The sequence below is a fragment of the Caballeronia sp. INML3B genome (assembly GCF_023631305.1).
GTDB classification, from domain to species: Bacteria; Pseudomonadota; Gammaproteobacteria; order Burkholderiales; family Burkholderiaceae; genus Caballeronia; species Caballeronia turbans.
Genome location: NZ_JALQDI010000039.1, coordinates 169746 through 227416 on the forward strand (window position 1 = coordinate 169746; position 57671 = coordinate 227416).

At 65.2% G+C, this 57671-nt stretch carries 51 protein-coding genes and 1 pseudogene (2 of these 52 cut by a window edge); 29 read left to right on the forward strand and 23 right to left on the reverse strand.

Annotated features, from left to right (window positions below):
* Nucleotides 1-807, reverse strand: the 5' portion of a protein-coding gene (locus NCS58_RS15180; RefSeq protein ID WP_061118249.1) for a DUF2891 domain-containing protein. Its footprint begins 216 nt before the window's first position; 807 of the gene's 1023 nt are visible here — the first part of the coding sequence; the start codon lies at nt 805-807; its stop codon lies beyond the left edge, outside the window.
* Nucleotides 808-1191: 384 nt separating this feature from the next.
* Between NCS58_RS15180 and NCS58_RS15185 the strand changes: the two genes are divergently transcribed.
* Both NCS58_RS15185 and NCS58_RS15190 read left to right on the forward strand, forming a co-directional pair.
* Nucleotides 1192-2487, forward strand: coding sequence for an MFS family transporter (locus NCS58_RS15185; RefSeq protein WP_061118248.1), 1296 nt, complete (start codon nt 1192-1194; stop codon nt 2485-2487).
* A gap of 240 nt (nt 2488-2727) precedes the next feature.
* A complete protein-coding gene (locus tag NCS58_RS15190; RefSeq protein WP_061118369.1) occupies nt 2728-3399 on the forward strand; it encodes a hypothetical protein in 672 nt (223 codons plus the stop codon).
* Here the strand turns inward: NCS58_RS15190 and NCS58_RS15195 are convergent, their stop codons facing one another.
* Together NCS58_RS15195 and NCS58_RS15200 are read right to left on the reverse strand one after the other, a co-directional pair.
* Nucleotides 3400-3561, reverse strand: a complete 162-nt coding sequence (locus tag NCS58_RS15195) for a hypothetical protein (RefSeq protein ID WP_250477314.1) — start codon at nt 3559-3561, stop codon at nt 3400-3402.
* A gap of 63 nt (nt 3562-3624) precedes the next feature.
* The gene (locus tag NCS58_RS15200; protein ID WP_250477315.1) at nt 3625-4689 is read right to left on the reverse strand and encodes an AraC family transcriptional regulator; all 1065 of its coding nucleotides are present in this window, start codon (nt 4687-4689) and stop codon (nt 3625-3627) included.
* A gap of 145 nt (nt 4690-4834) precedes the next feature.
* On the opposite strand from NCS58_RS15200, the gene NCS58_RS15205 reads away from it, so the two are divergent.
* The 5 genes from NCS58_RS15205 to NCS58_RS15225 all read left to right on the forward strand — a co-directional run bounded on the left by NCS58_RS15205 (nt 4835) and on the right by NCS58_RS15225 (nt 10433).
* A complete protein-coding gene (locus NCS58_RS15205) occupies nt 4835-5968 on the forward strand; it encodes an acyl-CoA dehydrogenase (protein WP_061118368.1) in 1134 nt (377 codons plus the stop codon).
* A gap of 42 nt (nt 5969-6010) precedes the next feature.
* Complete coding sequence (locus NCS58_RS15210; protein ID WP_061118246.1) at nt 6011-7717, forward strand: AMP-binding protein; 1707 nt, start codon at nt 6011-6013, stop codon at nt 7715-7717.
* A 12-nt stretch (nt 7718-7729) separates the two neighbouring features.
* Nucleotides 7730-8500 carry an enoyl-CoA hydratase gene (locus NCS58_RS15215; RefSeq protein ID WP_061118245.1) on the forward strand — a complete coding sequence of 257 codons (771 nt, stop codon included), beginning with the start codon at nt 7730-7732 and terminating at the stop codon, nt 8498-8500.
* Nucleotides 8497-9615: an enoyl-CoA hydratase/isomerase family protein gene (locus NCS58_RS15220; protein ID WP_250538620.1), complete on the forward strand. Its 1119-nt coding sequence runs from the start codon at nt 8497-8499 to the stop codon at nt 9613-9615. Before NCS58_RS15215 ends, NCS58_RS15220 begins: the two co-directional genes overlap by 4 nt.
* A 107-nt stretch (nt 9616-9722) precedes the next feature.
* Nucleotides 9723-10433 carry a hypothetical protein gene (locus tag NCS58_RS15225; protein WP_061118243.1) on the forward strand — a complete coding sequence of 237 codons (711 nt, stop codon included), beginning with the start codon at nt 9723-9725 and terminating at the stop codon, nt 10431-10433.
* Nucleotides 10434-10538: 105 nt separating this feature from the next.
* On the opposite strand, the gene NCS58_RS15230 is transcribed toward NCS58_RS15225, so the two are convergent.
* Together NCS58_RS15230 and ydiK are read right to left on the reverse strand one after the other, a co-directional pair.
* A complete protein-coding gene (locus NCS58_RS15230) occupies nt 10539-11081 on the reverse strand; it encodes a DUF6572 domain-containing protein (protein ID WP_061118242.1) in 543 nt (180 codons plus the stop codon).
* A gap of 190 nt (nt 11082-11271) precedes the next feature.
* Nucleotides 11272-12444, reverse strand: a complete 1173-nt coding sequence (gene ydiK / locus NCS58_RS15235; protein ID WP_250477318.1) for an AI-2E family transporter YdiK — start codon at nt 12442-12444, stop codon at nt 11272-11274.
* Between the two features lie 340 nt (nt 12445-12784).
* Between ydiK and NCS58_RS34365 the strand changes: the two are divergent.
* The 3 genes and pseudogenes from NCS58_RS34365 to NCS58_RS34185 all read left to right on the forward strand — a co-directional run.
* Nucleotides 12785-13206 (forward strand): annotated as a pseudogene (locus NCS58_RS34365) (quinonprotein alcohol dehydrogenase); the annotation flags it as partial.
* Nucleotides 13207-13448: 242 nt separating this feature from the next.
* Nucleotides 13449-14057, forward strand: coding sequence for a cytochrome c (locus NCS58_RS15245; RefSeq protein ID WP_061118367.1), 609 nt, complete (start codon nt 13449-13451; stop codon nt 14055-14057).
* Between the two features lie 67 nt (nt 14058-14124).
* Nucleotides 14125-14253: a hypothetical protein gene (locus NCS58_RS34185; RefSeq protein WP_284502276.1), complete on the forward strand. Its 129-nt coding sequence runs from the start codon at nt 14125-14127 to the stop codon at nt 14251-14253.
* A gap of 34 nt (nt 14254-14287) precedes the next feature.
* Here the strand turns inward: NCS58_RS34185 and NCS58_RS15250 are convergent, their stop codons facing one another.
* Together NCS58_RS15250 and NCS58_RS15255 are read right to left on the reverse strand one after the other, a co-directional pair.
* Nucleotides 14288-14578, reverse strand: coding sequence for a hypothetical protein (locus NCS58_RS15250; protein WP_409219288.1), 291 nt, complete (start codon nt 14576-14578; stop codon nt 14288-14290).
* Between the two features lie 57 nt (nt 14579-14635).
* Nucleotides 14636-15550 (reverse strand): LysR family transcriptional regulator, encoded by a 915-nt coding sequence (locus NCS58_RS15255; RefSeq protein WP_061118366.1) that lies wholly within the window; start codon nt 15548-15550, stop codon nt 14636-14638.
* A gap of 107 nt (nt 15551-15657) precedes the next feature.
* On the opposite strand from NCS58_RS15255, the gene NCS58_RS15260 reads away from it, so the two are divergent.
* Both NCS58_RS15260 and NCS58_RS15265 read left to right on the forward strand, forming a co-directional pair.
* Nucleotides 15658-16629 (forward strand): alpha/beta fold hydrolase, encoded by a 972-nt coding sequence (locus NCS58_RS15260; RefSeq protein ID WP_250538622.1) that lies wholly within the window; start codon nt 15658-15660, stop codon nt 16627-16629.
* A 55-nt stretch (nt 16630-16684) separates the two neighbouring features.
* On the forward strand, nt 16685-17653 hold the full coding sequence (locus NCS58_RS15265) for a glutathione S-transferase family protein (RefSeq protein WP_061118365.1): 969 nt from the start codon (nt 16685-16687) through the stop codon (nt 17651-17653).
* On the opposite strand, the gene NCS58_RS15270 is transcribed toward NCS58_RS15265, so the two are convergent.
* The gene (locus NCS58_RS15270; RefSeq protein WP_061118238.1) at nt 17641-18492 is read right to left on the reverse strand and encodes a 3-hydroxybutyryl-CoA dehydrogenase; all 852 of its coding nucleotides are present in this window, start codon (nt 18490-18492) and stop codon (nt 17641-17643) included. The genes NCS58_RS15265 and NCS58_RS15270 overlap by 13 nt on opposite strands.
* Nucleotides 18493-18607: 115 nt before the next feature.
* Entirely contained in the window at nt 18608-19087 is a 480-nt protein-coding gene (locus NCS58_RS15275; protein WP_061118237.1) for a 2,4'-dihydroxyacetophenone dioxygenase family protein, read from the reverse strand.
* Nucleotides 19088-19208: 121 nt separating this feature from the next.
* Here NCS58_RS15275 and NCS58_RS15280 point away from each other — a divergent pair, with 121 nt between their 5' ends.
* From NCS58_RS15280 to NCS58_RS15300, 5 genes are all read left to right on the forward strand, one after another.
* Entirely contained in the window at nt 19209-20135 is a 927-nt protein-coding gene (locus NCS58_RS15280; RefSeq protein WP_061118236.1) for an ABC transporter ATP-binding protein, read from the forward strand.
* On the forward strand, nt 20132-20893 hold the full coding sequence (locus tag NCS58_RS15285; RefSeq protein WP_061118235.1) for an ABC transporter permease: 762 nt from the start codon (nt 20132-20134) through the stop codon (nt 20891-20893). Before NCS58_RS15280 ends, NCS58_RS15285 begins: the two co-directional genes overlap by 4 nt.
* 43 nt (nt 20894-20936) lie before the next feature.
* Nucleotides 20937-21419, forward strand: a complete 483-nt coding sequence (gene msrB, locus NCS58_RS15290) for a peptide-methionine (R)-S-oxide reductase MsrB (RefSeq protein WP_061118234.1) — start codon at nt 20937-20939, stop codon at nt 21417-21419.
* 31 nt (nt 21420-21450) lie between these two features.
* Nucleotides 21451-22032 carry a hydrolase gene (locus tag NCS58_RS15295; protein WP_061118233.1) on the forward strand — a complete coding sequence of 194 codons (582 nt, stop codon included), beginning with the start codon at nt 21451-21453 and terminating at the stop codon, nt 22030-22032.
* A gap of 63 nt (nt 22033-22095) precedes the next feature.
* The gene (locus NCS58_RS15300; protein ID WP_061118232.1) at nt 22096-23145 is read left to right on the forward strand and encodes a patatin-like phospholipase family protein; all 1050 of its coding nucleotides are present in this window, start codon (nt 22096-22098) and stop codon (nt 23143-23145) included.
* A gap of 380 nt (nt 23146-23525) precedes the next feature.
* Here the strand turns inward: NCS58_RS15300 and NCS58_RS15305 are convergent, their stop codons facing one another.
* The gene (locus tag NCS58_RS15305; RefSeq protein WP_061118231.1) at nt 23526-24689 is read right to left on the reverse strand and encodes a metallophosphoesterase; all 1164 of its coding nucleotides are present in this window, start codon (nt 24687-24689) and stop codon (nt 23526-23528) included.
* 255 nt (nt 24690-24944) lie between these two features.
* Between NCS58_RS15305 and NCS58_RS15310 the strand changes: the two genes are divergently transcribed.
* Nucleotides 24945-25544, forward strand: a complete 600-nt coding sequence (locus tag NCS58_RS15310) for a hypothetical protein (RefSeq protein ID WP_086961040.1) — start codon at nt 24945-24947, stop codon at nt 25542-25544.
* 81 nt (nt 25545-25625) lie between these two features.
* Here the strand turns inward: NCS58_RS15310 and NCS58_RS15315 are convergent, their stop codons facing one another.
* Nucleotides 25626-27086, reverse strand: a complete 1461-nt coding sequence (locus tag NCS58_RS15315) for an NAD-dependent succinate-semialdehyde dehydrogenase (RefSeq protein ID WP_061118230.1) — start codon at nt 27084-27086, stop codon at nt 25626-25628.
* A 135-nt stretch (nt 27087-27221) separates the two neighbouring features.
* Nucleotides 27222-28517, reverse strand: coding sequence for a 4-aminobutyrate--2-oxoglutarate transaminase (gabT, locus tag NCS58_RS15320; protein ID WP_086961038.1), 1296 nt, complete (start codon nt 28515-28517; stop codon nt 27222-27224).
* Nucleotides 28518-28649: 132 nt separating this feature from the next.
* Here gabT and NCS58_RS15325 point away from each other — a divergent pair, with 132 nt between their 5' ends.
* Both NCS58_RS15325 and NCS58_RS15330 read left to right on the forward strand, forming a co-directional pair.
* Entirely contained in the window at nt 28650-30137 is a 1488-nt protein-coding gene (locus tag NCS58_RS15325) for a PLP-dependent aminotransferase family protein (RefSeq protein WP_061118229.1), read from the forward strand.
* Between the two features lie 163 nt (nt 30138-30300).
* Entirely contained in the window at nt 30301-31494 is a 1194-nt protein-coding gene (locus tag NCS58_RS15330; RefSeq protein WP_250477319.1) for a M20 aminoacylase family protein, read from the forward strand.
* 9 nt (nt 31495-31503) lie between these two features.
* On the opposite strand, the gene NCS58_RS15335 is transcribed toward NCS58_RS15330, so the two are convergent.
* From NCS58_RS15335 to NCS58_RS15355, 5 genes are all read right to left on the reverse strand, one after another.
* A complete protein-coding gene (locus NCS58_RS15335) occupies nt 31504-33045 on the reverse strand; it encodes a methyl-accepting chemotaxis protein (RefSeq protein ID WP_061118361.1) in 1542 nt (513 codons plus the stop codon).
* Nucleotides 33046-33172: 127 nt separating this feature from the next.
* Entirely contained in the window at nt 33173-33334 is a 162-nt protein-coding gene (locus NCS58_RS15340; RefSeq protein ID WP_250477320.1) for a hypothetical protein, read from the reverse strand.
* A 26-nt stretch (nt 33335-33360) separates the two neighbouring features.
* Complete coding sequence (locus NCS58_RS15345) at nt 33361-33969, reverse strand: glycosyltransferase family 9 protein (RefSeq protein WP_061118228.1); 609 nt, start codon at nt 33967-33969, stop codon at nt 33361-33363.
* 314 nt (nt 33970-34283) lie between these two features.
* Nucleotides 34284-34724 carry a hypothetical protein gene (locus NCS58_RS15350; RefSeq protein WP_250477321.1) on the reverse strand — a complete coding sequence of 147 codons (441 nt, stop codon included), beginning with the start codon at nt 34722-34724 and terminating at the stop codon, nt 34284-34286.
* 173 nt (nt 34725-34897) lie between these two features.
* Complete coding sequence (locus NCS58_RS15355; RefSeq protein WP_061118226.1) at nt 34898-36397, reverse strand: UdgX family uracil-DNA binding protein; 1500 nt, start codon at nt 36395-36397, stop codon at nt 34898-34900.
* Nucleotides 36398-36596: 199 nt separating this feature from the next.
* Here NCS58_RS15355 and NCS58_RS15360 point away from each other — a divergent pair, with 199 nt between their 5' ends.
* A complete protein-coding gene (locus NCS58_RS15360; protein WP_061118225.1) occupies nt 36597-37307 on the forward strand; it encodes a glycosyltransferase family 2 protein in 711 nt (236 codons plus the stop codon).
* Nucleotides 37308-37383: 76 nt separating this feature from the next.
* Here NCS58_RS15360 and NCS58_RS15365 read toward each other — a convergent pair whose 3' ends face one another.
* The 4 genes from NCS58_RS15365 to NCS58_RS15380 all read right to left on the reverse strand — a co-directional run bounded on the left by NCS58_RS15365 (nt 37384) and on the right by NCS58_RS15380 (nt 41996).
* Nucleotides 37384-37971 carry an NTP transferase domain-containing protein gene (locus tag NCS58_RS15365; RefSeq protein ID WP_061118224.1) on the reverse strand — a complete coding sequence of 196 codons (588 nt, stop codon included), beginning with the start codon at nt 37969-37971 and terminating at the stop codon, nt 37384-37386.
* 112 nt (nt 37972-38083) lie between these two features.
* Nucleotides 38084-40306, reverse strand: coding sequence for a xanthine dehydrogenase family protein molybdopterin-binding subunit (locus NCS58_RS15370; protein WP_061118223.1), 2223 nt, complete (start codon nt 40304-40306; stop codon nt 38084-38086).
* Entirely contained in the window at nt 40303-41292 is a 990-nt protein-coding gene (locus NCS58_RS15375; protein ID WP_061118222.1) for a xanthine dehydrogenase family protein subunit M, read from the reverse strand. The genes NCS58_RS15370 and NCS58_RS15375 overlap by 4 nt, the downstream gene beginning before the upstream one ends.
* Before the next feature lie 11 nt (nt 41293-41303).
* Entirely contained in the window at nt 41304-41996 is a 693-nt protein-coding gene (locus NCS58_RS15380; RefSeq protein WP_061118360.1) for a (2Fe-2S)-binding protein, read from the reverse strand.
* 425 nt (nt 41997-42421) lie between these two features.
* Between NCS58_RS15380 and NCS58_RS15385 the strand changes: the two genes are divergently transcribed.
* Nucleotides 42422-44317, forward strand: a complete 1896-nt coding sequence (locus NCS58_RS15385; protein ID WP_061118221.1) for a tetratricopeptide repeat protein — start codon at nt 42422-42424, stop codon at nt 44315-44317.
* 15 nt (nt 44318-44332) lie between these two features.
* On the opposite strand, the gene NCS58_RS15390 is transcribed toward NCS58_RS15385, so the two are convergent.
* Both NCS58_RS15390 and NCS58_RS15395 read right to left on the reverse strand, forming a co-directional pair.
* Complete coding sequence (locus NCS58_RS15390) at nt 44333-44848, reverse strand: isochorismatase family protein (protein WP_061118220.1); 516 nt, start codon at nt 44846-44848, stop codon at nt 44333-44335.
* A 5-nt stretch (nt 44849-44853) separates the two neighbouring features.
* Nucleotides 44854-46176 (reverse strand): hypothetical protein, encoded by a 1323-nt coding sequence (locus tag NCS58_RS15395; RefSeq protein ID WP_061118359.1) that lies wholly within the window; start codon nt 46174-46176, stop codon nt 44854-44856.
* Nucleotides 46177-46238: 62 nt separating this feature from the next.
* Here NCS58_RS15395 and NCS58_RS15400 point away from each other — a divergent pair, with 62 nt between their 5' ends.
* The 7 genes from NCS58_RS15400 to NCS58_RS15430 all read left to right on the forward strand — a co-directional run.
* Entirely contained in the window at nt 46239-46661 is a 423-nt protein-coding gene (locus tag NCS58_RS15400) for a GFA family protein (RefSeq protein ID WP_061118219.1), read from the forward strand.
* Between the two features lie 8 nt (nt 46662-46669).
* Nucleotides 46670-47581, forward strand: a complete 912-nt coding sequence (locus NCS58_RS15405; protein WP_061118218.1) for a DUF72 domain-containing protein — start codon at nt 46670-46672, stop codon at nt 47579-47581.
* Nucleotides 47582-47768: 187 nt separating this feature from the next.
* Entirely contained in the window at nt 47769-49343 is a 1575-nt protein-coding gene (locus tag NCS58_RS15410) for a protease pro-enzyme activation domain-containing protein (protein WP_061118217.1), read from the forward strand.
* A gap of 65 nt (nt 49344-49408) precedes the next feature.
* Nucleotides 49409-51106 carry a S10 family peptidase gene (locus tag NCS58_RS15415; protein ID WP_061118216.1) on the forward strand — a complete coding sequence of 566 codons (1698 nt, stop codon included), beginning with the start codon at nt 49409-49411 and terminating at the stop codon, nt 51104-51106.
* Between the two features lie 745 nt (nt 51107-51851).
* Nucleotides 51852-53978, forward strand: a complete 2127-nt coding sequence (katE, locus tag NCS58_RS15420; protein ID WP_061118215.1) for a catalase HPII — start codon at nt 51852-51854, stop codon at nt 53976-53978.
* 203 nt (nt 53979-54181) lie between these two features.
* On the forward strand, nt 54182-57412 hold the full coding sequence (locus tag NCS58_RS15425) for an ATP-binding protein (RefSeq protein WP_250477329.1): 3231 nt from the start codon (nt 54182-54184) through the stop codon (nt 57410-57412).
* A 122-nt stretch (nt 57413-57534) separates the two neighbouring features.
* A protein-coding gene (locus NCS58_RS15430; protein WP_061118357.1) for a hypothetical protein crosses the window boundary here: on the forward strand, nt 57535-57671 show its 5' end (the start). 397 nt of this gene lie beyond the right edge of the window; only the first 137 of its 534 coding nucleotides appear in the window; its start codon is at nt 57535-57537; its stop codon lies beyond the right edge, outside the window.

Genomic DNA, 57671 nt, shown 5'->3' on the forward strand with positions numbered 1-57671 from the left:
GCGATCGGTGACGGTGGCGGGCGCGAAGAGCGTCGCCGGTTCGCGTGCGGCAATGCGCGGCAGAAACCGGTCGAACCAGCCGACGAAACGCTCGTCCGGCAGCACATGGCGCATCAGCACGGCTTCCATCAGCGAAGGCGACAGGAATTCGTCGCCCGCCGGCTCCCACGCCTGACAGCTTTCGTCCTTCTCGAACCAGCGCAAGGCCGTCTCGCTGAGCAGGCGTTCGAAGCCCGCGTCGTGCGTGGCGCGCGCGTAGCCGATCGAGAGCGTCAGCGCGAACGCCATGTTGAAGTGCGTGCCGACCCGAAGCGGATACGTCGACTTCGGCAGAAAGTCTTCGAAGCGGGCGACGAACGCATCGGCGAGCGGGGCAAGCGTGCGGGCCCAGCGCGCGCCGTCCTCGGACTGCATCGAGCGGAGCTGCGCTGCGAGCGCGAGCAGCCACGCCCAGCCGTAGGGCCGCTCGAAGCCGCGCGCTGCGGGACGCTGCAGATACGCGACTTCGGCGGCGACGTTGGCATCGGTGAAATGCGCGTCGATCACCGCACGGATGCGCGGCGCCTCCGGCAACGCGGGAAAGCGGTCGTACAGCCGCGCGATCAGCCAGTAGCCGTGAACGCACGAATGCCAATCGAAGCTGCCGTAGAAGATCGGATGCAGCGCGCGCGGGCTTTGAACATCGGCGTCGCCCGCCATGACATGGTCGAGCTTGTTCGGATACTCGCGCGTCAGATGGCCGAGCGCGACCTGGGCGAACTTCGACGCAAGCGCGGCGTCGAGGGTAATCGGTTGATGCGGGTTCATGCGGTCCTCGTCGATGCGAATCGTGATCCCGAGACTTTATCGATAATTAGTTGGCGAAATCTTCGATCAGGGTAATCACCTAGGATGAATGGCCGAGGCATCGGCGGAACGCATCCAAAGCGCCGCATAAACCCGCCGCAAGGGCGGCGAATGCTTTTACGGCAAGCCTGAGCGAGCGACGGACGCCATTGCGCGGCGCGGCGCGACCGCGCGACTGCGCGAATTTTCTGACGCCATCCGGCCGTCTTTCGCGCGCCACGAACGCGCGCTTTCGTCCGAACCGTCGTATAAACTTGCGCCCGAACGCCGCCAAGAGCGTCCGGACCGGGGGACACGAGCCCCGGCACACGCCATCCAGACAGTGACCAAGAGATCAGAAAGAACATGACCGACCTTCCCGCTTATACCGCAGAGGACACCCGGCGCCGCGTTTTCGCAATCGTCGGCGCCTCGTCGGGCAACCTCGTCGAGTGGTTCGACTTTTACATCTACTCGTTCCTCGCGCTGTACTTCTCGGCGGCGTTCTTCCCGGGCGGCAACCCGACGGTCCAGTTGCTGAACACCGCGGGCGTGTTCGCGGCGGGCTTCCTGATGCGTCCGATCGGCGGCTGGCTTTTCGGCCGCATCGCCGACAAGCACGGTCGCCGCAACGCGATGATGATCTCCGTGCTGATGATGTGCGGCGGCTCGCTCGTCATCACCTTTCTGCCGACTTACGCGTCGATCGGCGCGTGGGCGCCGTTCCTGCTCCTGATCGCGCGCCTGTTCCAGGGTTTGTCCGTGGGCGGCGAATACGGCACGAGCGCGACCTACATGAGTGAAGTGGCGCTGCGCGGCCGGCGCGGTTTCTTCGCGTCGTTCCAGTACGTGACGCTGATCGGCGGGCAGCTTGCCGCGCTCCTCGTGCTGGTGGTGCTGCAACAGTTCCTGTCGACGGAAGAGCTGAAGGCGTGGGGCTGGCGCATTCCGTTCTTCATCGGCGCGTGCGCGGCGCTGGTTTCGCTCTACCTGCGACGCTCGCTCGACGAAACCTCGACCGCCGAAACGCGTCATCGCAAGGAGGCCGGCACGCTCGCGGGTCTCATGCAGCACAAGGCCGCTTTCATGACCGTCGTGGGCTTCACGGCGGGCGGCTCGCTCATTTTCTACACGTTCACGACCTACATGCAGAAGTACCTGGTCAACACGGCGGGCATGCACGCGAAAACCGCCAGCAACGTGATGACCGCCGCGCTGTTCGTCTATATGCTGCTGCAGCCCGCGTTCGGCGCGCTGTCGGATCGCATCGGCCGTCGCGCATCGATGCTCTGGTTCGGCGCGCTCGCGACCATCGGCACGGTGCCGTTGCTGCACGCGCTCTCGACGGTGGCGAGCCCGGTCATGGCGTTCGTGCTGGTCGTGATCGCGCTTGCGATCGTCAGCTTCTATACGTCGATCAGCGGTCTCATCAAGGCGGAAATGTTTCCGCCGGAAGTGCGCGCGCTGGGCGTCGGGCTGTCCTATGCGGTTGCCAACGCGGTGTTCGGCGGCTCGGCGGAATATGTCGCGCTGTGGCTCAAGTCGGCGGGCAGCGAATCGACGTTCTTCTGGTACGTCACGGTGATGTGCGCGATTTCGCTCATCGTCTCCTGGCGCATGCTCGATCCGAGCAAGGAAGGATATCTGCGCAACGAACCGTAAGCTTTCGGGCGGCGCGCGCGGCGGCAATGCAGCGTCGTGTCGCATGCGTGGCATCGAGCGGCGCGCGGTTATCCGCCACGCTTGCCGACGACGGTAGTATGGTGTTTTATGCGGTATGTGGACGGCGCACCGGTCGCGGTGCGCAGCGATATTCGGGAACCGGATATGCATGCGCGCGGATCTGGTGCGCGCAACGCCGATGCGCCCAATCGGACGCGTCGGTCTGCCTGGAGCCTGTTCATGGAAGATTTCGACGAAACGCTGTTCCTTGTCTGGCGAGCCAATATGAACGTGCTGGTCGGCTCGCCGGGAGGCGCTGCGCGCCTCGCGCGCATGATGAGCTTCTCGCCGACGTTCATGAAGCTGATCGTCGCCGGTCAGCGCGATTTCAACGAGGAGTTCGTGCGCGGTATCGAGCTCGTGACTGGCCTGCCGCCGCACTGGATGGACGAGCGCCGCACGCTGGAAGACGTGCCGCCGGACGTCCTGCGCGCGATCGACGAGGAAACGCCGATGGCCGTGTTTCGCGGCACGGCCCATCCCGCGCCGAAGCGCTCCGTGCTGCGCGGCCCGGAACCGCTGCTTTCCCAGACCGAGGCGACGCGCCGCGTCGCCGATCTCGCCCAGCAACAGGCCGAGATGAACCGTCGCGATCTGCTTTTTCGCAAGAATCGCGAACTGCTTTCACAGGATTTGCGCCGCCTGGAGCGCCAGCTCGGCCTGCTTCAGGTCGAAGGGATGCAGCCGAAGGTCGACGAACTCATCGCGTCGGATCGCATGAGCGAGGCGGCGAAGGCCGACCTGACCGGACGTCTCGAACAGATCGACAAGCACGTGAAGCTCTTACATCAGCATGTCGAGAAGCTCGTTGTGCTTCTTTCGAGCCCGGACGAGCCCGAGGGGGGCGAATAACTATTTCTTCCTGCCGTCCCTCGGGGTGTCCGGCTCGGGGTGCACGGCGATCGGGTCGCTCGCGGGAAAGGTTTCTTCCAGCGCTTCGTCGAGCAAGTCCTCTTCGTTATCCGGCTTCGGCTGGTCCTGTTTCGAACGTTCATCCCGGCTGACTTTCTTCATGGTGCGCTCCGTGATGCGAAGTGATCGTCGATCCAATATAGCAGCCCCGATGCGCCCTCGCAGTCAGCCTTCGCGGCGGTAATCCGCGGGGCGCACGCCCGTCCACTTCCTGAACGCGCGCCGGAACGCGCTCGGTTCCGCGAAACCGAGCGCATCGGCGATTTGCGGAATCGTCTCCTGCGTGTGCGCGAGGCGCGCGATCGCGAGGTCGCGTCTCAATGCGTCCTTGATCGCCTGATAGGTGAGGCCTTCCTGCTTCAGGCGGCGCCGCAGCGTCGCTTCGGCCATGTGGAGCGCCGCCGCGATGCTCTCGGCTTCGGGCCAGTCCGTCGGCGCGGTTTGCTTCAGGCGCGTCCTGACGCGCGCCGCGAGCGAATCCGGATTGCGATATTTCACGATGAAATTCGCCGGCGCGTCGCGCAGGAAGCGCTTGAGCGTGGCGGGCGTCTGCACGACCGGCAGCGCCGCGCATTCGGCCGACAGATCGACGAACGAGCGCGTCTCGCCGAAACGCAGATCGTTGCAGAGCATCAGCCGGTATTCGTCGCTGTCGGCGGGTTCGGCGCAGCGCATCTGCGCCGCCAGCACCGGAATGCGCCGCCCGACCAGCCAGCACAGCAGCCCGTACACGAGGATGAAACCCGTCGCGTAGGCGAACATCGTCTTGGGCGCGCCGGTGTCCTCGAGCCAGATGCGCACCCGCCTTTCGTCGATGTCGACCTCGAACCTCAGCTCATCCAGCACGATGCGCATGAAGTTCGAGATGCGTGCGAGCGCGTGCGCGCCGTCGCGCGAGGACAGCGCCGCGTGGCACAGCAGCACGAAGCTGCCGCGCCGCATCGGATGCGCATCCTGGCCGAAGAACTCGTCGTCGAGCGCGTCGGCGGTGGCGTTCCACAGCTTGCCGTACTGTACCGGCGACACGCGCGCGCGCGGTGATTCGAGCGTCGCCGGCGCGATGCCCGCGGCGGCCAGCAATTGCTCGCGCGCGACGCCGCGCGCCTCGGCGCATCGCAACGCCGCTTCGACGAGACTCGGCGAAATCGAATCGCGCTCGATCTTCTTTTTGGGACTTGGGGTTCTCACTAGGTGGCCAAAGCGCTCAGTTAGCGTGATCGTTTTGGGCATCGGCTAAGGTCCGGCGATTGCCTAGACTCGTGCTCAGACGGCCCATCCGCCCTTCATCGACCGACCCGGCGGCGGCCAGAAAGTGTATCCGATCGATCCAGCCCGCCGCGCCGGCCCAGCCCCATTCACCGAAAGACGAAACATGATCGACGCATTTCTCACCGAAGAGCAGCGCATGATCCGCGACGCCGCTCGCCAGTTCGCAACCGAAGTGCTCGCGCCGAATGCGGGGCAGTGGGACAAGGACGGCGCCATTCCCGATGCCGTCGTGCGGCAACTGGGCGAGCTCGGCCTGCTCGGCATGATCGTGCCCGCGGAGCTCGGCGGCACCTTCAGCGACTACACCGCCTACGCACTCGCGATGGAAGAGGTCGCCGCCGGCTGCGCATCCTGCGCCACGATGATGAGCGTGCACAACTCCGTCGGCTGCGGTCCGATTCTCGCCTACGGCACCGACGCACAAAAGGCCGAATGGCTGCCGAAGCTGGCGAGCGGCGAGATCATCGGGGCGTTTTGCCTGACGGAGCCGCAGGCCGGCTCGGAGGCGAACAATCTGCGCGTGCGCGCCCTCGAGAAAGACGGCAAGTGGGTCATCTCCGGAAGCAAGCAGTTCGTGACGAACGGCAAGCGCGCGGGCGTGGCGATCGTCTTCGCCGTCACCGATCCCGATCAGGGCAAGCGCGGCATCTCGGCGTTCATCGTGCCCACGAACACGCCAGGCTTCAACGTCGGCGCGCCGGAGCACAAGCTCGGCATCCGCGCGTCCGATACCTGTCCGATCACCTTCGACGATTGCGCGATTCCCGCGGCCAACCTGCTCGGCAAGCGCGGCGAGGGCCTGAAGATCGCGTTGTCGAATCTGGAGGGCGGACGCATCGGCATCGCGGCGCAGGCGCTTGGCATCGCGCGCGCGGCTTTCGATGCGTCGCGCGCCTACGCGAAAGAGCGCGTGCAGTTCGGCAAGCCGATCCACGAGCATCAGTCGGTCGCGAACATGCTCGCCGACATGCAGACGCAGATCAACGCCGCGCGCCTCCTGATCCATCACGCGGCGCGCATGCGCACGGAAGGCGTTCCGTGCCTGTCGGAGGCATCGCAGGCGAAGCTGTATGCGTCGGAGATGGCCGAGCGCGTGTGTTCCGATGCGATTCAGATCCACGGCGGATACGGCTATCTGCAGGATTATCCGGTGGAGCGTCATTATCGCGATGCGCGCATCACGCAGATCTACGAAGGCACGAGCGAAGTGCAGCGGATGGTGATCGCACGCAACGTTTGACTCGCGCTTAAAAAAACAGCCTTGCATCGGACCGGAGACGCAATGAACGACGCCCACGCTTTCATCGAAGCACGAGACTTTCTGTTTGCTCATCGCACCGATTACGACACCGCGTATCGCGACTTCAGATGGCCGTCGCTCGATCGCTTCAACTGGGCGCTCGACTATTTCGACCCGATGGCGCGCGGCAACGATGCGCCCGCGCTGCATATCGTCGACGAAAGCGGCGGCGAGACGCGTCTTTCGTTCGCGCAGATGAGCGAGCGTTCGGCGCGCGTCGCGAATCATTTGCGCGGCCTGAACGTGAAGCGCGGCGAACGCATCCTGCTGATGCTGCCGAACCGCGTCGAGCTATGGGACACGATGCTCGCCGCGATGAAGCTCGGCGCTATCGTCCTGCCGGCGACCACGCAGCTCGCGCCGGCCGATTTGCGCGACCGCATCGCGCTCGGCGGCGTGCAGCACGTGATCGTCGATGCGGCGGAAACACCGAAGTTCCATGACATCGGCGTGCCCGGATTGCGCATCGCCGTGGGCGGCGCGAAAGAGGGCTGGCTTGCGTTTGAGACCGCTTACGATGCATCGCCGGAATTTGTTTCGGATGCCGTAACGAACGCGAACGATCCCTATCTGCTGTATTTCACGTCGGGCACGACGTCGAAGCCGAAGCTCGTCGCGCATACGCATCAGAGCTATCCGGTCGGCCATCTGTCGACGATGTACTGGATCGGCCTGCAGCCCGGCGACGTGCACTGGAACATCAGCTCGCCCGGCTGGGCGAAGCATGCGTGGAGTTGCTTCTTCGCGCCCTGGAATGCGCAGGCGTGCGTGTTCATCTACAACTTCAGCCGTTTCGATGCCGCCCGCGCGCTCGATGTGCTCGTCCGATACGAAGTGACGACGCTCTGCGCCCCGCCGACCGTGTGGCGCATGCTCGTGCAGGAACCGCTTGCATCGTACGAAGTGAAGCTGCGCGAGATCGTCGGCGCGGGCGAGCCGCTCAATCCCGAAGTCGTCGAGCGCGTGCAGGCGGCCTGGGGCGTGCCGATCCGCGACGGCTACGGCCAGACCGAAACCACCGCGCAGATCGCGAACACGCCGGGCCAGCGGCTCGTGCCGGGCTCGATGGGCCGTCCGCTGCCGGGGTATCGCGTGGCGCTGCTCGACCCGGACGGCCATCCGGCGGAGGAAGGCGAGATCGCGCTCGTGCTCGATCCGCCGCCGCTCGGCCTGATGACCGGTTACGCGGACAATCCGAAAGCCACCGGGAACGCGATGCGCGGCGGCTTCTATCGAACGTCGGATGTCGCGGCGCGCGGCGCGGATGGCTACTTCGTCTATGTCGGCCGCGCGGACGACGTGTTCAAGTCGTCGGATTACCGGTTGAGCCCGTTCGAACTGGAAAGCGTGCTGATCGAGCACGAGGCGATCGCGGAAGCGGCCGTCGTGCCGAGTCCCGATCCGCTGCGGCTGTCGGTGCCGAAGGCGTTCGTCACGCTGCGGCACGGCTATTCCATCGGGCCGGAGCTGGCCAAGAGCGTGTTCGCGTTCTCGCGCGAGCGGCTCGCACCCTACAAGCGCATCCGGCGTCTGGAATTCGCGGAATTGCCGAAGACGATTTCCGGCAAGATCCGCCGCGTCGATCTGCGCAGGCAGGAGATCGCGCGCACGCAGGATGGCGCGCGCGGCGAGTTCGAGTTCTGGGAAGAGGACTTTCCGGAACTGCGTCAGACCAGCAAAGCCGACTAAAGGAATCCCACGATGATCGAAGTCACGCGCGACGGTCCGACCGTCACGATTCGTCTCGCCCGCCCGCCGGCCAACGCATTCACGGCCGATGGTCTCGCGACGCTGCAGGAAACCGTCGACGGCCTCAACCGCGATGCCCACGTGCGCGCGATCGTCGTGACCGGCACGGGCCCGAAGTTCTTCAGCGCGGGCGCTGACCTCAATCAGTTCGCCGATGGCGACAAGGCTCACGCGCGCGTCGCCGCGCAGCGCTTCGGCGCGGCATTCGAGGCGTTGCAGAACGCGCGCGCGGTGACCATCGCCGCGATCAACGGCTACGCGATGGGCGGCGGGCTCGAATGCGCGCTTGCCTGCGATCTCCGCATCGCCGAGGAACATGCGCAGATGGCGCTGCCCGAAGCGTCGGTCGGACTGCTGCCGTGCGGAAGCGGCACGCAGACGCTGCCGTGGCTCGTCGGCGAAGGCTGGGCGAAGCGCATCATCCTGACGGGCGAGCGTGTGGATGCGCAGACCGCACTGCGCATCGGTCTCGTCGAGGACGTGGTCGCGAGCGGCGGCGCATACGAAGCCGCGCTGAAGATCGCGGCCCGCGTCGCGTCGATGAGCCCGGACGCCGTCGCGTACTCGAAGCCGCTGATTCACGCCGCGCGCGAAGGCATACCGCGCCGCGCTGCATTGGCGCTGGAACGCGAGCGCTTCGTCGATCTTTTCGACGGCGCGAATCAGCGCGAAGGGGTGGCCGCGTTTCTCGAAAAGCGCAAGCCGCAGTGGGGCGCGTCATGAGCACGCAGGGACTGTTGCATGACGCGCCGGAAGTCGGCTTCGAGATCGTCAATCGCGTGGCGATCGTCACGCTTGACCGGCCGCACGCGTTGAACGCGCTGTCGCACGACATGATCGCGCGCCTCACCGAACGCTTCGCGCAGTGCGCGGGGGACGCGTCGATCGCAGCGGTCGTGCTGCGCGGCGCGGGCGACAAGGCGTTCTGCGCGGGCGGCGACGTGCGCAAGCTCTATCACGCGGCGCGCAGCGATCCGCATCACGACACGCCGTGGCTGAAATTCTTCATCGACGAATATCGGCTCGATTTCACGGTGCATCGTTTTGCGAAGCCCGTGATCGCGCTGATGGACGGCATCGTGATGGGCGGCGGCATGGGGCTCGCGCAAGGCGCGGCGCTGCGCATCGCGACCGAGCGCACGCGCATGGCGATGCCCGAGACGCGCATCGGCCTGTTGCCCGATGTCGGCGCGACGCACTTTCTGCGCGTGCTGCCGCGCGATCTCGCGCTCTACGTCGGCCTGACGGGCGCGCGTCTATCGGGCGCCGATGCGAAGCGCGTCGGGCTCGCCGACGAATGCGTGCCATCGACATGGCTGCGCGGCTTCGTCGAGCGCCTCGACAACATGCGCTGGGACGATACGCAGGACGCAATGACGCAATTGAAGCGCGTGTTCGTGCCGGCCGCGAACATCGAACGTCACGCGCCGCTCGACGATATCCGCGTGCACATCAGGCGCCATTTCCCCGCGTGCGCGACGGGCGGCGTGGAGCGCATCGTCGCGTCGCTGGCGATGGATGAATCGGACTGGGCGCGCACGACGCTCGCCACGCTCGAAAGCCATTCGCCGACGATGCTCGAGGTGACGTATCACGCGCTCATGCGCGGCCGTCAGATGACGCTTGCGGATTGCTTTCGCATGGAGTTGGGGGTCGTGTACCGCGCAATCGACGACGGCGATTTCATCGAAGGCGTGCGCGCGCTCATCATCGACAAGGACGAGCGGCCGCGTTTCGCGCCGACGACACTCGCGCAGGTGCGAGCGGAGCGTGTGCAGCACTTTCTCTCATCGCCGTGGCGCAGGGACATGCATCCGCTCGCGGACCTGGGCGCGTGATCGTCTGAGGGAAATCGCAAGCAAATGTATCTGCGGCGAACCGGCGAAATGACCGGTGGTCGAACGGGGCTTATCGACCATCGGACAATTCAAGAGGGGAACCGACCATGTCGAACCGTACGTCACGGATCGCAGTCTTGTCGGCCGGCATCGCATTCGCGTTGATCGCGCCGGCCGCATCGTATGCACAACTCAATCTCCAGCAGTTCGGCTTCGGCAGCGGCAAGGCCGATGTGGCGGCAGGCGCGAACGGCGCGACGCAGCCCTCCGCGTTGAACTCGCTCGTGCAGGGCTATCTCGGCGCGAACCAGCAAGTGCTCTCGGGACAATCGACTCTCGCATCGGCGATGGGCATGTCGAGCGTCGCGAGTCAGGCGCAATCGGCGGCGGGCTTGTTATCGGGGGCATCGGGCGGAAGCGGCGTGCCGAGCACGAGCGTGCTGTCGCAACTCGGCGGCACGCAGCAGAGCGTGTCGCAATCGCTGATGCAGGCGTTCACGAGCGGCTCCACGCCGCCGCCGACGGCTGCGAGCAAGCAAAGCTTCAGCGACGGTCTCGCCTCGCTCGGGCAGGGCGTGAAGCAGTACGCCGGCCTGCAATCGGATCTCGGCTCGGTGACGAATTCGATGAACATGTCGTCGCTGTTGCAGGCCGGCTCGAATCCGGCGACCGCGCAGGCTGCGAGCTATATCGCGCAATCCGCGCCCGGACAGTTGCAGTCGCTGGTGCAGACGCTCTCGCAAGCGGTGCAGTACGCGAAGACCAACGGCATTTCGGTACCGTCCGTCGCTTCAGCGGCATTGAGCGGCGTGAAGTGATGCGTGCGTGACGTGTGCGGCGCGGTAATCATCCGCGATCCGCGCCAAAGGGAAGCGGCGGGCTCAGGGACGGGCCACGCCGCTTTTTATTGATCCCGCACGATCTCAGTGACTGGCCGCCTGGCGCATCACGAGACGCCTGAGCATGGGCAGCGCTTGCGGCCGGCGCGCTTTGCGCATCAGCGGCGGGAGATACGAGATATCGGCGATATCGGCGAGTTCTTGCGCGTGCGGGTCCGCGTCGAGCACTTCCAGCGCGGGCGGCTCGACCGGCTCGGCATTGACGTGCTCCGGCTTGTCGACCGCGATGCCGAGCGAATGACGTACATCCACGCCACGGATATGCGCCTTATAGCCGGCGTCGGCGAGCAGGCGTTCGCGTGATTTCCAGAACTCGATCCCGGACGGCGTCATGGGATGCATCGACACGTATTCGACCACGATTTCATAGCCGCGGACTTTCGGATAGTTCAGCAGCAATTTGCCTGAACGAATGTAACGGATGTAGCGGTCGATCTTTTTCGTGAGCAAATCCAGGTGCTCCTTTTCGTCGCGCCAGTCGAGATCATCAAAGAGTCCGACATACACGCGCCCGTAAAGAACATTCACTCCGATGTAATCGATGGCGTCCACGTCACGCAAAGACATGGTCAATCCCCTGCGCCCTCAAAGGGCAAATCACGATGGATTGCATTGTAGCGGATTCAACTTGCCAATTAATCGAGAAACACGGCATTAACTGGGAGAAGGTCTCATTTTCGTAAGAGTCCGAATTCTCGATTTAAGTGGAATCTTATTGTCGCGAACAAAATCAACAAAGCGCCAATATATTTATCATTCAGGTCTGTCTTCTCGATGCATCCGCAAGATCCCGTGTGGACGGGGCTTTCGCGATTTCTTCATTGCTCATCGCCTCGACTTGCGCAAGCGGCGGCTGTTCATTGATCCACGCATCCAGAATCGTCGACGTCACCGCGAGAATGACTGGGCCGATAAATAATCCGACTATTCCGAACGCAAACATGCCGCCGAGCACGCCGGAAAGAATCAGCATCATCGAAAGATTCACGCCGCGTTTGATGAGAATGGGCCGCAGGAAGTTATCGAGCATCGCAATCATGATCGACCACACGAGCAGCAGCGACGCGGCGATATTCGAGCCGTGCCAGAAAAGAAACGCGACGCCGCCGAGCAACGGCAGCAGCGGGCCGATCTGCGCCAGACACAGCATCAGCATGATGGCCGTGATGATGCCCGCCGCCGGCACGCCCGCGACCGCGAGCCCGATGCCGCCTAGCGCCGACTGCGTGACCGCCGTCACGACGATGCCGAGCGCCACCGCGCGGATGGCGAGACCGGCGAGCTTGACGGCTTCCGCGCCGCGCTGTGCCGCGATGCGCGTCGCGAAGCGCGTGACGAATCGTCCCGCCGCCTCGCCGTTCATGTACAGGATGCCGGAGATGATGACGGTGATGACCATGTGCATCACGAACACGCCGACGACCGCGGCATGCGACAGCATCCAGCGGGCGGCGATCGTCACGTAGGGCTCGAGTTTCGCGAGCAGGCCGCCCGGGCCCGCATCGGACAGCGACTGCCATTCGCTCGCGATGCGCGCGCCCGCGAGCGGAATGTCGTGCACCCAGCCCGGCGGCGGCGGCAGCGCGTAGGAAGGCAGGCTCTTGATGGCCGCCATGATCTCGCCGCCGTGCAACGCGAGTGTCGAGATCGCTTCATAGAGCGGCAGCACGATGACGATCAGAAGGATCAGCAGCATCACGGTCGTCGCAATCCAGCGGCGGTTGCCGCAGCGGCGCTGCACGGCGAGCATGAGCGGCCAGGTCGCGACGACGATCGTCGTGGCCCAGATGAGGCCCGGCAGAAACGGGCGCAAGATGTACAGGCTGCCGACCGTGAGCGCGGTCAGGATCGTGATGACGAGCAGGATCCGCGCGATATCCACCGGCTGGCGGGGATTCGGATTCGGTTGCCCGTTGGATAGGATTGGCATGGTGCGTCCGGATAAAAGTGATGGTCGATGCGGCGCCCGGCTACGGGCATGGCGCGCAACGCGTGATGAACAAGCGACATGCGAAAGCCGGCGTCCGGCAAGCCGCTACCGCGTAACGGGCGCAATCATAACGGCACTCCAATCCATACTACTAAAAATCGGGGTGCGCCTGCCCCTGAAATACCTTTCGTCGATGCGTGACGCGTCGAACGAAGTCTTTGCACGAAATCTGGAAATGCCTTTTTGAATTGCCTATTCTTTGGTGCGGGCGCAGAAGAGGGCAGGCTATGTTCCGCCGCGCACCGCGAGGAACAACACAAGAACGATCTGGGAGACTGACATGGCCGGTTTTTCCCGCACCTCGCTCGTTGCGCTGACTGTTGCCTGCGGTGCTGTCGGTATCGTGACATCCCATGGCCGGTGCCGAGTCCGCTGCGATCCGCCTCGCAGCAGCAGCTCGACGGCGCAGCGGGCGACAGCGCCTCGTGGCGGCATTCGAACGGATCGTATGCCGAAGCGCGCTATGCGCCTGCGACGCAGATCAATACCTGGAATGTGGCGAAGCACAAGCCCGCGTTCATCTTCCAGACGGCCGTGATGGAGTCGATGGAAACCGCGCCGATCGTCTCGAACGGCGTGATGTTCCTCACCCCGTCGTACAACCACGTCTATGCGATCGACGCGGTGACGGGCAACGAGTTCAGGCATTACAAGCACAAGATGGGACCGGTCACGACCTTCTGCGGCGGCCCGAACAATCGCATTTCCGACGCGATGATTCCGCCGGAAGGCGTGTGGACCCTGCCGACACCGACCGGCGCGCGCATGCTGCCCGGCGCCGCCACCGGACGCAAGCTCTGGGCGTTCCAGTGCGGCGCTGGCGTCAATGCGCCGGCCGTGCCCTATATGCTGAACGGCAAGCAATACATCGCGGTCGCGGCGGGCGGCAATACGCTGCTCGGCTTCAAGCGCGGCAATAGCCTGCTCGTGTTTGCGCTGCCGTGATGCCGACGCGCACGAAACGTCTGCGGGTCTGGCTCGTCTACGTGTTGTGGATCGTTGCGTGCCTGCTGCTGTCGCTGCCTTCGCGGTCCCGCGCGGATGCGCGGGCGGCTGCCACGAAGGCTGCCGTCTGCACGTCGTGTCACGGGCTCGGAGGCAACTCGACGACGGGCGACTATCCCTCGCTCGCGGGACAGACGTCGCGCTATCTCTATCTGCAATTGCGCGACTTCAAGGCGGGGCGCCGCAGCGATCCGCGCATGTCGCCGATGGCCGCGAATCTCACACCCGGCGACATGCACGACCTCGCCGATTACTTCGCCGCGCAAAAGCCGATCGCCACCGACTTCAAGGCGGACCCGGTGAAGGTCGAGGCGGGCAGGAAGAAGTCCGAAGAGATTCGCTGCACGATGTGCCATCTCGGCGGCTTTTCAGGGCAGAACGAAATTCCGCGCGTCGCGGGGCAGCAGTATCCGTACATCGTGAAGCAGTTGCAGGACTTCCGCGACAGGAAGCGCACCAACGACGCGGGCAACATGACGAGCGTGTCGAAGAATCTCACGGACGCGGACATCGAGAACCTGGCGAATTACATCGCGAATCTGCAATGACGCTTTCGAAGGCGCACATAACGATGACAAGAACCCTTCGCTTGCCGGCGCTCTCGCTGTCGATGATGTGGCGGGCACGATCGCTTACGCGCAGCAGGACGCCTACACGCTCAACGAACGCCTGCTGTCCGCCACCCGCGACGGCGATCAGGCAGCCGTCACGCGTCTGGTTCGGATGACCCTGGTTCGATCGTGATGCCGCGTGCGCTCATGCCCAATGCCCTTCGGCCCTACGCCAGGTCGGCCCGCGCTGCACCCATGGACGCGGCATCCAGCGATAGCCCCCGTGGACCGGCCGCCAGTGGCCCGTCGCCCAGACAGAGGCCGCGATGCCAGCGCCCCGGGTCACATGCGTAGCCCGCGCGCGGAGGCGGTTCGACGCGCGGCGGCGCGGCGGGCGCGATGACGATGGCCTGCGCGTCGGCAGGGCTGATGTGCAGGGCGGCGAGCGGAATCGCGACGACCGGCGCGAGCACGGCGGCCGAAAGCGCCGCGCCCAGCGGCGAGTGTGTTTTTCTCATGACGTGTCCCGTCGATTCAGGTTGCGACGAGACATCGAACGCAGTTATAACCGGGTCTTACGCGAACGCGTCGATCCCTTCGACGAGACGCTCAGCGAGGCGCGGCTGCCGCAATTGCTGCGTCCACCATTGCAGCGCGCGCCCTTCGTGATCGCCGCGCCATGCGACGTACAGGACGTTCGGCTCGCGCGGATCGGCGGTTTCCTTCTCGACGAGTTCGCCGCGCGCAAGCAGCGTTTTCACGCGATGCCGTGGCACCCAGCCCGTGCCGAGCCCTTGCCGCTGCGCGAGAATTTTCGCGCGCATCGTCGGCACGGCGAACGCGGCCTGGCCGCCGAGCACCCCGTATGCGCGCCCCGCCGAGCGCGACGAATCCGCGACGACGACCGCCCGATGCGCCGCGATCTGATCGCGCTTGAGCGGCCCGCGCACCGTCGCAAGCGGATGGCGCGGCGACACTGCGAACGCCCATTGCATCACGCCGAGCTCGAACCAGCGCAGGCCGGGGATCGCCGGCGGCTCGTTGGTCGCGCCGATGATCAGATCCGCGCGGCCGTCGCGCAAGGCTTCCCAAGTGCCGCCCAGCACTTCATGGGTGATGCGCAGCGCGACGCCGGAATCGAGCGCATCGAACGCCTGCACGACCGGCAGCAGCGTTTCGAATTCGAGAATCTCGTCACAGACGATCCACAGCCGGTCTTCCCAGCCGCTCGCGATCTGCTTCACGCGCTGCGCGAGGCGCGATACGTCGAGCATGAGACGCGATGCTTCATCGGCGAGAAGATGGCCGGCGGGCGTCAGTTCCAGACGATAGCGGCGCCGGTCGAAGAGCAGCGCGTCGAAGCGCGTTTCCAGTTGCCGCGCGGCATGCGACACCGTGGACGGCGCCTTGCCGAGACGCGCCGCCGCGCGCGAAAGGCTGCCGGTTTCGCGGATCGCGTCGAGCAGCGAGAGTTCTTCCTCTGACAACATGTTCGACTCCATCGAACGAGTTCATCGTCCGGATCGTACGGCAAAAGCGGTGCGGCGGATCAACATGAGCGTCATCGGGATAACCCAACTTTCGATGGAGCTGAACGATGAACGCCTTCCTGCACACTATGCGCCGCGCCGCCGGCGTGCTTCTCGCCGCCGCCGCCCTGCAGCCGGTCGCGCATGCCGCAAACGCGCCGCGTGCGCCTCAGGCGGCCGCCGCCGCGAGCGCGATCCAGTCCCGCACGATCGATGCGAACGGCGTCGGGATTCACTATCTGCAAGCCGGCCACGGCGACGCGACGCCCGTCGTGCTGCTGCACGGCTACACGGAGACGAGCCGCATGTGGCAGCCGCTCGTGACGCGTCTCGCGGGCGAGCGCGTCGTGATTGCGCCCGATCTCCCGGGCGCGGGGGGCTCGGCGATGCCGGCTTCCGGCTACGACAAGAAAACGCTCGCGCAAGACATTCACGCGATGGTCCAGGCGCTCGGGTTTCGCAAGGTCAAGCTCGTCGGGCACGACATCGGGCTGATGGTCGCGTATGCGTACGCGGCGCAATATCCCGACGAAGTGGACAGCATCGTGCTGATGGACGCGTTCCTGCCCGGCGTCGGCGACTGGCAGAAAGTCTGGCTCTTGCGCGACAAATGGCACTTCAACTTCTACGGCGACACGCCGGAAAAGCTCGTGCGCGGCCGCGAGCGCATCTTCTTCGAGCACTTCTGGAACGACTTCGCCGCCGATCCCGCGCGTTCGGTGAGCGAGGCGGATCGCCGTTACTATTCGGCCCAGTACGCGCGCAATGGCCGCATGCGCGCGGGCTTCGAGTATTTTCACGCGTTCCCGCAGGACGCGAACGATTTCGCCGCCTTTGCCCGAACGCCCCTGCAGATGCCGATGCTCGTGCTCACGGGCGAACGCGCGTCGGGCACGTTCCTGATCGATCAGGCGAAGCTCGTCGTGACCAACGTGCAGGGCGTGGTCGTACCGGGCGCGGGCCACTGGCTGATGGAAGAAGCGCCGGACGCGACGATCGCGCAACTCGTGCGCTTCATCGACGCGCCTTCATCGAACTGAGATGCAGCGATGCCGCGGCGCGCGTCTTGCGCAGCGGCGCTCAAGGAGAACGGAAATGGGACTTCTCGTCGACGGAAAATGGCAGGACAAATGGTACGAAACGGCGTCGACGGGCGGGCGCTTCGTGCGCAAGGACGCTGCCTTTCGCAACTGGGTGACGGCCGATGGCGCGCCGGGGCCGAGCGGCGAGGGCGGTTTCGAGGCTGAAGCCGGTCGCTATCACCTGTATGTCAGCCTCGCGTGCCCGTGGGCGCATCGCACGCTCATCGTGCGCGCCCTGAAGGGGCTGGAAGCCATGATCGACGTATCGGTCGTGAACTGGCTGATGCTGGAACACGGCTGGACCTTCGACGACGGTCCGGGCGTCGTGCCGGACACGATCAACGGCGCGCGCTATCTGCATCAGGTCTACACGGCGGCCGATCCGCATTACAGCGGCCGCGTGACCGTGCCGATCCTGTGGGACAAGGCGCGCGGGACGATCGTCAGCAACGAATCGTCGGAGATCATCCGGATGCTGAATTCGGCGTTCGACGGCATCGGCGCGAAACCCGGCGACTACTATCCGCGCAAGCTTCAGGACGACATCGACGCGCTCAACGCCCGCATCTACGACACGGTGAACAACGGCGTCTACAAGGCGGGCTTCGCGACGACGCAAGCCGCGTACGAGGAAGCGGTGATGCCGCTTTTCGAGACGCTCGATTTTCTCGAAGAACGCCTGAGCACGCGTCGCTACCTTACGGGCGAGCGTTTCACCGAAGCAGATATCCGCCTTTTCACGACGCTCGTGCGCTTCGACGCGGTGTACGTCGGCCACTTCAAGTGCAATCTGCGGCGCATCGCGGATTATCCGAATCTCTCGCGGTTCGCGCGCGAGATCTACCGGATGCCGGGCGTCGCGGCCACGGTGAACTTCGAGCACATCAAGCGGCATTACTACGAGAGTCATCGGACGATCAATCCGACGGGCATCGTGCCCGCCGGACCGGCGCTCGATTTCGACGCAGCTCAATCGTACTGATACACGCCGCGCTTCGTCTTGCGGCCGAGACGCCCCGCCGAGACGAGTTCGCGCAGCAGCGGGCACGCGCGGTACTTCGAATCGCCGAAGTCCTTGAGGAACACGTCCATCACCGAGAGGCATACGTCGAGGCCGATCAGATCCGCGAGCGCAAGCGGGCCGATCGGATGATTCGCGCCGAGCTTCATGCCCGCGTCGATTTCCTCCGCGCTCGCGACGCCTTCGTAGAGCACGAAGAACGCTTCGTTGATCATCGGCACGAGAATGCGGTTGACGACGAAGCCCGGAGAGTTGCGCACGCCGATCGGCGATTTGTCGAGTTTTTCGGTGAGTTCGCGCACGGCGGCAGCGGTTTCATCGCTCGTCTGCACGCCGCGAATCACTTCGACGAGTTGCAGCAGCGGCACCGGATTGAAGAAGTGCATGCCGATGAAGCGCTCGGGCGCGGCGAGCGTCGCGGCGAGCGCGGTGATCGAAATCGACGACGTGTTCGACGCGATGATCGCATCGGCGCGTGCAGCCCCTTCGATCTGCTTCAGGATGCGATTCTTGAGCTCGGCGTTCTCCGTCGCGGCTTCGATCACGATGTCGGCGTTGGCGAGGCGCGCGTAATCGGTCGATGTCTCGATGCGCTTTAACGCTGCATCGCGCGCGGATGCTTCCAGCTTGTCCTTCGACACGAGCCGCTCGAGGCTGCCCGTGAGCGCGGCGACGCCCTTGGCGAGTGCGGCGTCGGTGACGTCGATCAGCACGACCTCGAAGCCCGCGACGGCCGCGACCTGCGCGATGCCGTTGCCCATGGTTCCCGCGCCGACGATACCGACGGTCTGAATCTTCATGCTTTTGCTTCTCCTTGATCTGCGCCGGCCGGAAGCGGCCGGCAAACCGGAAAGGGTCGAAAGCGCGCGATGCGCATCCAGGCGTCGATTCTAACCAGTGGAAAAGGCTGCGGCGTTACCCGAAAGCCGTCAGATCTTTAGGGGCGATGCCGTTTGCATGACAGAAGGCGGCGTAACGTTCCCAGCCGCTCTTCCAGTTTTCAGCGGCGAGGACGTGGCCGCTGTCGTTCACGAAGAGCAGTTCGCCCTGGATGATGTTGAGCGTGACGATGTCCGCGCTGCCCGAATCCCCCGCAAGCGCTTCCGGCGTATGACTCGACCCCGCTGTCTCGTACACGATGCTCCCCGGCCCCGCGATCCAGTCGTGCTCGCGGTACTTCCAGCGCCCCTCGACCGTATAGACGATCACGGTTCCCGTATGCCGATGCCGGGGCATCTGGCCTTTCGCCGGCGCCTTCATGAGCGCGATGACCTCGCCGCGGATCGGATCCAGCTTGAAATACTTGACGAGCACGCGCTCGCTATACGGTGTGAACGGCACCCACGGCAGGTCCGCGTCGTTGAGGCAGGTGGTCTGGATCTGTTCGAACAGCATGATGTCGGCTCCCGGTATTCAGCAGTGCATTGTAGGCAGTGCCGGGCCCGGCGAACATCGGCCGAACGGACGACCCCTTTCGTCCAAGCCGGATCGCGCGGTATCTGATATCGTCCACGCCATGCCAACCATCATCACTGTTTCCAACTTGTCCAAGACCTACGGGTCGGGCTTCCGCGCGCTCCGGGACGTGAATCTGGAGATCCGCCGCGGCGAAATTTTTGCACTGCTCGGCCCGAACGGGGCGGGCAAGACGACGCTCATCAGCACCGTCTGCGGCATCGTCAATCCGAGCGAGGGAAAGGTCACCGTCGCGGGCCACGATATCGTCACGGACTATCGCGCCGCCCGCGCGATGATCGGCCTCGTACCGCAGGAACTCACGACCGACGCGTTCGAGACCGTCTGGGCGACCGTGTCGTTCAGCCGTGGCCTCTTCGGCCGGCCGAAAAATCCTGCGTATGTCGAGAAGGTGCTGAAGTCTCTCTCGCTATGGGCGAAGAAAGACAACAAGATCATGACGCTCTCGGGCGGCATGAAGCGGCGCGTGCTGATCGCGAAGGCGCTTGCGCACGAACCCGAGATTCTCTTTCTCGATGAGCCCACGGCCGGCGTCGATGTCGAGCTGCGGCGCGACATGTGGGACCTCGTGCGCGAACTGCAGCGCAACGGCGTGACCATCATCCTCACGACGCATTACATCGAGGAAGCGGAGGAGATGGCGGACCGCATCGGCGTCATCAATCGCGGCGAGATCGTGCTCGTCGAGGAGAAGCGCGAGCTCATGCGCAAGCTCGGGCAGAAGAAGCTCACGCTGCAGCTCGAGCAGCCGCTCGCGCATATTCCCGCGCCGCTCGAGCCTTACGGTCTCACGCGCTCGGCGGACGGCAGCGAGCTCACTTACACGTACGACGCGCATGACGAGCCGGGGCGCATCATCGCGCTGTTGCGCCACGTCGACGAAGCCGGCGTGCGTTTCAAGGATCTGCAAACGACGCAAAGCTCGCTCGAAGACATCTTCGTGAGTCTCGTCAGGGAAGCCAAATGAATCTATACGCCGTTCGCGCGATCTACCGTTTCGAAATGGCGCGCGCCGGGCGTACGCTGATGCAGAGCATCGTGTCGCCCGTCATTTCGACATCGCTTTATTTCGTCGTATTCGGAGCGGCCATCGGCTCGCGCATTCCGGAAGTGGACGGCATCAGCTACGGCGCGTTCATCGTGCCCGGGCTCGTGATGCTGTCGCTGCTCACGCAAAGCATCGCCAATGCGTCCTTCGGCATCTATTTCCCGAAGTTCACGGGCACGATCTACGAATTGCTGTCCGCGCCGGTGTCGCACTTCGAGCTCGTCCTCAGCTACGTGGGCGCGGCCGCGACCAAATCCGTCATCCTCGGCCTGATCATTCTTCTTACCGCACGATTATTCGTGCCGCTCAGGATCGATCATCCTGTCTGGATGATCGTGTTCCTGCTGCTCACATCCGTGACGTTCAGCCTGCTTGGGTTCATCATCGGCATCTGGGCGGACGGCTTCGAGAAATTGCAGATCATTCCGCTTCTGATCGTCACGCCGCTCACGTTTCTCGGCGGCAGCTTCTATTCGATCAACATCCTGCCGCCGTTCTGGAAGGCCGTTGCGCTGTTCAATCCGGTCGTCTATCTGATCAGCGGCTTTCGCTGGAGCTTTTACGGGCTCGCCGATGTCCAGGTCGGCGTGAGTCTCGGCATGACGCTGGTGTTTCTTGCGGTATTTATCGCGATCGTTGCGTGGATCTTCAGGACGGGATACCGGCTCAAATCGTAGCGCGGCGCCGGCCGGCGAATGCAGGCATGAGGGCGGTCATCGGATGAAAATCATGGGACGCACGAAGCGCAATCTTCTCGGCGTGATGGCCGCTGCATTCTCCGGCGGCGCGGGCACTTCGGCGCCCGCCCGATCGTACGATATCGACTACAGCAGCGCGGAGTGGCGCCGCCGTCTATCGTCGGAGCAATTCCGCGTGCTCAGGCGCGGCGGCACCGAGCCACCGTTCGCGAGCCCGCTGCTCAAGGAGCGTCGTGACGGCACGTATGCGTGCGCGGGATGCGGGCTCGCACTGTTTTCGTCGGCGACGAAGTTCGACAGCGGCACCGGCTGGCCGAGCTTCTGGAAACCTGTCGATGGCGCCGTCGCGATGCACGCGGACGCGACCGGTCACATGCGCAACGAGGTGCATTGCCGGCGCTGCGGCGGACATCTCGGCCATGTCTTCGACGACGGACCGAAGCCCACGGGCCTGCGCTACTGCATCAACGGCGCGGCGCTCGAATTCCGGAACGACGAAGCCTGAGGCCACGCATTCATCCACCTTCCTCGCGACCATGAACGCTCCTGAACTCAAGCTCGACCCCTCGAAGACCGCGCTCGTGCTGATCGATCTGCAGGCGGGCATCGCCGCCTTGCCCGTGCAGCCTCACGACGCCGCGAGCGTACTTGCCAATGCGCGCGCGCTCGCCGATCGCTTTCGCACGCTCGGCGCGCCGGTCGTGCTGGTCAAGGTGGCGTTTCCGAACGGGCCGGGCGGCCTGCGTCCGATCACCGATGCGGGACAGGCGCAGGAAGCGCCGGAGCCGGCGGGCTGGAGCGAGCTCAGCGCGGAACTGGGCGTGCAGGCGTCCGATATCGTCGTCACCAAGCGGCAATGGGGCGCGTTCTACAACACGGATCTCGACTCGCATTTGCGCCGCCGCGGGATCGACACGATCGTGCTGGGCGGCATCGCGACGGCCATCGGCGTGGATTCGACTGCACGCGGCGCGCACGAGCGCGGCTATCAGCAGGTATTCGTCGAAGACGCGATGAGCGACCTGCACGCCGATACGCACGAATCGACCTGCCGCTATATCTTCCCGCGCATCGGTCGCATTCGTTCGACGCAGCAGGTGCTCGCGGCGCTGGCATAGCGGCGCGCGTCGCCTATCCTGTAGCGTACGTCCGATGTCGACGGACGCAAGCGAGGTGCGGTGATGGCGGCCATTCCGAAAGTAGCGATCGCATGTCAGGGCGGCGGCAGCCATGCGGCGTTCGCCGCGGGCATCCTTGACCGGCTGCTGAGCGGCGAGTTCCTCAACCGCTTCGAACTCGTGGCGCTGTCGGGAACGTCGGGCGGCGCGATGTGCGGCGCGCTCGCGTGGGCGGGCCTGCTGCTCGGCGGCCCTCCCGATGCCAGGCGGCGCCTCGCCGGCTTCTGGAAGGATCTGGAGGCGCGCGAGGGGCCGGACATCGTCGCCAATGCGGTCGGCACCTGGTATGCGCGCCTGCCCGTCAACGCGGAAATCAGCCCGTATCTCTATCCACCGGTCGCCGAGGAGCGTCTGCGCGAACTGCTCGACAAGCATCTTCCGTTCGCGTCGCTGCCGACGGAGCCGAAGCAACGCGCGCAGCCGACGCTTCTTGTCGGCGCGACCGATGTGCGTACGGGCGATCGCGTCATCTTTCCCGGCGACAGGCTCGATCAGGATCAGCTGGTCGCATCGGCCGCGGTGCCGCCGCTGTATCGCGCCGTCGCAGCCGACGGGCGCATGTGCTGGGACGGCCTCTTCAGCAGCAATCCGCCAGTGCGCGAATTCACCGATCTCGGGCTCGACACGCGGCCCGACGAAATCTGGGTCGTGCAGATCAATCCGCAATATCGTCGCGAGTTGCCCGAATCGACGAACGAGATCATCGACCGGCGCAACGAACTTTCCGGCAATCTCGCGCTCGGGCAGGAGCTTTACTTCACGACGCGCGTAAACGAACTGCTGAAAGCCGACAAATCATTGGAGAAGCGCTACAAGCCGATCAAAGTTCGCGTCGTGCAGATGCAGCTCGACGCAAGGGATTATCCCGGGCCGCTCGACTATGCATCGAAGCTCGATCGCAATCCGGCGCTGATTCATGCGTTGATCCGCAAAGGACGCGAGCGGGCGGAGTGGTTTTTCGATGCGCGCTCCGACTGGCCGAGGGAAGGCACGGCTCCGCACAAATGCGTCTATGCGTCGACGCCAGCGGCGATGTCGGCTAAGGCAAGATGAATATTCGTACCGGTGATATCGATGCGATGCTCCGGCGTTTAGGAAAGGTCTTGTGGCCTTGGCCTTTGTGTTCCCTTACTTTGTAGTCACTCGCCGGCGGGGCCCCGCCTGCCGGTTCGAGCGCGTCCGTTCATCCCCCTGTTCGGGCGCGGCGCTTTCCCCAAGCGCTGGACGCGCGGCGCTTTCCCCAAGCGCTGGACGCGCGGCGCGGTAGCGTCGCGCGTCTTTTTTTTGGTTCTTCGTGGGTTTTCGGAGAGCGGTTGTGGGTAGGCTTTAGTCGGCGTGAAGAGACCCTGACGATGCGACGTGTAGCGTGGCTGAGTTGGGGCGCCAGGCGCCGTTCCCCGGCATTGCGCGAAGAACCGTTTTATCCAATCCCATCACCCACCCGCCGAAGCCACAAGCCGAACAAGCGTGATCTCCGACGGCGCTCCCAGCCGCTTCGGCGGTCCCCAATACCCGGTACCCCGACTCGTATAAACCCAAAGCCCGTTGAACTTCACAAGCCCCGCAACAAAGGGTTGCTGCAGTCGCACGAAGAAATTCCACGGCAGGAACTGGCCGCCATGCGTGTGTCCCGATAGCTGCAGCGTGAAGCCCGCTTCGGCCGCCGCCACGGCGCTGCGCGGCTGGTGCGCGAGCAGCACGCGCACGGCGGCATCGGCGGGGGCGCCGCTGATCGCCTTCGCGGGGTCGCTGCGATGCGCGGGATCGAAACTGCCTGCGCTGAAATCCGTGACGCCCGCGAGCACGGCCTGCGCGCCGTCGTGATTCAGCACGACATGCTGATTGAGCAGCACGGTCAGACCCAGGCGCCGGAATTCGGCGATCCACTTGTCAGCGCCCGAGTAATACTCGTGATTCCCGGTCACGAGAAACGTGCCATGCCGCGCGCTGAGGCCCGCGAGCGGGCGCGTGTGTTCGGCGAGATTCGGCACGGTGCCATCGACGACATCGCCCGTGACGGCGATCAGATCCGGTTTGAGCCCGTTGACGGCCGCCACGATGCGTTCGACATAGTGACGCTTGATCGTCGGCCCGACGTGAATGTCGCTGATCTGCGCGATCGTGAAGCCGTCGAGCGCGGCCGGCAGATCGTCGATGGGCACGTCCACACTCACGACCGGCGCGCGCCGCCGCGCGTTGTAGAAGCCGATCGCCGAGAAGAGCACGGCCAGGAGCGGCACGGCGAGCGCGCTATAGGCGACCAACGCCGGCGAGCCGACGGGCGCGCCGCGCATCCAGTCGACGAGATGCACGAAGAACAGAATCACGTCGCGCGCGAAGGTCAATAAAAGCAGCGACGAGAAAAACCCCAGTGCGGTCAGCCCAAGCCAGGCCAGGCGATCCGCGAGCGACTGCGGCTCGATCTGCCGGGCCGCCATGCCGAGAGGAATGACGATGACTGATGCCGCGAGCAGGACCGCCGCCAGCACCTTGAGCGGCAGGCCAACGGGCGCGTCCGGGATGAGCCGCATGCCGACATAGACATGAAACAGAACACCGATGCCGATGAAGCGGAGAAAGAATGCCGAGCGTCGCATAACACCCCTGGAGGGATCGAAGAAGCGGCAGGCGGACGGGCGTGCGCCCGTGCGGGATAGGGACCGATTTTACCGGTTCGACGCCATGCTTGCCTTTGACAGTTCCAGTCAGGCGCAGGTCGACTCGTAACATATCGTGTGATGAGTTGGATTCGCACTGTGTCGCGCGGTATATATAACGCGGCCCCGTCGCTAAGGCAGTGGTCAATAAAGTTGAATAATCTGCACTACAAATCTAAAAGAGGGATGCATGCTATGAACGTGAAACTGTTTGCGATATCGATTCTCTGCGCGTCGGCAATCATCACGTCGACGGGCGCTGCCATGGCTCAGAACGAGCCGCTCGCAACGTCCGCCCAGAAGGTCGTCAGCGTGGCCGAGCCGATACGCGTCGAGGCGACGATCATCGGTATCGACGCCGCCAACCGCACGCTGATGGTCCGCGGTCCGCGCGGGGACGCAACCGTGCTGGTGACCAAGGAAGTCACGAACTTCGACAAGCTGCACGTCGGCGACAAGGTCGATGTGCTCTACAAGAACGCGTTGCTCGTGAGCGCCGAAAAGGTGAAGGGTAAGGGCGAGCGCGCGCGTGTCGATACGACGGCGTACCAGCCGACGTCGGGCGAGAACGGTGTGACGGGCTTCGACGCGGCACGTCAGGTCGAAGTCCTCGCGACGGTCGAGAACGTCGACAGCAAGAAGCGCAGGATCACGTTGCGCGGCCCGTGGCGCACGGAGACATTCGATCTCACGCCGGACTTCGCGGCGCAGAAACTCAAGAAGGGCGACATGATCCACGCCGTGTTCGTCTCGGCGACGGCGGTGCAGGTCACGCCTGTCGCCTCGGCGAAGTAACTCGCCGGGAATCGGCGCAAACAAAAAGCCTCGGCACGCATGTGTCGAGGCTTTTTGTATCACACGAGGCGAAACGCGCGATCAGACTGCCATGCAGAGATACTTGATGACGACGTAATCGTCGATGCCGTAATGCGAGCCTTCGCGTCCGAGTCCGGACTGCTTGACGCCCCCGAACGGCGCCACTTCGTTCGAAATCAGCCCGGTGTTGATGCCCACCATGCCATATTCGAGCGCTTCGGCCACGCGCCAGATGCGGCCGATGTCGCGGCTATAGAAGTACGCCGCGAGACCGAACTCGGTGTCGTTGGCGAGGCGCACGACTTCATCGTCGGACGAGAATTTGAAGATCGGTGCAAGCGGACCGAACGTTTCCTCTTTCGCGACTTTCATGTCGGGCGTGACGCCGGTCAGCACGGTCGGCTCGAAAAATCCGTGACCGAGCGCGTGACGCTTGCCGCCCGACGCGATCGACGCGCCTTTCGCCACTGCATCTTCAATGTGCGATTCGACCTTTTTCACCGCCGCTTCGTTGATGAGCGGACCGAGCGCCACGCCGCTTTCGGTTCCGAGCCCGACCTTGAGTTTGCCGACAGCCGCCGCCAGCTTTTGCGCGAACGCATCGTAGACGCGCTCGTGCACGTAGAAGCGGTTCGTGCACACGCAGGTCTGGCCGCTGTTGCGATACTTCGATGCAACCGCGCCTTCCACGGCGGCGTCGAGATCGGCGTCGTCGAACACGATGAACGGTGCGTTGCCGCCGAGTTCCAGCGTCACCTTCTTGACTGTCGGCGCGCTTTGCGCCATCAGCAGACGCCCCACGGCGGTCGAGCCGGTGAACGACAGCTTGCGCACGATCGGGTTGCTCGTCATTTCGCCGCCGATCGCCTTCGGGTCGCCGGTGAGGATGTTGAGCACGCCCTTCGGCAAGCCAGCGCGCTCGGCGAGCACGGCCATCGCGAAAGCGGAGAAAGGTGTCGCTTCGGCGGGCTTCACGACGATCGGACAGCCGGCCGCGATCGCCGGGCCAACCTTGCGCGTGATCATCGCGGCGGGGAAATTCCACGGCGTGATCGCGGCGCACACGCCGATCGGCTCCTTCGTCACGACAATGCGTTTGTCGGCGGCGGGCGTCGCGAGGGTATCGCCGGCAACGCGCTTGCCTTCTTCCGCGAACCATTCGATGAACGACGCCGCATAGCCGATCTCGCCCTTTGCCTCGGCGAGCGGCTTGCCTTGCTCGGTCGTGAGGATCAGCGCGAGATCATCGGCGTTGGCGGTCATCAGGTCGAACCAGCGGCGCAGGATGATTGCGCGTTCTTTTGCGGTTTTCTTGCGCCATGCGGGCCATGCGGCGTTGGCAGCATCGATGGCGCGGCGCGTTTCGTTCGCGCCCATCTTCGGTACGGCGCCGAGCGATTCACCATTCGCCGGGTTGATGACGTCGAAGGTCTCGCCGTCGTCGGCTTGCTGCCATTCACCGTCGATGTAGGCAGCGTGACGCAGCAGCGTCGGATCCTTCAGTTGGTCTTTCAAGTTCATGTCTTTGTGAGTCCCTGGTTTGGCTCTTGGGGCTTTTTTTGTTGTTGTTGCCGGATTCCACGAAATCCCAAGCAAACAAACGAAAACATTACGCGAGGCACCAAGAGCCGCGCCTCGCGCATCAAGAATCAGAAATCAAACGGCAACACCAACCGTCTCGACGAGCACCTCTTCAAGAATCCCGATAGCTTCATCGAAGACCTGTTCCTGAATGGTGAGCGGAAACAGGAACCGAACAACGTTCGAATAGACGCCACACACGAGCAGCAGCAAACCGCGCTCCAGTGCACGCGTTTGCACGAGCTTGGCGAAGGCCGCATCCGCGTCATGCGAACCAGGCTTGCAAAACTCGACGGCGATCATCGCGCCGGGCCCGCGCACATCGGCGATTTGCGGCACATCGCCCTTGAGCGCTTCGAGCTTTGCCTTGAGCTTGTCGCCCAGCACCGTCGCGCGCTCGCAGAGCTTTTCATCGTCGATGATGTCGAGCACCGCGTGCGCCGCCGCCACCGCCAGCGGATTGCCCGCATACGTGCCGCCGAGACCGCCGGGCGCGGCCGCATCCATGATCTCGGCGCGCCCGACGACGCCCGACAGCGGCATGCCGCCCGCGAGCGACTTCGCGATCGTCATCAGATCCGGCACGACGCCGTGGTGCTCCATCGCGAAAAGCTTGCCGGTGCGCGCGAAGCCGGTCTGCACTTCATCGGCGATCAGCAGGATGCCGTGCTCGTCGCAGATCTTGCGCAGGCCGCGCACGAAGTCCGAGGGCGCCTCATTGAAACCGCCTTCACCCTGCACCGGCTCGAAGATGATCGCGGCGACGCGCGTCGGCTCGATATCCGCCTTGAACAGATGCTCGATCGCGCGCAGCGAATCCGCGACGGACACGCCGTGCAGCGCATTCGGGAACGGCGCGTGATAGACGTCCGACGGGAACGGCCCGAAGCCGATCTTGTACGGCGCGACCTTGCCGGTGAGCGCCATGCCCATCAGCGTGCGGCCGTGGAAGCCGCCCGTAAAGGCGATGACGCCGGGACGGCCCGTCGCCGCCCGCGCGATCTTCACCGCGTTCTCGACGGCTTCCGCGCCGGTCGTGAAAAACGCCGTCTTCTTCGCGTGCGAGCCCGGCGCCCGGGCGCTGATTTTCTCGGCGAGCGACACATACGACTCGTACGGCACGATCTGATACGCGGTGTGCGTGAAGCAGTCGAGTTGCGCGCGGATCGCCTCGACGATCTTCGGATGGCGATGCCCCGTGTTGCATACCGCGATGCCCGCCGCAAAGTCGATGAAACGGCGGCCCTCGACGTCCCACAATTCCGCGTTCTCGGCGCGCGCCGCGTAGAAGTCGCACATCACGCCCACGCCGCGCGGAGTCGCGGCATTCTTGCGGGCGTGCAGGTCGGCGTTCTTGAGGTTGGTGCTCACAGGGAAATCTCCTTCGCGCGAGAGCGCATGTCGATGGTTGGCCGCATCGGCCGACTGAACTTAACGACGACTATAGTAAGATTTGGCCCTCAAGTTCAGAGCCATTTCAATAAATCTATAGGAGCCAATTCGATGTCCCTCCGCGCGAGCGTGCTCTCCGACTGGCTGGCGCAGCGCATCGACCGCACGAGTGGCCAGCCCATCTACCGGCAATTGCATCGGCTCCTGCAGCAGGCGATCCTGACGCGCGAGCTCGCGGCGGGCGCGAAAGTGCCGTCGTCGAGGCTGCTCGCGGCGGAGTTGGGCGTCGGGCGCAATACCGTGACGCAGGTCTACGAGCAACTCGCGCTCGAAGGCTACGTCTCGTCGGCGACGGGGCGCGGCACGTTCGTCGCGGACAGCGCGCCCGACGAGATCCTTTTCGACGATGCGCCGCCCGCGGCCGCCGCTTCGGCCGATACCCGATCGACGCTTTCCACGCGCGGCGCACGGCTGATTTCGGGCGCGGGCGTGTCGAAGCGCCAGGGCGGGGCGTTCATGCCGGGCGTGCCGGACGTGTCGCGCTTTCCGTCACGCGTGTGGAACCGGCTGCACGCGAAATACTGGCGCAAGCCGCTGCCCGATCTGCTCACTTATGCGCCCGGCGGCGGCCACGCGGGGCTGCGCCACGCGCTCGCTCACTATCTGCGCACCTCGCGCTCGGTGCGCTGCACGCCCGAGCAGATCGTCGTGACGACGGGCATCCATCAGTCGATCGACCTCGCCGCGCGCCTGCTCGCGGATTCGGGCGACACGATCTGGACCGAGGATCCGTGCTACTGGGGCGTGCGCAGCGTGTTGCAGGTGTCCGGCCTCGATCTGAAGGCGATTCCCGTCGATGCCGAAGGCATCGCGCCGACGCCCGCCGATATCGCGTCGCCGCCGAAGCTGATGCTCGTCACGCCGTCGCATCAATATCCGCTCGGCATGGTGATGAGCCTCGCGCGCCGCCGCATGCTGCTCGAATACGCGCGCCAGCACCGCTGCTGGATCATCGAGGACGATTACGACAGCGAGTTCCGGTACGGCAGCCGGCCGCTCGCGTCGCTGCAGGGCATGGATCCGGCGGGGCAGGTGATCTACGTCGGCAGCTTCGGCAAGACGCTGTTTCCGGGGCTTCGCATCGGCTATGTCGTGGTGCCGGAAGCGCTCGCGGACAGCTTCGCGACCGCGAGCGCCGAGCTGTATCGCGAGGGGCAGCTGTTGCAGCAGGCGGTGCTCGCGGAGTTCATCGAGCAGGGACATTTCACCTCGCATATCCGGCGGATGCGCGCGCTCTATGGCCAGCGCCGCGACGCGATGCTCGCGACGATCGCCGGGCGCTACGGCAACACGCTCGCCATCGCCGGCGGCGATGCCGGGCTGCATCTCGTATTGAAGCTGCCGAAGGAGATCGATGATCGCGCGCTCGCCGCCGCGGCGCTCGCCGAGGACATCGTCGTGCGGCCGTTGTCGGGGTACTACGCGCGTCGGCGCGACGCGGAATCCGGTTTGCTGATCGGTTATGCGTGTGTGCCGGACGATGAAATCGCGCCGGCTTTCGGGAAGCTTGCCGGGGTGATCGACCGCTTTGTGCAGTGAAGCCGGGCGAAACTTCACGGTTCGCTTTCGTTCAACCAAAAAAAATCCCCGAAGAACTGGAAACCGCGCCGCATGTGGAGGATCATGTGCGCCGTTTTCCATGTATCCGCATCACGCGGCCGGCACGCCGCGCCGCACGACTCATCTCAGCAAGGGCTTCTCCATGACGACTTCGTCCGACCAACACTTCACCGTCATCGCCGATCTCTCCGACGACGCGCCTTCGCTGCGCGAGATTCGCCATGACATCCACCGTCATCCGGAGCTGTCCTACGAGGAGACGCGCACCGCGGCGCTCGTCGCGGACCGGCTCGAAGCGTGGGGCTGGCAGGTGACGCGCGGTGTCGGCGGCACGGGCGTCGTCGGCACGTTGAAAGCGGGCGACGGCACGAAGAGCATCGGCCTGCGCGCCGACATGGACGCGCTGCCGATCATCGAGCAGACGGGCAAGCCCTACGCGAGCGAGACGCACGGCAAGATGCACGCCTGCGGCCACGACGGCCATACGACGATGCTGCTCGGCGCCGCTCGCCATCTCGCGCGTACGCGCCGCTTCAGCGGCACGGTGCATCTGTATTTTCAGCCGGCGGAAGAGCACGGCGTGCCGAGCGGCGCGCAGAAAATGATCGAAGAAGGGCTCTTCGAACGCTTTCATTGCGACGCCGTGTTCGGCGTGCACAACCATCCCGGCGCGCAGCCCGGCACGTTCCTGTTCCGCAAGGGGCCGTTCATGGCGGCGGGCGATCAGGTGTCGATCGTGATCGACGGCGTCGGCGGGCACGCGGCGCGCCCGCATCTGAGCGTCGATCCGGTCGTCGTGGCGTCCGGCATCGTGATGGCGCTGCAGACGATCGTCGCGCGCAACGTCGATCCGGCGCAGCCTGCCGTCGTCACTGTCGGCTCGATGCACGCCGGAACGGTGAACAACGTCATCCCCAGTCGCGCGACGCTCGAACTCTCGGTGCGCTCGTTCGATCCGCACGTGCGCGAACTGCTCAAGCGCCGCATCAAGGAACTGGTGGAATCGCAGGCCGCGAGCTACGGCGCGACCGCGACGGTGAAGTATCTGGAAGGCTATCCGGTCGTCGTCAATTCGGACGCGGAGACGGAGTTCGCGATTCAGGTGGCGCGCGAACTGGTCGGCGAGCAAAACGTCGTCGCGCACGCGGATTTGCTGATGGGCAGCGAGGATTTCGCGTTCATGTTGCAGCAGCGGCCCGGCTCGTTCCTGCGCCTCGGCAACGGTGCGGGCGAGGACGGCTGCATGGTCCACAACCCGCACTACGACTTCAACGACAAGAACCTGCCGGTCGGCGCGGCGTATTGGGCGCGGCTCGTCGAACGATTTCTCGCGTGACCGAAAGCCTTACGCCGGCAACCTGAAACTTCCGATCGCCTCGCGCAGCACATCCACCTGATCTTTCAGAGAATGCGCGGCGGCGGCGGCCTCTTCGACGAGCGCGGCGTTCTGCTGCGTCACCTGATCCATCTCGACGACCGCACGGTTCACCTGCTCGATGCCCGCGCTCTGCTCGTGCGACGCGTGGCTGATCTCGTCGAGAATCTCGTTCACGCGGCGCACCGATTGCACGATCTCGGTCATCGTCGCGCCCGCGTTCGTCACGAGCGACGCGCCTTGCTGCACCGTCTGCGTCGATGTCTCGATGAGCGCCTTGATCTCCTTGGCCGCCGTCGCCGAGCGCTGCGCGAGACTGCGCACTTCGGCCGCCACGACCGCGAAGCCGCGTCCCTGTTCGCCCGCGCGCGCCGCTTCGACGGCCGCATTGAGCGCGAGGATGTTCGTCTGGAACGCGATGCCGTCGATCACGCCGATGATGTCGCCGATCTGCTGCGAACTCGCGGTAATGCGCGTCATCGTGTCGATCACGTCGTCGACGACGCCGCTGCCGCGCGTCGCCACATCCGCCGCCTGCTCCGCGAGCCGCGCCGCCTGCGCCGCGCTTTCGGCGTTGTTCTTCACGTTGGCGGTCATCTGGTCCATGCTCGACGCGGTCTGCACGAGCGACGCGGCCTGCTCCTCGGTGCGCTGCGACAGATCGGTATTGCCCGCCGCGATCTCCGATGCGCCCACGTTGATGTTCTCCGTGCCGTTGCGCACGCGCGAGACGGTCTCGACGAGACCGCGCTGCATGGTGTCGAGCGCGTGCAGGAGACTCGTCGTGTCGTTCGGATGAACATCGACCGTGCTCGTCAGATCGCCGCGCGCAATGCGATGCGCGGCGTCGACCGCGAGCTCCAGCTCGCCGCCCAGATTGCGTTTGATGCTGCGCAGGACGATCAGCATCGCGACCGTCGCGATGCCGCCGAGCAACGCCGTGATCCCGAGCCAGCGCAGCGCGCTCGCCCAGAACGCGCTCTGCACGTCGTCCATGTACATGCCGGTGACGAGATACCAGTCCCACGCAGCGAAGCGCTGCGAGTAGGAGAGCTTGCCGACCGGCTTGTCGCTGCCGGGCTTGGGCCACAGATAGCTGACGAAGCCGCCGCCCGGCTGATCGCCTGCCTTCACGATATCGACGAACAGGCGATTGCCCGCCGGATCGGCATAGGACGAAAGATCCTTGCCGTTCATGGCGGGCTTGATCGGGTGCATCACCATCGTCGGATGCGAATCGTTGATGGACAGATAGCCGTCCGTGCCGTAGCGGATCGCGCCGACCACTTCGAGCGCGCGCTTCTTCGCTTCCTCTTCGGTGAGCGTCTTGTTCGCGGCGAGCGCGGCGAAGTGCGCCGTCACGGCGTGCGCCTCGTTGACGAGGGTCTTTAGCTGCTCCTTGCGGTCGTCGATCATCGACGTCCGGTTCTGCCACGCCCCGATGATCCCGATCGCGATCAGGCCGATCCACAGCACGGCGATCAGCGAGCCGAGCTTCTTGTTCAACGTCATTCTGTTCATGTTGCGCCGTCGCCTCTTTGCGTTGTCTGGTGCGACGGCGCGCGCCGCCGCATGCCCGCTTTACGGCAGGCAAGGGCGGCGGTTGTAGGGCGGGAATTCCCGTAGGGAAAGCGTCGGCTCAGAGACGGCGGATCGGGTCCTTGTCGGGCGGCGCGTCGGGATGCTGCGGCTCTTCCGGACGATGACCCGGCGAAGGCGGCGTAAGCGGATCGGCTTCCGGATCGCGGTTCGGGTCCGCGATGGGATCCGGAACGGGACTGGTCTGCATGTCGAATTTCATGATGTTCCCCGCAAGGTGGACCGGCGCTACACGGACTCGTGCGCCGCCGGCATGTGCAGCGTGAACGGCGCTCCCGGATGCGCGTCGCCGGTGTTCGACAGCGCGGCGCGTGCGCGGGCGACGATCGCGTCGCTGTTCGTGTCGCGCGGATGCTCGTCGAGGACGATATGCGCCGTGCCCAGCGCGCGGGCCGCGGCGACGGGCGAGGACGCGGCGGCGTCGTCGGACACGAGCAGGCGCGCATTGGCGATCAGACGCGGCAGCGCGGCCGGCGCGACCGCGCCCGCGAGAAAGAGCGCGGCCGTCTGCATCGCGCCGAGCACGCCGGCGGTGCGCTCGGGATCGGGCGCGTCGCCGACGATCGCGATCTGCCAGCCATCGGCGGCGAGCTGGTCGGCGACATCGGCATAACGCTGCGCGGGCCACGCGGGCGCGGCGTGGTGGCTGCCCGGATGAATCAGCACGAGGCGCTCGCGCTCGATGCCGTGGAACGCGGCGAGTTCGTCGTAGGCGCCGGGGTCGTCGTGATCGGCTGCGGGCGGCACTGCGTCCGCGCATGGGATCACGCTCGGCGCGTCGGGAACGAGCGCGCTCGCGAGGTCGTCGCGCAACGTGTAAAGGGGATTGGCTCGCATCCTGGCTCCTGCAAGTGGCGTGGCCTCGTTCGATGTCCGCAAAATCGCGGCGGCCGCGCATTTGGCAAGCACCCGTCATGCCCGGGGCGCCTGTCGCGCGGATAGCCTGCAAGCGCCACGCGATGGACACAGCTTGCGTCCTGAAGCGTGACAGTTTGACCGTCGGTTGCGGCATCTGTCACGTATTGAAGGAGGCGCGGCGGCACTCGTCAAGGCGCGCGACGTTCAGCGTCGATGTAAAAAAACCGCCGCCTCGGGATGGCGAGGCGGCGGCTTTCGTGCTGCTTTCGTTGACTTGGCGCGGCGCGGGGTGCTCAGGTTTCCGCGTTGCCGTCGTCGGCGGGCAGCGTCTTCGGCGTGAACGCTTCGGCGCGGCGGCGGATGCGCTCGACTTCGCCGGTCACGAACGTGCGCTTGTCGGCGGCGAGCGCGTCCTGATAGGACATGCCTTCCGGTACGCGATGCAGCAGCGCGCGCAATTCGCCTTGCGTCGTCTGCTCGACGGGTTCGTAGTCGTACAGGCCGAGTTCCAGTTCGGCGCGCTCGTGCAGGATGAACAGACACGACGCGAACACCGCGACGCCGAGCACTTCCTGCGCGCCGAAGCGAAATTCGTGCGGCACCGGCGAGAACGGCAGCCATGCGATGAGCGCCACGCCCGCGAGCGCCACGGCGATGGTCACGTTCAGCAGGATTTGCAGGCGCGCGATGATGCGCTCGCGTTCGGTCTGCAGTTGCCCGGCCGATTTCGGCACGAGGGCGACGTTAGATTCTTGACGACGGAGTTCTTCGAGCGGGAGAGCGGCCATGGAGGTTGTCGTCGGGACCATCGGTGAGCGCCAAAGCGGCGCGACACCGGTATAACGCGCGGCTTACAGGAACGTTGACGGCGCTTTCGTCTTGTTGCGCCTGTTTCGTCCTGTTGCATCTAGCGCGTCCGGTCCCCGACCGGCGTGCGGATGGTTGCGGTGCCGTCCGCGATCTGCTGCGCGAAGACGAGCGCTTCGACGATCGTCCCGAAAACTTCCGCGCGCACTTTGTCGTCGGTCAGGCGCATCAGATACGAGGGGTGATAGGTCGGCACGATGATGTGACCCTTGTGCTCGATGGTCTTGCCAAGATACTCGGACAACGCCGTGCGATGCCCCGTGAGCGCCTTTAACGCCGTCGCCCCGAGCGCGACGACGACTTTCGGCGCGATGCGCTTCAGTTCTTCCTCGAGCCAGTAGCGGCAGGCTTCGCGTTCACGCTGCGCGGGCGCGAGATGCGCGCGTTCCTCGCCGTGCGCTTCCCATTTGAAGTGCTTCACCGCGTTCGTCAGATAGAGCGACGCGCGGGGAAGCGCGGCCTCGGCGAGGACTTCGTCGAGCAGCGCGCCCGCCGCACCGACGAACGGCTTGCCTTCGCGATCTTCCTGATCGCCCGGCTGTTCGCCGACCAGCATCACGCGCGCATCGGCGGGACCGACGCCCGGCACGGCCTGCGTCGCGTTGCGCCAGAGCGCGCAGCGCTTGCACGCGTCGAGCGACGGCGGCTCCGTCAGCAGCGTGCCCTTGATCGGCTCCAGATCCGTGTTGATGGTCACTTCCATCTCGGGCGGCACGTTGCGCGGATGGCGGTCGCGCCGCGAATAAGGATCGGCGCGGGAGATCAGCGCGGGATCGGTGCGCGCGTTCGGCGGGCTTTTCCAATAGCGCACCGGCATATGCGACGCCATTTCGGCGGCGTTCGCCTGCGCAGGCGCGAACGTGCTTTCGTAGTACGCGAGCCAGAGCGCCTCGATGGCGTCGCCGCTCACCGCCTCGCCGCTCATGGCGGTGTCGCCGAAGTCCATCGGCTTTTCCTCCGGCTCGCTCGTGCGGTCCACGCGCAACAGCGCGCCGTCCCAGAAAGCGGCGCCGTGCGGCGTGGCGATCATCCACGTGGCGCTGCCCATGCGGGTGGCGAAGTGCATCGCGGCGTGCTCAAGCAGGTCGTGCACCGGTTCGAACCAGCTGATGAACTCGGGCGGCCCGAGCGAGGAATCGCGATGACGGAAGCGCAGCTTGCTGCGCATCTCACGCTCCTCGGCCTCGACCGATTCGATCATCCGGCGCAACCGATGCCCGTCCCCGTCATCCGACGATGCGATCGCGCGATCACCCTGCGTCCAGCGCCACAACGCCTTGTAGAGAAACGGCCAGCGGTCCGGCGCGCGGTAGCACGCCGCCGTTTCGAGCATGGCGAGGAATTCGCGCGCGACCTTCACGGGCTTCTTCGCGTTCGGATCGACCGAGCCGGGCGCGGGCGGATCGATGGAGCCGAACACCGTGGCCGAGGCATCGGTTTCGCGCCACTGCACGTCCGCGGGATGCGCGCCCTCCATGAGGAGCGCGCGCGCCTCGGAACGCCAGGCAGCAAACGACGGGTCGATGGTGACGCATTTCATCGGCGAGCGGAATCAGAAAAGTACTGTATATCCATACAGTGATTCTAGCGATGTGCGGCGCTTTCCGGCAACTATTTCGCGACGATCGTGCCCTTTGACCGCCGATGTGGCGGGCGCTGAAACATGGGAACGCTCATTGCTGAAATTCATCCATCGCGGCGTTCGATTGCCTGCGGACACACTTACACACGGAGCCGAAATGCTTGCCATCGTCATTCCCGCTCACAACGAAGCCGCGCATATCGGCGCGTGCGTAGCGGCCGCGCGGCGCGCTGCGGATCATCATCAGTTGCTCGGCGAGGCGGCGTGCGTGATCGTCGTCGCCGACAGTTGCGCCGACGAAACCGCCGACATCGCGCGGGCGCTGGGTGCGCACGTGTGGTGCATCGAGGCGCGCAACGTCGGCGTGGCGCGCGCGCATGGCGCCGAGCGGGCGCTCGCGCTGGGCGCGCGCTGGCTCGCCTTCACCGACGCCGATACGACCGTTGCCGAAGACTGGCTCGTGCGCCAGCTCGACTGCTGCGCGGATGCGGTGTGCGGCGTGATCGGCGTGCACGACTGGTCGCCGCATATCGGCGCGGTGCGCGAGCACTTCGGACGCACGTACACCGACGCGGACGGGCATCGGCATATTCATGGCGCGAACCTGGGCGTGTCGGCGAAGGCGTACATGCAGGCGGGCGGGTTTGCGCCGCTCGAGTCGAGCGAGGATGTGGCGCTCGTCGAGGCGCTGGTGGCGATCGGCGCGAAGATCGAATGGAGCGCGTCGCCGCGCGTGGTGACGAGTGCGCGGACGGATTTTCGGGCGAAGAAAGGATTCGGTGCGACGCTGCTGGAAGTCGGCAGGCGTTATTTGCCGATCGGGACGGACGGCGCCGATTCGGCGGATTCGGTGGCGATTGCGGCGTGAGCGCGGCCGGCCACGCTCGCCGCTCCGCGCACATTTATTTAATGATCCGAATCAACCTGGCGCGGACGAACCGCCTTTAGACCTGGCCGAGATCGCTCGGCACATCCACATCGCGCAGCACATTCGGATCATCAATCTCGACGATGAACGGCGCGTGAGTCGAAAGGATGCCGCGCGCGCCCGCATCGCCGTCGAGCGCGGCGAGCGCCTCGCGATGCGCCATGCCGAATCCCACCGGATGCCCCCGCGTGCCCTGATAAAACGGCGCGACGAGTCCGGCGCCGGCGTCGAGCGCCCGCGCGACCGCTTCATACGTCGCGGCTTCTATCCACGGCATGTCGCCCAGCGCGACGAGCCAGCCATCGGATTCCGATGTCGCGCGCACGGCCGCGGCGAGCGCCGCGCCCATGCCGCGCTCGGCATCGATGCTGAAAATGACATTGCAACCCGCTTCGTTCAAAACATCGGCGAGCTTTTCCGCGCCGGGCCGCACTACCGCGATCACTTCGGCGGCGACCGCGAGCAGCCTGCGCGCCGATTGAAACACGACGGGCGTGCCGTCGGGCAGGGTGGCGAGCAGCTTGTTGTGGCGGCCGGACGGGTCGAAGCGGGTGCCGAAACCCGCTGCCAGCAGGATGCCGGTCGCGTTCGACGAATAGGTCATCGCGGCTGCTCGTGTGGGGATCGAAGAGGAATTGTGCGGCGCATCGAAGATCGTCGCAAGCATAAAAAAAGCACGCGGCGGTCGTGATGACCGCCGCGTGCATCGTTTCACGTCAGGCCGTCGTCGGCGGCAATATCTTGTCGAGTGTGATCGGCAGGTCGCGCACGCGCACGCCCGTCGCGTGATACACCGCGTTGCCGAGCGCGCCCGCCACGCCCGTTATCCCGATTTCGCCGATGCCCCGCGCGCCGTGCGGATTGATATGCGGATCGGGCTGGCCGACGAACGAAATATCCAGCGTGCCGATATCCGCGTTCACCGGCACGTGGTACTCCGCGAGATTCGCGTTGGTGTAGCGCCCGTAGCGCGCATCCAGCTCGCTTTTCTCGAGAAGCGCCGAGCCGACGCCCCACACGATGCCGCCCATCAACTGACTGTGCGCGGTCTTCTCGTTGAAGAGCGTGCCGACGTCGTACACCCCGACGATGCGCGGCACGCGAACGATCCCGAGATCGGCATCGACATGCACTTCGGCGAACACCGCGCCGAACGAGTGGAACGAGTACTGTTTTTTCTCATCGCCTGGGCGCGTCGTCGCGACGGCTTCGATCGCGCGGCCGCCGTTGCGCGCGATCACGGCCGCCGCCGGATCGCGCTTGTCCGGATTCGAGAGGCTCACGACCCAGCCGTTGGACACCGTCACGTCCTCGCGCGCGAGACCGGCGACGGGCGATCCGCGATCCGCCAACGCCATCGAGATGAGCTGATCGCGCGCCTCTATGGACGCCGCGCGCACCGCCGGCGACACGCTCGCCGCCGATTGCGAGCCGCCCGACACTGGCGCCTTCGGCAGCGACGAATCGCCGAGCGCGAAGCGCACGTAATCGAGCGGAAAGCCGAGCGCGTCGGCGGCGACCTGCGTCATGATCGTGTAAGTGCCGGTGCCGAGATCCTGTGTGCCGGAGGCGACCATCGCGGTGCCGTCGGGCAGGATGCGCGCAACCGCCGATGCCTCGCTGCGGTTCGCCGGATATGTCGCTGTCGCCACACCCCAGCCGATGAGCGTGTTGCCTTCGCGCATCGAGCGCGGCGCCGCGCTGCGCCGCGCCCAGCCGAACTTCTCAGCGCCGCGCGTGTAGCACTCCATCAGCGCCTTGCTCGACCAGGGTTTCTTCTCCTGCGGCTCCATGTTCGCGTAGTTCTTCAGGCGCAACGCGAGCGGGTCCATCTTCAACTGATACGCCATCTCGTCCATCGCCGTTTCGAGCGCGAACGAGCCGCTCGTCTCGCCGGGCGCGCGCATGAAGGTCGGCGTGCCGATGTCGAGCTTCACGAGCTTGTGCGACGTCGACTGGTTCGGCACCGCGTAGAGCATGCGCGTGACGATGGCCGAGCTCTCGGTCCAGTCCTCGAATGTCGATGTGGTCGAAATGACGTCGTGACGCATGCCGGTCATGGTGCCGTCGTCGCGCGCGCTGATCTGGATGCGCTGCTCCGTGTACGGACGGTTGCCGACTATGCCGAACATCTGCGGACGCTCGAGCACGAGCTTGACGGGCCGGCCCGTCTGCTTGGACGCCATCGCGGCCAGCACGACGTGCGACCACACCGAACCCTTGCAGCCGAAGCCGCCGCCGACGAACGGACAGATCACGCGCACGTCGTCCTCGGAGATACCGAAGAACTTCGCCACCGCGCTTTTCGCGCCGGACACGCCTTGCGTCGCGTCGTAGAGCGTGAGTTTCGGGCCGTCCCAGCGTGCGACCGTCGCGTGCGGCTCCATCGGGTTGTGATGCTCGTAAGGCGTCGTGTAGACGGCGTCGAGGCGCGTCGGGCCTTGCCGCAAGCCGGCGTCGACGTCGCCGCGCTTCGTCGTGATCGCTCGGCCCATCATCTTTTCCGGCTGATACGCGGAGGCCTTCGCGCGTGCGAAATCGGCATTGGGCATCGCGGCCTCGTAGCGCACGTCCACGTAACGCGCGGCGCCTTGCGCGTGCTCCAGCGAATCGGCGACGACGACCGCCACCGGCTCGTTGCTGTAACGCACCTGGTTGGTTTGCAGGAGCGTCAACTTGCGCACGGCGGGCGGCTGCGCGTCGGGAACGCCGCCGTTGGGCAGACGCATCGCGTTCTGATACGTCATCACGAGCAGCACGCCGGGCATCGATTGCGCGCGGCTCGTGTCGATCGAAGCGATGCGGCCGCTCGCGACGGTGCTCGTCACGAGCACCGCATGCGCGAGCTTCGCGTCGCTGTTGTCGGCCGAATAACGCGCCTGGCCGGTGACCTTGAGCACGCCGTCGGTGCGATCGAGCGGTTGTCCGATGAACGTCATGCGACACCTCCTGCCTGTTGAAGCGCGCGCACGATCGCACGCTGCGCGAGCGCGATCTTGAACGCGTTGTCGCGCTGCGGCGCCGCGCCTTGCACGGCGAGTGCGGCGGCGGTTTGCAGCGTCGATTTGTCGAGCGATTTGCCCGCGAGCGCCTGTTCGGTCGCGTTCGCGCGCCACGGCTTGTGCGCGACGCCGCCGAGCGCGATGCGCGCGCTTTTCACGGTGTTGCCGTCCATCTGCAACGCCGCCGCGACGGACACGAGCGCGAACGCATAGCTCGCGCGGTCGCGCACCTTCAGATATTTCGAGTGATCCGCGAAGAGCGGCGGCGGCAGATCGACGGACGTGATCAGCTCGCCCGCCTGCAAGGTGGTGTCGAGATCGGGCCTGTCGCCCGGCAGGCGATGAAATTCCGCGAACGGAATCGTCCGCTCGCCGTTCGGGCCGGTGACGCGCACGACGGCATCGAGCGCGGCGAGCGCGACGCTCATGTCGGACGGATTCGTCGCGATGCATTGACGGCTCGCCCCGAGAATCGCGTGCATGCGATTCATGCCATCGATGGCCGCGCACCCGCTGCCGGGCGCGCGCTTGTTGCACTGGGGAAAGCCCGGATCGTAGAAGTACGAGCAGCGCGTGCGCTGCATCAGATTGCCGCCGACGGTCGCCATGTTGCGCAATTGCGCCGACGCCCCCGAGAGCAGCGCCTGCGACAAGAGCGGGTAGCGCTCGCGCACCCAGGCGTGGTTTGCGGCGTCGCTGTTGCGCACGAGCGCGCCGAGCCGCAGGCCGCCGTCGGGCAGCGCGGTGATGCCGTCGAGCGCGTCGATGTGCGTGATATCGACGAGTCTCACCGGCCGCATCACGCCGCCTTTCATGAGATCGAGCAGATTCGTGCCGCCGCCGATGAACATGGTGCCCGGCTGGCCCGCCGCCGAGAGCGCGGAACCGATGTCCGCGGCGCGCTGATAGGAGATCGCGTCCATGTGCGTCTCCCTTAGGCGTTGCCCGACGCGACGGCTTTCACCGCCGCGACGATGTTCGGATACGCGCCGCAGCGGCAGATGTTGCCGCTCATGCGCTCGCGGATTTCATCGTCGGAGAGTTGCGCCGGGCGAAAGCGCACGTCGGCGGTGACGGCGCTCGCGTCGCCTTTGCGGTATTCGTCGATGAGCGCCGTCGCCGAGCATAGTTGCCCCGGCGTGCAGTAGCCGCACTGAAAGGCGTCCTTCTCGATGAACGCCTGCTGAATGGGCGCGAGCGTGTCGCCATCGGGCGCGAGGCCTTCGATGGTCGTGACGGATTCGCCGTCGTGCATCACCGCGAGCGTAAGGCACGAGTTGATGCGCCGGCCCGCTACGATCACCGTGCACGCGCCGCACTGTCCGCGGTCGCAGCCTTTTTTCGTGCCCGTGAGGTTCGCGTATTCGCGCAGCGCGTCGAGCAGCGTCGTGCGCGCTTCCACTTGCAATTCATACGGATGGCCGTTGATGGTGAGCTTCACGGGCATCATCGGCAGGGCGGCGGGCGGCGGTGCGGCGGCTGGCGTCGCCGCGGCTTGCTGTTGCGCATGCGCGAGCGGCGCGGCGCTCACGGCCGCCGCCGCCGCGGCCGACTGAAGGAAACGCCGGCGCGACGGCTTCTGCGCCGTGTCGCTGGCGTCGTGGGGATGGGTATCGGCTGGGGACATGGGGATCGGTTCTCCTCGCTCGTTCGGAAGGACGCCGCGCCGGCTCGAATCTTTATAGGCTTGTTGGCTCGCGACCGATTGCGACGGATCGGGCGGAGCGCCGATGTTCGAGTTCACGGGAGGCGTATGAGGCGCGGGGTCGCGATCGCTCGTCGACTGTAAGGGAACCGAACGTTCGTCGTCCCGCAACCGGTGAGGTGCAGCAAGTCCGATGCCATGCGGCGGCGTCTCGGATCGGATTCCGGCGCTCATGCGCGCCCATGCTCGAAAACGGGACGATCGTTTCGCTAAACGATCCGGCGTAAGCAACGCTTTGTGACGTCTGCACGCGCGCGCGCGGTTCAAAATTGCATGATTTTCGTCGCCGCGATCGCCGACATGCGATATCGCGGCGCGCAAGCACCTTTCAATCCCTGAGGTCCGTCATGCTCGATCCTTATCATCGCGCGATGCAGCACTATTCGGCGAATCAGTACGGCGAGGCACTGGCCGTTTTGTCGCCGCTGCTCGATCGCCCTCACGCCGATGTCGAGGCGCTCAATCTCGCGGCCGGATGCGCTTATGCGATGAATCGCGTGGATCTGGCCGAGGCGTACTGGCAGCGCGCGGTCGCCGACCATCCGCAGCACCCGGGCGTCCACAACAATCTCGGCAACCTCTACGAGCAACTGAAACGGTTTCCTGAAGCGGAAGCGATGTTCCGGCGCTCGCTCGATCTGAAGCCTGATTTCGCCGAAGCGCATTACAACCTCGGCAATGTGCTGGCGCTGCAGGAGCGGATCGCGGACGCGGAGCAGTCGCTGCGACGGGCGCTCGAATTGCGGCCGGACTTCGCGTCGGCGCATTACAGCCTGGGCAAGCTACTGATGAAGCAGGCGCGCCCCGAAGAAGCGAGGGAATGTTTTGGACTTGCGATCTACAACCGCCCGAACTGGGCCGACGCGCATTTTGGCTTGGGTAGCGCACTCGCCGCCTTGCAGCGCCGCGAGGAAGCCGAGCGCACGTATCGCGCGGCCATCGAATTGAATCCGCGTCTGGCGAGTGCATATCAGGGACTGGCGGAAATACTTGAAACGGATGGACGAGACGCGGGTCTGGAGGACGTCTATCGCCGTCTGGCCGATCAATTGCCCGAGTTGAGCGGCGCTCATTACAACCTGGGCCAGGTGATTTATCGAACCACGGCCCTTGCCGGGTTTGAGCGTATCGACGAGGCTGAAGCGGCATACCGTCGCGCGATCGAGGTCCAGCCGGATTACCTGCCGGCGTACATCGCGCTCGGCAACCTGCTCAAGGAGGACCCCGCGCGCGCGGACGAAATGCTGGCGACGTTTCGGCGCGCCGTGGAACTCGATCCGGATTCGGGGGAAGCCCGGCTCAATCTGGGCGGAGCGCTGCTGCGCGTTGGAGCGTATGCGGAAGGCTGGCCGTTGATGGAATCCCGCTACGACACTAGTGAGCGGCAGCGGCCCATGTTCCCGCCGAGCTTCCCTTTTCCGCGGTGGCAAGGCGAGCCGCTGGCCGGCAAGTCGATACTCGTGCTCCATGAACAGGGATTCGGCGACACTTTCCAGTTTTGCCGCTATCTGCCGATGCTGAAGTCGCAAGGGCTAACGACGCTCTCGTTCGCATCGCCGTTAGCGCCCGCGCTGCTCAGCTCGATCGATGGCGTCGACATCTGCATCGGCGGCGACGCCATCGACAGCCTCGCGCACCATGACTACTGGTGTTTGCTGATGAGCCTGCCGGCGCTGCTCGGAACCACGTACGACACCGTTCCCAACGTCACCCCCTATATCGCCGCGGACGAAGAGCGCATCGCACACTGGCGCAGCCGGCTGCCCGCGCAGGTGCCGAAGATAGGCTTCGCGGCGATGGCCGAGCCGCGGCCGTCCGTGTTCGACGCCCGCCGCTGGATCAGTGCGCAAGCATGCGTTCCATTGCTCGGCGTGTCCGGCGTGCGCTTCGTCAATCTGCAGAAGGCGCCGGTCGCGCGCGCGCAACTCGACACCCTGCCGCCGCATTTTCGGCCGCTCGACCTGATGGACGATGTCCAGGACTTCGCCGATACGGCCGCGATCATCGCCTCGCTCGATCTCGTCATCGCCGTGGATACGTCGGTCGCGCATCTCGCGGGCGCGCTGGGCAAGCCGGTGTGGATGCTACTGCCTTCGAACCCGTGCTGGCGCTGGCTGATCGACGGCGAAGAATCGGTCTGGTACCCGAAAGCGCGTCTGTTCAGGCAGACCAAACCCGGCCAATGGGACGATGTGATCGCGCGCGTCGCGGATGCGCTGGGCCGGTGGCGCGATGGCAATTAAGCACCGATCCGCGCATCATTTGATGAGCGCGAGCGCGTCCCTGAAGCGCGGATGCCTGAAACTGCCGAGCCAGCCGAAGATCGCCGTTTCGACGGTCGTGAGCCGCGCGCCGTCCTGCCTCGCCCGTTCGAGCGCGACGGCGCGATCTTCCGCGCGGCGGGACGCGACCGCATCCGCCACGTATTCCACGCGATAGCCGAGGCGCAGCAGCCCGAGCACCGTGAGCAGCACGCACACATGCGCCTCCGCGCCGGCGACCCACATTGTCGCGGGCGCGGGCGGCAGTGCATCGACGAAGGCGGGCGCGAGCGTCGCATCGAAGGTGTGCTTTTCGATCACCTTTGCCAGCCCAATATCTGCGAGCAGCGCGTCCACCGTCCCGCCGAGCCCGTGCGGATTCTGTTCCGTGACGACCACCGGCACGTCCAGCAGATTCGCCGCGCGCAGCAGCGTGCCGACGCGCGCCGTCACCCGCCCGGCGCCATCCAGATGCGGCAGCAGCCGCGCCTGCATGTCGACGATAACGAGCATGCCGCTTAAGCCTCGCTCTCCATGATCTTGTCGATGAGCCGCGCGTTCTCGCCCGCCGAGCCGATGCCCGCGTGCTTGGCCATCGGCACGAAGAAATGTGTGGCGATCGGCAGCTTCGAGCGTTCGAGCCAACTGTTCAGATGCGCAACGAGCCGTTTCGCCGGCGTCTTCAGCTCCTCGCGCAGGACGCCGGGGAGTTTTTCGAAGTGGCGCATCTCGGTCTGATACGGCTCGGGCGCGACGCACAGCGCGTTGGGCCGGCCATCGACATCGAGGGGAAGCCGCTCCAGCGCCTGATGCAGCAGTGCGACGCCTAGTCCCTCGCCGCGCCACGGCTTGCGCACTTCCCACAGGCTGATGTAAATCACGCGATGCGCATTGAACACCTCGCACAGCTTCTCGGGGCCGAGCGCCTCGGTGGCGGCGAGCGCGAGCGAGAGCATCTCGCCCGAGTACGTGTCGAGCGTATAGACGAGATCGGCGCTGCTCGTGAGCGGCGGCACCTTGACGAGCTGCAGGCGCACCGCCGCCGCGACGATGTCGCTGCCCGCTTCGTGAAACACGGCGAACGCGGTGCCGAGCCGCTCGTCATCGACCTGGGGATACTCGTGGCGATAGGTCATCGTGAAGAGAAACGGCCCGATCTTCTCCCGGTACGCGAGAGGCCGGTCGACATCGTAATCATCGACACCGTCGAGGCCGTAGGGATCGTAGTCGCGTTTCTCGCGCCGCTCGCCGTTTTGCACCGCGGCTGCAAGCGCCGCGAGCGGGCGGCGCGACTCGGGCACGAGATCTTCCGGCAACCCTTCCCACGTGAGGCGCAGGAATTCCCGCCCGCCGCGATAGTGCGTCTCGAAGAGCGAGAGCACCTGCCCGCCCGCGACCGGATCGAGGATGCGCTGCGCGCAATCGTAGGCGCGCTCGAGGAGTTGATCGGCTTCGGCGGGATCGGGCGCGAGGTGCGGCTCGCTGCCCTGCGGCGTGGCGGGCAAGCCTTTTGCGAGACGTTCCCTGTGCGCGAGTTCGAGCCATTCGTCAGCGGCGCGTTCGGCGATGAAACCCGCTGCGATCCGGTAGCCCGTCAGCACGATCGACTGGCCGGTGCGCCCGAGCGGAAACACGTACTCGTCGTTCATGGCGTCGTCGACGGTGACGCCGCGGAAGGTTTCGCGCGGCGCGCTCACGTTCGCGGCCGCATCGAAACGGTCATGCGACAGCACGTGGGCGACGAGGTCTGACGCGGCGGGACCGAATTCCGCTCCGGCGCCGGGAAGCAGCTTCAGCAGGGACAAGGTACTCGTGGTGCCGGTCGTGCTCGATGTGCTCATGAATGCCATCTCCGATCGTGGAGGGTTATCGTAACAAACCGTCGGATTTACGGGAGATATCGATGAACGTTCAAAAGGATGATGAGCGGGCGGCTACGGTTCATGAAGGCGGGTGCGCATGCGGCGCGTTCCGCTTTCGCGCGGCGGGCGGGCCGAAGCGCGTCGGGATGTGCCATTGCATGACGTGCCGGCAGGTGCACGGCTCCGCCTTTGGAGCTTATGCGATTTATGCGCGCGGCGACGTGATGATGAGCGGCAGCCTCTCGACGTGGCGCAGTTCCGAGGACGGCCGCCGGCATTTTTGCCCGGTGTGCGGCTCGGTCGCTTACATGGAATACACGACGCGCGATGAAGTGGACCTGCCTCTCGGCGCGTTCGACGAAACCGGGCTCTTCGAACCGGACTACGAGCTGTGGTGCAAGCATCGCGAGCCGTGGCTGCCCCAGGGCGTCCGTCCGGAGTACGACGAAGAGCGCGCGCACTAGGAGGCGAAATGCCGGGACGCATCCGTATCGGCATTTCGGGCTGGCGCTATGCGGGCTGGCGCGGCGTCTTCTATCCGAAGAAGCTCGCGCAGGCGCGCGAGCTCGAGTTCGCGTCGCGCGCGGTACAGACAGTCGAGATCAACGGATCGCATTATTCGCTGCAAAGCGTGGCGAGCTATCGCGCCTGGCATGACGCGACGCCCGCCGGCTTCGTCTTCAGCGTAAAGGGGCCGCGCTACCTCACGCACATGCTGCGTTTCCGCGACGAAACCGCCATCCCGGCGATCTCGAACTTCTTCGCCTCCGGCGTGCTCGCGCTCGGCGACAAGCTCGGGCCATTTCTCTGGCAGTTTCCGCCGAACTTCGCATTCCGCCCGGACGCCTTCGCGCGATTTCTCGAACTGCTGCCGACAGACACCGTCGCCGCCGCGCGTCTCGCTCAAGGCCATGACACGCGTGTGAAGAATCCTTGGTTCGAGCCAGGGAAAAAGCGCGCATTGCGGCACGCGATCGAGATTCGTCATCCGAGCTTCTGCACCGATGAGTTCGTGCGGCTCCTGCGCAAACATCGCATGGCGCTCGTCGTCTCGGATTCCGTCGCCGGCTGGCCGTATGCGGAAGACCTGACGGCTGATTTCATGTATCTGCGGCTGCACGGCAGCGAAACGCTTTACGGCGGCAGTTATAAAGACGAGGCACTCGATGAATGGGCGCGCCGCATCGCATCTTGGGCGGCGGGCGGACAGATCGACGACGCGCGTGTGATTTCCTCGGCGAAACCGCGCCCGCGCGCCGCACGCGACGTCTTCTGCTACTTCGACAACGACCAGAAAGTACGCGCGCCGTTCGATGCGCGCCGTCTCATGGAACGCCTCGGACTTGGCCCTTGCGCCAGTAATCCAATAGAGACACACCGTTGAAGACCGGGACAGCTTTTGTCCCGCCGGAACTGCATGCTCTCGTCAACGGTCCGAGCAATTGCATTCGCGCCCGGAAAATAAGACGATAGGCGGCGTGCGCTGTGCACGCTGTCGAAAGCGCCGGAAGCGCGGCAGCGGCAGGATCGAGAACCTTTGAACTTCATGGCCAGCGAGGAGCATCGATACCATGATGAAGCAACCGGTCAGCGGCAGCGACAAGATTCATCCCGAAGGCGCGACATGCATCGGCGACTGCGATCCTTCCCAGCAGATCGAAGTGATCGTGATGCTGCGACGCAAGGACGAAGCCGGATTCAAGCAGATGATGTCGCGCATCGATGCCGGCGAGGCGCCAGCGCAAGCCGTCTCGCGCGAGGAATTCGACAAACGTTTCACGGCATCCGACCAGGACGTCGAGAAGGTCAAGGCCTTCGCCAGGCAATACGGCCTGACAGTCGTGCGCGCCGAAACCGAGACGCGCAGCGTGGTGCTGAAGGGCAGCATCGAGCAGTTTCAGAATGCTTTCGACGTCAAGCTCGAACGCTTTCAACATCACAACATCGGCGAATATCGCGGCCGCTCGGGGCCAGTCAAGGTGCCCGAGGACATGCACGATGTCGTCACCGCCGTCCTCGGCCTCGACAGCAAGCCGCAGGCGCGTCCGCATTTCCGTTTCCGTCCGCCGTTCAAGCCCGCGCGCGGCGCGGCGCCCGCGTCTTTCACGCCGGTCGATCTGGCGCGCCTCTACGATTTCCCCGATGGCGACGGCGCCGGCCAGTGCATCGCGATCATCGAGCTGGGCGGCGGTTATCGCGACGCCGATCTCTCCGCGTATTTCTCGAAGCTCGGCGTGAAGGCGCCGAAAGTCGTCGCGGTCGGCGTCGACAACGCGAAGAACGCGCCCACGGGCAACCCCAACGGACCCGATGGCGAAGTGACGCTCGATATCGAGATCGCGGGCGCCATCGCGCCGGGCGCGCGCATCGCCGTGTACTTCGCGCCGAACAGCGACGCGGGTTTCGTCGATGCCGTCAATCGCGCGCTGCACGACTCGACCAACAAGCCGTCCGTGATATCGATCAGTTGGGGCGGCCCGGAGTCGAACTGGTCCTCGCAGTCGATCGGCGCGTTCAATGACGTGCTGCAGAGCGCGGCGGCGCTCGGCGTGACGGTCTGCGCCGCCTCGGGCGACGGCGGCTCGTCCGATGGCGCCGGCGACGGCACGGATCACGTCGACTTCCCCGCGTCGAGCCCGTATGTGCTCGGCTGCGGCGGCACGAGCCTCGCGGCATCCGGTTCGGGCATCGCGAAGGAAGTCGTGTGGAACGACGGCGACCAGGGCGGCGCGGGCGGCGGCGGCGTCTCGGGCGTTTTCGCATTGCCGGCGTGGCAGGCGGGCTTGTCGGTCACGCGCAACGGCAAGGCGACGACGCTCGCGAAGCGCGGCGTGCCGGACGTGGCGGGCGATGCGTCGCCGCAAACCGGCTACGAGGTGCTGATCGACGGCGAGGATACGGTCGTCGGCGGCACGAGCGCGGTCGCGCCGCTGTGGGCTGCGTTGATCGCGCGGATCAACGCGATCAACGCGTCGCCTTCGGGCTTCGTCAATCCGAAGCTCTACAAGGCGAAGGCAGCGTTCCGCGATATCACGCAAGGCAACAATGGCAGCTTCTCGGCGGCGGCCGGCTGGGACGCGTGCACCGGCATGGGCAGCCCCGACGGCGCGAAGATCGCGGCCGCGCTCGAGCCCGCAAAGAGTTGAAACGAGATGCAGCAAGGCGTAAGACAGTGAACAACAACCACGACGACGATTCTGGAGCGACGACGATGAACTCCGATCCACTGGCAGCGAGCGACAAACCTTCCAGCGCGGAAGAACCGGCCACGGCGGCCGCCGCGAAGAAAGCGCCGAAGAAGACCACGACGGCGAAGAAGGACCAGCCGTACTTCGACCCTGTTGCATACGGCAACGGCCCCGACGACGCGATCGCCGCGACCGAAGCCGACGAGAATGCGGCGATCACCCATCACAGCGTGACGATCGGCGGCGCGAAGATCGCCTATACCGCGACGGTCGGCCATCTCGTGACGGTCGATCCGAGCAGCTCGAAGCCGACCGCGAAGATGTTCTATGTCGCGTTCACGAAGGACGGCGCGAAGGAGGAAGCGCGTCCGCTCACGTTCTTCTATAACGGCGGGCCGGGCTCGTCGGCGGTATTCGTGCTGCTCGGCTCGTTCGCGCCGCGCCGCATCAAGACGGCGATGCCGGGCTTCACGCCGCCCGCGCCGTATCAGATGGAGGACAACCCGGACAGCCTGCTCGATCGAAGCGACCTGATCTTCATCAATCCTGTCGGCACGGGCTATTCCGCCGCGATCGCGCCGAACAAGAACCGCGATTTCTGGGGCGTCGACGAGGATGCGGCGTCGATCGCGCAGTTCATCAAGCGCTATCTGACGAAGAACAACCGCTGGAATTCGCCGAAGTTTCTATTTGGCGAGTCGTACGGCACGGCGCGCAGTTGCGTGCTCGCGTACAAGCTGCATGAGGACGGCATCGATCTGAACGGCGTCACGCTGCAGTCGTCGATTCTCGATTACCGGCAGGCGGGCAATCCGGTGGGCGCACTGCCGACCGCGGCGGCGGACGCGTGGTATCACAAGAAACTCGGCGTGCATCCGACGCCGACCAATCTTCTGAATTTTGCGGAAGAGGTGGCGGAGTTTTCGCGCACGGATTATCTGAACGCGCTGCGCAAGTTCCCGCAAACCGACGACGAAGTGGTCGAGAAGCTGTCCGAATACACGGGCATCGACAAGGCGACGCTGCTCGCGTGGAGTCTCGATATCGCGGCGTACGACAGCCGCGGCAACTCGCTGTTTTTGACGACGCTGCTAAAGGCGAAGGGCGAATCGCTCGGTGCCTACGACGGGCGCGTGACGGCGATTTCGACGGGCATCGCGGGCAAGATCGACCCGAATTCCGGCGGCAACGACCCGACGATGACGGCGGTAAGCGGCGTCTATACGACGATGTGGAACAGCTATCTGAACGAGCATTTGAAGTTCACGTCGACGTCGTCGTTCACCGATCTGAACGATCAGGCTTTCCTCAACTGGAACTTCAAGCACACGGACCCGACGGGCGCGCAGAAGGGCGTGGATTCGAAGGGCAACATCATTCTCTATACGGCGGGCGATCTCGCCGCGGTGATGGCGTTGAATGTCGATTTGAAGGTGCTTGCCGCGAATGGGATGTATGACTTCGTGACGCCGTTCTATCAGACGATCATCGATTTGCAGCAGATGCCGCTGATCGACAAGACCGTGCGGCAGAATCTATCGGCGACGTTTTATCCGTCGGGGCATATGGTTTATCTCGACGGCGGATCGAGGACGCAGCTCAAGGCGGATCTTGCCAGGATGTATGACGACGCGACCGCCAATCATGCGGCGATGGGGCGGATCATTGCGTTGCAGAAAGTTACTGCGGATAAGCTGGGGGCATTATCGCCGGTGGGTTGAAAGGTTTGTTTTTTGCCGCGGGCGGCGGGGGTTTTTTTTGCTTTCGCCGGATCCCGTTTTGTTATTGGTCTATTAGCGTTGCCCCTATGCGGGGCGGCAGTCACTTTCTTTGCTGCTGCAAAGAAAGTAACCAAAGAAAGCAGCTTGTTAGGCCCGCGGTCACACGCAGTTTGGCCATGCTTGCCAGGCGATCGTGGGCTGCCTAAGTGTCGCCCTCACAAGGCTAATCGGCTTGGCTCGCGCACGGTCTGACAAGCTAGTACCCTGAGCGTGCTGGTTCAGCACCAAATAGCTTCGGCACAGCGCTGCGCGCTGCCGCTGGGTCTACAAGGGAAACCAACCTATCGCACATGCAATGAGATGGAAGCGTTAGCGACGAAGCACGCGCAAACCCGATGAACCCATCGGCCGCGAAGCGGGCCGGAGCCATTTGGCGCTGAGCCAGTGAGTCAAGCGGTGCGAGGCGACAGACCGTGCGCGAGCCAAGCCCGGTCAGACCTTTGAGGGCGACACTTAGGCAGCCCACGATCACATGGCAAGCGTGGCCAAACTGCGTGTGACCGCGGGCGTCTCGAGCTGCTTTCTTTGGTTACTTTCTTTGCAGCAGCAAAGAAAGTGACTGCCGCCCCGCATAGGGGCAACGCTAATAGACCAATAACAAACCGGGACCCACCACCTAAAAGCAGGAACACCAATTGCGACCGGTTGAGCGCAAAACCTCACCCGCAAACCCGGAGTCCCCCAAATGGCAACAAACAAACAGCCGCCCCCGAGCGGCGTCGCCCGCACCCCGTCGCAAAGCAACACCAACAAAAAAGTCGAAGCCCTCGAAACCTTCCGCACCGACGCCACGAACCAGGCCCTGACGACGAACCAGGGCGTCAAGGTCGCCGATAACCAGAACACGCTGCGCGCCGGCGAGCGCGGCCCCTCGCTGCTCGAAGACTTCATCATGCGTGAAAAAATCACGCACTTCGATCACGAGCGCATTCCAGAACGCATCGTCCATGCCCGTGGATCCGCCGCGCATGGCGTATTCAAAGTGTATGAATCGCAGGCCGAACTCACCAAGGCCGCGTTCCTGCAAGACCCATTGAAGGAAACGCCTGTCTATGTGCGTTTCTCAACCGTGCAAGGCTCGCGCGGCTCGGCCGATACCGTGCGCGACGTGCGCGGCTTCGCCGTCAAGTTCTATACGGAAGAGGGCAACTTCGATCTCGTCGGCAACAACATGCCAGTGTTCTTCATCCAGGACGCGATCAAGTTCCCCGACTTCGTCCACGCCGTCAAACCCGAGCCGCATAACGAAATGCCGCAAGGCGCATCCGCGCACGACACCTTCTGGGATTTCGTTTCACTCGTCCCCGAGTCCGCGCACATGGTGCTCTGGACGATGTCCGACCGCGCGATTCCCCGCAGTCTGCGCACGATGGAAGGCTTCGGCATCCACACCTTCCGGTTCATCAACGCGCAAGGAAAAGGACGGTTCGTGAAGTTCCACTGGCGCCCGACGATCGGCTCGGCGTCGCTGCTGTGGGACGAAGCACAGAAGCTCGCGGGCAAGGACTCGGACTTCCATCGGCGGGATCTATGGGAAGCGATCGACAACGGCGACTATCCCGAGTGGGAACTCGGCGTGCAGATCGTCGAGGAAGAGGACGAGCACAAGTTCGACTTCGATCTGCTCGATCCCACCAAGATCATCCCCGAGGAACTCGTGCCGCTGAAGATGATCGGCAAGCTCACGTTGAATCGCAATCCGGACAACTTCTTCGCCGAGACGGAGCAGGTCGCCTTCTGCCCGGGGCATATCGTGCCGGGCATCGACTTCACGAACGATCCGCTGCTGCAAGGGCGTCTCTTCTCGTACACCGACACGCAGATCAGCAGACTCGGCGGTCCCAATTTCCACGAGATTCCGATCAACCGCCCGCTCGCGCCGCTGCATAACGGTCAGCGCGACGCGATGCATCGCCAGACGATCGACAAGGGGCAGGCCTCCTACGAGCCGAATTCGATCGACGGCGGATGGCCGAAGGAAACCGCGCCGGCCGCGGCGGGCGGCGGCTTCGAGACTTATACGGAACGCGTCGAAGGGTCGAAGATCCGCGTGCGCAGCCCGTCGTTCCGGGATCACTACTCGCAGGCGACGCTCTTCTGGAACAGCATGACCGATCCCGAAAAGGATCACATCGTCGGCGCTTATTCTTTCGAGCTTTCGAAGGTCGAGCGCAAGCCCATTCGCGAGCGCCAGCTCGGCATCCTCGCGAATATCGACGAGACGCTCGCCGCGCGCGTTGCCGCCAATCTCGGGCTACCCGCGCCGAAGAAGAGCGCCGACGCCGACGAGCTCGGCAAGTCGTCGGTGAAGGAGTCGCCGGCCTTGTCGATCATCGCGAAGGCGAAGCCTTCGGTCAAGACGCGCAAGGTCGCGATTCTCGCCGCACGGGGCGCCGACGCCGCGAGCATCAAGGCCGTGCAGGACGCGCTCAAGGCCGAAGGCGCGCACGCGAAAGTCATCTCGCCGACGCTCGGCTCGCCGGCGCCAGGCATCGAGGCCGACGCGACCATTCTCGGCATGCCGTCGATCATGTTCGACGGCGTGATCGTCGCGGGCGGCAAGGAGAGCGCGAAGACGCTGTCCGAATCCGGCGACGCGCGTCATTTCGTGCTCGAAGCGTTCAAGCATCTCAAAGCGATCGGCGCGCTCGGCGACGGAGAGGATCTGCTCGCAGCCGCTCATCTGCCAAACGGCGAGGAAGGCGTCGTCGTCGGCAGCGATGTGAAACAGGTACTGAAGCGGTTCATCGAAGCGATGAGCATGCATCGCGTGTGGTCGCGCGCGCAAAAGGCTGAATCGGTCCCGGCCTGACGCAAGGTTCGCAAAACAAGCCCGCGCGTCGCGTTTCGCCGGTTGCAACGGTACGGGCGACCATGCCACTGGCCGGTGATATACGCACCGCGGCCTTTTTGAGAAACTAACCGCACCGATTATTGCGGAGGTGCGGCTTGTTCGATCATGCAGGGCCAGGTAGCGACGTTGCGCGGGCCGCACGCGCGCGACGGCGCTCGTGCGTGGCGATCCTCTTCGTCATCCTGATGACAGGCGTGCTATGCGCGGCGTCCGCGACGGCGGCCGCGAAAGAGCGCATCGTCGTCGGCGTGGCACCAGGCGTCGTGCCGCCGCTCGACATGGCGTATCCGCGTGCGGGCGATCCGCGCGGCATCTCGGTCGACTACGTGAACGCCGTCGCGGGCGCGCTAAAGGCCGATACGCAATGGCGTCTCTATTCGAGCCGCGCCGCAATGATTGCAGCGCTCAAGCGCGGCGAGATCGACATGGCGACCGGCGCGACGGGCGAGGACAGCGGCGCGGCGCTCGCCTACAGCCGCCCGTATCTGCCGCGCAAGCAGCTCTTCATCGAACCGATCGAGACGCGCCCGCCGACGCATCGGATCGCGTACGTCGACACGCAAACCTCGCCGGCGCGCTTGCGGGCCGCGTATCCGTCGATGACGCCCGCCGCTTATCCCGACCTGATCGGCGCGCTGCTGGCCGTATCGTTCGGCGATGCCGACGCGTTCGTCGGCGACATGACCGCCGCCGCCTACGTCCTCAGGCATTTCAAGTTGCCAAACGTGGCCGTCACCCACTTCGCCGCTGCCGACGAAGACGGTTACCGTTTCGCATTCGCGGCGGACCGGCCCGGAGCCGTTTCATTGCGGCACCGGATCGATGACGCGCTCGCAGCGCTGCCGCCGGCATTTCTGCTGCTCGAGTATGCACGGTGGAATCCGAGCGCGGACTTGATCGCGCAGCGCAGACCCATCGAGCTGTCCGAAGAGGAAGCCGCGTGGGTGAAGGCGCATCCCGTCGTTCACTTCTCGATGCTCGCGCAAGGCGCGCCCCTCTCGTTTCGCGACTCGCAAGGCCAGCCAGCGGGCGTCGCGGTCGATCTGCTCAATGCGATCGGACGCGTCACGGGGCTGCGCTTCGAAGCCCGCATGCGCGATTCGATCGATCAGTTGACGGCCGACATGAAAAGCGGCACATCCGCCATCGTGCCTTACGGCATAGGCGATGCGCCCATGGCCGGGACGGTATCCTCGGCGCCGACCGGCGAGGGCATCTTCGCGATCGTGACGGCGGCGGGTCAGCCGCGGCGGCGTGACGCAGCCGCGCTCGCGGGCAAGCGGGTCGCGCTCGCGGCCTATGCGCCGCTGCAAACACTCGTGCGGCAGCAGGCTCCGGACGCGCGTTTCATCTACACGGCGCGGCTTGAAGAGCAGCTTCACGCCGTCGCGCGAGGGGAAGCCGACGCAACTGTCACCGATCTGACCTTCGCAAACTATCGGGTGGGCAATCCGTACCGCGGTTCGCTCGTCGTGAGCGGTGTGCTGTCGACGCAGCCGGTCCCGTACAGGCTGAGCGTTGCGGCCAACGAGCCGATCCTGCTCGGCATCATCAATCGTGCGCTCGCCAGCTTGCCGCTTCCGCAACTGGAGTCGATCCGCGCACGCTGGGCCCTCTCCGAGCATCCCGAGCTGCTGTGGGAACGCCGCCGCCCGCAAGTCGCGCTCGGCGCGCTGCTGGGCGCCGCGCTCGTGCTGGTGCTCGCTGGCTGGGCGCTGACGCTGCGCGTGCAGGTCGGCCGCCGGATTGCCGCCGAGAATGCAATGCGCGCCGCGAAGGAAGAAGCCGAGACGGCGAACCGCGCGAAGTCCACCTTCCTCGCGGCGATGAGCCACGAAATCCGCACGCCGATGAACGCCGTGCTCGGGCTGCTCGAAATGGAGCTGCGCGCACCCGGTGAGCGCGCCGCGACCGAGCGCGCGCTGTCGATCGCGCACCGGGCCGCACACGATCTGCTCGGCCTGATCGACGATTTGCTGGACGTGGCGAAGATGGAGGCCGCACGCCTCGTGCTCGCGCCTGCGCCGCTCGAGATCGAGGCGTGGGTCGCGGGCGTCGCGGCGATCTATGAGCCCGTCGCGCGCGCGAAGGGCGTCGGGCTCGCCGTGAAGTGCCTGTCCGATGGCGGCCCCGCCTGGGTCCTCGCCGATGGCCAGCGTCTGCGGCAGATCGTCGGCAACCTGCTCTCGAACGCGATCAAGTTCACCGATGCCGGCGCGGTCACGCTCGAATACGGCGTCGCCCCGCCCCGCGACGACAGGCGCGCGGTGACGCTCGCGGTATCCGACACGGGCATCGGCATCGCGCCCGAGAAACAGGCGATGCTGTTCACGCCGTTCGTGCAGGCGCACGATGGCCACGCGCGCAGCGTCGGCGGCACCGGGCTCGGACTCACCATCAGCAAGCGGCTCGTCACGATGATGGGCGGCACGATCGAATTCTCGAGCGCACCCGGACGCGGCACGCGCTTCACGGTGCGGCTCGATTTGCCGCAGGCGCAAGCCGTTGCATCCGTTGTCCCATCCGTCGTCGAGACGGGACCGGTACAGGCGCATGCCATGGAGGCATCGCTCGCGGGCCTGCGCGTGCTCGTCGTCGACGATCATCCGGCCAACCGCATCGTGCTCGACCGGCAGATCAGGCTGCTTGGCGGTGTCGCGCAACTGGCAGTCGACGGCCAGGGCGCGCTCGCACGCTGGCGCGCCGAGCCACGCGCGCTCGACGTGATCGTCACCGATTGCTCGATGCCCCGAATGAGCGGCGAGGAACTCACGCGAACGATCCGGGACGACGAAGCCAAAGACCCGTCGAGGCCGCGCGCCGTGCCGATCGTCGGCCTGACCGCGAATGCGCAGCCCGACGCGGCCATGCGCGCGATCGCATCGGGCATGAACGCCTGCCTCGTGAAGCCGCTCGCCCTCGACGATCTGCGCGAGGCGTTACTTGCGGTGACGCGCCGCGGCCGAGAATCGACGGCGTCGCCGAAAGTGCCAACGGCCGCGCCCGATCCGGACACGCCGGTGTTCGACCACGCCGCGCTGGCAGGCTTCGGCGATCAGGCCGGCACGCTCATCGACACGCTGAGAGCCGCCAACGCACAGGACCTCGCCGATGCGCACGCCGCATTCGACGCCTGCGACCACGCCCGCCTGCGCGATATCGCGCATCGCATGAAGGGTGCAGCCGCGGTGATCAAGGCGGCGCCGTTCATTCGCGCGTGCGTCGCGTTGCAGCGCGATTGCGAACGCGCGGTCGCCGAAGATCGCAACGGCGACGACGATGCGCCTGTCGCCGCATCGTTCGCGGCATTCGTCACGGCGGCCGGGGCGCTCGATGCGGCGCTCGCCGATCCGCTCGCCTGTGCGTCGTCCGCATCCGGCTCATCGACATGACGCGCTTCGAGGCTCGTGACGAACGCTTCGCGTGCAGCGTGCGTTTCGTGTGTTTTAATTGAACCTCAATCATCTCAAAAAACGCGCGGCTATCCGTGGCCGCGATGGATGCGCAAAGAGGCATGAGTCGAAGGGATACGCGGTTCACCGAGAAAACGAAGCCGGGCGCGGGCCGCAGGAGCCGGCGCGCGCGTGCGGCGCTGGCGTTTTGCTGCGCGATGTTCGCGTTGATGCCGGGCACGCCGCGCGCCCAGCGCGC

Bases quoted from the DNA above. Each gene is read 5' to 3' on its own strand.
- NCS58_RS15185 (WP_061118248.1), top strand. From the start codon at position 1,192: ATGACCGACCTTCCCGCTTATACCGCAGAGGACACCCGGCGCCGCGTT.
- NCS58_RS15190 (WP_061118369.1), top strand. From the start codon at position 2,728: ATGGAAGATTTCGACGAAACGCTGTTCCTTGTCTGGCGAGCCAATATG.
- NCS58_RS15195 (WP_250477314.1), bottom strand. From the start codon at position 3,561: ATGAAGAAAGTCAGCCGGGATGAACGTTCGAAACAGGACCAGCCGAAG.
- NCS58_RS15200 (WP_250477315.1), bottom strand. From the start codon at position 4,689: ATGCCCAAAACGATCACGCTAACTGAGCGCTTTGGCCACCTAGTGAGA.
- NCS58_RS15210 (WP_061118246.1), top strand. From the start codon at position 6,011: ATGAACGACGCCCACGCTTTCATCGAAGCACGAGACTTTCTGTTTGCT.
- NCS58_RS15215 (WP_061118245.1), top strand. From the start codon at position 7,730: ATGATCGAAGTCACGCGCGACGGTCCGACCGTCACGATTCGTCTCGCC.
- NCS58_RS15220 (WP_250538620.1), top strand. From the start codon at position 8,497: ATGAGCACGCAGGGACTGTTGCATGACGCGCCGGAAGTCGGCTTCGAG.
- NCS58_RS15225 (WP_061118243.1), top strand. From the start codon at position 9,723: ATGTCGAACCGTACGTCACGGATCGCAGTCTTGTCGGCCGGCATCGCA.
- NCS58_RS15230 (WP_061118242.1), bottom strand. From the start codon at position 11,081: ATGTCTTTGCGTGACGTGGACGCCATCGATTACATCGGAGTGAATGTT.
- ydiK (WP_250477318.1), bottom strand. From the start codon at position 12,444: ATGCCAATCCTATCCAACGGGCAACCGAATCCGAATCCCCGCCAGCCG.
- NCS58_RS15245 (WP_061118367.1), top strand. From the start codon at position 13,449: ATGCCGACGCGCACGAAACGTCTGCGGGTCTGGCTCGTCTACGTGTTG.
- NCS58_RS15250 (WP_409219288.1), bottom strand. From the start codon at position 14,578: ATGAGAAAAACACACTCGCCGCTGGGCGCGGCGCTTTCGGCCGCCGTG.
- NCS58_RS15255 (WP_061118366.1), bottom strand. From the start codon at position 15,550: ATGTTGTCAGAGGAAGAACTCTCGCTGCTCGACGCGATCCGCGAAACC.
- NCS58_RS15260 (WP_250538622.1), top strand. From the start codon at position 15,658: ATGAACGCCTTCCTGCACACTATGCGCCGCGCCGCCGGCGTGCTTCTC.
- NCS58_RS15265 (WP_061118365.1), top strand. From the start codon at position 16,685: ATGGGACTTCTCGTCGACGGAAAATGGCAGGACAAATGGTACGAAACG.
- NCS58_RS15270 (WP_061118238.1), bottom strand. From the start codon at position 18,492: ATGAAGATTCAGACCGTCGGTATCGTCGGCGCGGGAACCATGGGCAAC.
- NCS58_RS15275 (WP_061118237.1), bottom strand. From the start codon at position 19,087: ATGCTGTTCGAACAGATCCAGACCACCTGCCTCAACGACGCGGACCTG.
- NCS58_RS15280 (WP_061118236.1), top strand. From the start codon at position 19,209: ATGCCAACCATCATCACTGTTTCCAACTTGTCCAAGACCTACGGGTCG.
- NCS58_RS15285 (WP_061118235.1), top strand. From the start codon at position 20,132: ATGAATCTATACGCCGTTCGCGCGATCTACCGTTTCGAAATGGCGCGC.
- msrB (WP_061118234.1), top strand. From the start codon at position 20,937: ATGAAAATCATGGGACGCACGAAGCGCAATCTTCTCGGCGTGATGGCC.
- NCS58_RS15295 (WP_061118233.1), top strand. From the start codon at position 21,451: ATGAACGCTCCTGAACTCAAGCTCGACCCCTCGAAGACCGCGCTCGTG.
- NCS58_RS15300 (WP_061118232.1), top strand. From the start codon at position 22,096: ATGGCGGCCATTCCGAAAGTAGCGATCGCATGTCAGGGCGGCGGCAGC.
- NCS58_RS15305 (WP_061118231.1), bottom strand. From the start codon at position 24,689: ATGCGACGCTCGGCATTCTTTCTCCGCTTCATCGGCATCGGTGTTCTG.
- NCS58_RS15310 (WP_086961040.1), top strand. From the start codon at position 24,945: ATGAACGTGAAACTGTTTGCGATATCGATTCTCTGCGCGTCGGCAATC.
- NCS58_RS15315 (WP_061118230.1), bottom strand. From the start codon at position 27,086: ATGAACTTGAAAGACCAACTGAAGGATCCGACGCTGCTGCGTCACGCT.
- NCS58_RS15325 (WP_061118229.1), top strand. From the start codon at position 28,650: ATGTCCCTCCGCGCGAGCGTGCTCTCCGACTGGCTGGCGCAGCGCATC.
- NCS58_RS15330 (WP_250477319.1), top strand. From the start codon at position 30,301: ATGACGACTTCGTCCGACCAACACTTCACCGTCATCGCCGATCTCTCC.
- NCS58_RS15335 (WP_061118361.1), bottom strand. From the start codon at position 33,045: ATGACGTTGAACAAGAAGCTCGGCTCGCTGATCGCCGTGCTGTGGATC.
- NCS58_RS15340 (WP_250477320.1), bottom strand. From the start codon at position 33,334: ATGAAATTCGACATGCAGACCAGTCCCGTTCCGGATCCCATCGCGGAC.
- NCS58_RS15345 (WP_061118228.1), bottom strand. From the start codon at position 33,969: ATGCGAGCCAATCCCCTTTACACGTTGCGCGACGACCTCGCGAGCGCG.
- NCS58_RS15355 (WP_061118226.1), bottom strand. From the start codon at position 36,397: ATGAAATGCGTCACCATCGACCCGTCGTTTGCTGCCTGGCGTTCCGAG.
- NCS58_RS15360 (WP_061118225.1), top strand. From the start codon at position 36,597: ATGCTTGCCATCGTCATTCCCGCTCACAACGAAGCCGCGCATATCGGC.
- NCS58_RS15365 (WP_061118224.1), bottom strand. From the start codon at position 37,971: ATGACCTATTCGTCGAACGCGACCGGCATCCTGCTGGCAGCGGGTTTC.
- NCS58_RS15370 (WP_061118223.1), bottom strand. From the start codon at position 40,306: ATGACGTTCATCGGACAACCGCTCGATCGCACCGACGGCGTGCTCAAG.
- NCS58_RS15375 (WP_061118222.1), bottom strand. From the start codon at position 41,292: ATGGACGCGATCTCCTATCAGCGCGCCGCGGACATCGGTTCCGCGCTC.
- NCS58_RS15380 (WP_061118360.1), bottom strand. From the start codon at position 41,996: ATGTCCCCAGCCGATACCCATCCCCACGACGCCAGCGACACGGCGCAG.
- NCS58_RS15385 (WP_061118221.1), top strand. From the start codon at position 42,422: ATGCTCGATCCTTATCATCGCGCGATGCAGCACTATTCGGCGAATCAG.
- NCS58_RS15390 (WP_061118220.1), bottom strand. From the start codon at position 44,848: ATGCTCGTTATCGTCGACATGCAGGCGCGGCTGCTGCCGCATCTGGAT.
- NCS58_RS15395 (WP_061118359.1), bottom strand. From the start codon at position 46,176: ATGAGCACATCGAGCACGACCGGCACCACGAGTACCTTGTCCCTGCTG.
- NCS58_RS15400 (WP_061118219.1), top strand. From the start codon at position 46,239: ATGAACGTTCAAAAGGATGATGAGCGGGCGGCTACGGTTCATGAAGGC.
- NCS58_RS15405 (WP_061118218.1), top strand. From the start codon at position 46,670: ATGCCGGGACGCATCCGTATCGGCATTTCGGGCTGGCGCTATGCGGGC.
- NCS58_RS15410 (WP_061118217.1), top strand. From the start codon at position 47,769: ATGATGAAGCAACCGGTCAGCGGCAGCGACAAGATTCATCCCGAAGGC.
- NCS58_RS15415 (WP_061118216.1), top strand. From the start codon at position 49,409: ATGAACTCCGATCCACTGGCAGCGAGCGACAAACCTTCCAGCGCGGAA.
- katE (WP_061118215.1), top strand. From the start codon at position 51,852: ATGGCAACAAACAAACAGCCGCCCCCGAGCGGCGTCGCCCGCACCCCG.